Origin of the sequence: Enterococcus sp. E5-37 (assembly GCF_035726925.1) — a bacterium.
Lineage (GTDB): Bacteria > Bacillota > Bacilli > Lactobacillales > Enterococcaceae > Enterococcus_B > Enterococcus_B faecium.
Genome location: NZ_JAPMLG010000003.1, coordinates 115344 through 173014, shown reverse-complemented (window position 1 = coordinate 173014; position 57671 = coordinate 115344). Strand labels below are relative to the sequence as shown.

Annotated in this window: 52 protein-coding genes (1 of these 52 only partly in view); 43 read left to right on the top strand and 9 right to left on the bottom strand. The window is 38.7% G+C overall.

The features are described from left to right. Positions 1 to 156 precede the first annotated feature (156 nt). From OS138_RS03650 to truA, 4 genes are all read left to right on the top strand, one after another. Positions 157 to 996 (top strand): energy-coupling factor ABC transporter ATP-binding protein, encoded by an 840-nt coding sequence (locus OS138_RS03650; RefSeq protein ID WP_002288720.1) that lies wholly within the window; start codon positions 157 to 159, stop codon positions 994 to 996. Next, positions 972 to 1841, top strand: coding sequence for an energy-coupling factor ABC transporter ATP-binding protein (locus OS138_RS03645; RefSeq protein WP_002288722.1), 870 nt, complete (start codon positions 972 to 974; stop codon positions 1839 to 1841). Before OS138_RS03650 ends, OS138_RS03645 begins: the two co-directional genes overlap by 25 nt. Next, positions 1831 to 2628, top strand: coding sequence for an energy-coupling factor transporter transmembrane component T family protein (locus OS138_RS03640; protein ID WP_325069734.1), 798 nt, complete (start codon positions 1831 to 1833; stop codon positions 2626 to 2628). The genes OS138_RS03645 and OS138_RS03640 overlap by 11 nt, the downstream gene beginning before the upstream one ends. Positions 2629 to 2829: 201 nt before the next feature. Continuing rightward, on the top strand, positions 2830 to 3576 hold the full coding sequence (gene truA, locus OS138_RS03635; RefSeq protein WP_002298563.1) for a tRNA pseudouridine(38-40) synthase TruA: 747 nt from the start codon (positions 2830 to 2832) through the stop codon (positions 3574 to 3576). A gap of 605 nt (positions 3577 to 4181) precedes the next feature. Here the strand turns inward: truA and OS138_RS03630 are convergent. Both OS138_RS03630 and OS138_RS03625 read right to left on the bottom strand, forming a co-directional pair. Continuing rightward, positions 4182 to 4520 (bottom strand): arsenic metallochaperone ArsD family protein, encoded by a 339-nt coding sequence (locus tag OS138_RS03630; RefSeq protein ID WP_002317041.1) that lies wholly within the window; start codon positions 4518 to 4520, stop codon positions 4182 to 4184. Then, positions 4517 to 5056, bottom strand: a complete 540-nt coding sequence (locus OS138_RS03625; protein WP_002301170.1) for a hypothetical protein — start codon at positions 5054 to 5056, stop codon at positions 4517 to 4519. The genes OS138_RS03630 and OS138_RS03625 overlap by 4 nt, the downstream gene beginning before the upstream one ends. 184 nt (positions 5057 to 5240) lie before the next feature. Between OS138_RS03625 and OS138_RS03620 the strand changes: the two genes are divergently transcribed. Continuing rightward, a complete protein-coding gene (locus OS138_RS03620) occupies positions 5241 to 5789 on the top strand; it encodes an AAA family ATPase (protein WP_442784206.1) in 549 nt (182 codons plus the stop codon). 90 nt (positions 5790 to 5879) lie between these two features. On the opposite strand, the gene OS138_RS03615 is transcribed toward OS138_RS03620, so the two are convergent. Beyond that, positions 5880 to 8549, bottom strand: coding sequence for a YfhO family protein (locus OS138_RS03615; protein ID WP_325069732.1), 2670 nt, complete (start codon positions 8547 to 8549; stop codon positions 5880 to 5882). A gap of 237 nt (positions 8550 to 8786) precedes the next feature. After that, positions 8787 to 8975 carry a 50S ribosomal protein L28 gene (rpmB, locus tag OS138_RS03610; RefSeq protein ID WP_002290463.1) on the bottom strand — a complete coding sequence of 63 codons (189 nt, stop codon included), beginning with the start codon at positions 8973 to 8975 and terminating at the stop codon, positions 8787 to 8789. 269 nt (positions 8976 to 9244) lie between these two features. On the opposite strand from rpmB, the gene OS138_RS03605 reads away from it, so the two are divergent. The 15 genes from OS138_RS03605 to gshAB all read left to right on the top strand — a co-directional run bounded on the left by OS138_RS03605 (position 9245) and on the right by gshAB (position 29752). Next, positions 9245 to 9607: an Asp23/Gls24 family envelope stress response protein gene (locus OS138_RS03605; protein WP_002294298.1), complete on the top strand. Its 363-nt coding sequence runs from the start codon at positions 9245 to 9247 to the stop codon at positions 9605 to 9607. A gap of 51 nt (positions 9608 to 9658) precedes the next feature. Next, a complete protein-coding gene (locus OS138_RS03600) occupies positions 9659 to 11341 on the top strand; it encodes a DAK2 domain-containing protein (RefSeq protein ID WP_002301169.1) in 1683 nt (560 codons plus the stop codon). Between the two features lie 116 nt (positions 11342 to 11457). After that, entirely contained in the window at positions 11458 to 13494 is a 2037-nt protein-coding gene (gene recG / locus OS138_RS03595) for an ATP-dependent DNA helicase RecG (protein WP_002319434.1), read from the top strand. 48 nt (positions 13495 to 13542) lie between these two features. Further along, positions 13543 to 14544, top strand: coding sequence for a phosphate acyltransferase PlsX (gene plsX / locus OS138_RS03590; RefSeq protein ID WP_002289721.1), 1002 nt, complete (start codon positions 13543 to 13545; stop codon positions 14542 to 14544). A gap of 121 nt (positions 14545 to 14665) precedes the next feature. Next, the gene (gene acpP / locus OS138_RS03585; protein WP_002294295.1) at positions 14666 to 14908 is read left to right on the top strand and encodes an acyl carrier protein; all 243 of its coding nucleotides are present in this window, start codon (positions 14666 to 14668) and stop codon (positions 14906 to 14908) included. A 267-nt stretch (positions 14909 to 15175) separates the two neighbouring features. Continuing rightward, positions 15176 to 16180, top strand: coding sequence for an ABC transporter ATP-binding protein (locus OS138_RS03580; RefSeq protein ID WP_002287889.1), 1005 nt, complete (start codon positions 15176 to 15178; stop codon positions 16178 to 16180). After that, positions 16181 to 17125 (top strand): ABC transporter ATP-binding protein, encoded by a 945-nt coding sequence (locus tag OS138_RS03575; RefSeq protein WP_002287891.1) that lies wholly within the window; start codon positions 16181 to 16183, stop codon positions 17123 to 17125. It begins immediately after the preceding gene. Beyond that, positions 17125 to 18087: an oligopeptide ABC transporter permease gene (gene opp4B, locus OS138_RS03570; protein ID WP_002287892.1), complete on the top strand. Its 963-nt coding sequence runs from the start codon at positions 17125 to 17127 to the stop codon at positions 18085 to 18087. The genes OS138_RS03575 and opp4B overlap by 1 nt, the downstream gene beginning before the upstream one ends. A 26-nt stretch (positions 18088 to 18113) precedes the next feature. Next, a complete protein-coding gene (locus OS138_RS03565) occupies positions 18114 to 19028 on the top strand; it encodes an ABC transporter permease (protein ID WP_002287893.1) in 915 nt (304 codons plus the stop codon). A gap of 25 nt (positions 19029 to 19053) precedes the next feature. Beyond that, the gene (locus tag OS138_RS03560; RefSeq protein WP_325069731.1) at positions 19054 to 20835 is read left to right on the top strand and encodes an oligopeptide ABC transporter substrate-binding protein; all 1782 of its coding nucleotides are present in this window, start codon (positions 19054 to 19056) and stop codon (positions 20833 to 20835) included. 347 nt (positions 20836 to 21182) lie between these two features. Continuing rightward, positions 21183 to 21869 (top strand): ribonuclease III, encoded by a 687-nt coding sequence (gene rnc, locus OS138_RS03555; RefSeq protein ID WP_002287896.1) that lies wholly within the window; start codon positions 21183 to 21185, stop codon positions 21867 to 21869. A gap of 19 nt (positions 21870 to 21888) precedes the next feature. Beyond that, the gene (smc, locus tag OS138_RS03550) at positions 21889 to 25470 is read left to right on the top strand and encodes a chromosome segregation protein SMC (RefSeq protein WP_325069729.1); all 3582 of its coding nucleotides are present in this window, start codon (positions 21889 to 21891) and stop codon (positions 25468 to 25470) included. A gap of 8 nt (positions 25471 to 25478) precedes the next feature. Beyond that, positions 25479 to 26288 carry a Cof-type HAD-IIB family hydrolase gene (locus tag OS138_RS03545; protein ID WP_002287898.1) on the top strand — a complete coding sequence of 270 codons (810 nt, stop codon included), beginning with the start codon at positions 25479 to 25481 and terminating at the stop codon, positions 26286 to 26288. A gap of 11 nt (positions 26289 to 26299) precedes the next feature. Beyond that, complete coding sequence (ftsY, locus tag OS138_RS03540; RefSeq protein WP_002287900.1) at positions 26300 to 27298, top strand: signal recognition particle-docking protein FtsY; 999 nt, start codon at positions 26300 to 26302, stop codon at positions 27296 to 27298. A gap of 186 nt (positions 27299 to 27484) precedes the next feature. Beyond that, positions 27485 to 29752: a bifunctional glutamate--cysteine ligase GshA/glutathione synthetase GshB gene (gshAB, locus tag OS138_RS03535; RefSeq protein WP_325069728.1), complete on the top strand. Its 2268-nt coding sequence runs from the start codon at positions 27485 to 27487 to the stop codon at positions 29750 to 29752. An 87-nt stretch (positions 29753 to 29839) separates the two neighbouring features. Here gshAB and OS138_RS03530 read toward each other — a convergent pair whose 3' ends face one another. Continuing rightward, entirely contained in the window at positions 29840 to 30292 is a 453-nt protein-coding gene (locus OS138_RS03530) for a YueI family protein (RefSeq protein ID WP_002315517.1), read from the bottom strand. 149 nt (positions 30293 to 30441) lie between these two features. Here OS138_RS03530 and OS138_RS03525 point away from each other — a divergent pair, with 149 nt between their 5' ends. From OS138_RS03525 to OS138_RS03510, 4 genes are read left to right on the top strand one after another with little or no spacing between them, the layout of a single operon-like run. After that, positions 30442 to 31392: an ABC transporter permease gene (locus OS138_RS03525; protein WP_002297787.1), complete on the top strand. Its 951-nt coding sequence runs from the start codon at positions 30442 to 30444 to the stop codon at positions 31390 to 31392. Then, positions 31385 to 32344, top strand: coding sequence for an iron chelate uptake ABC transporter family permease subunit (locus OS138_RS03520; protein ID WP_002297789.1), 960 nt, complete (start codon positions 31385 to 31387; stop codon positions 32342 to 32344). Before OS138_RS03525 ends, OS138_RS03520 begins: the two co-directional genes overlap by 8 nt. Then, entirely contained in the window at positions 32341 to 33096 is a 756-nt protein-coding gene (locus OS138_RS03515) for an iron ABC transporter ATP-binding protein (protein WP_002297790.1), read from the top strand. Before OS138_RS03520 ends, OS138_RS03515 begins: the two co-directional genes overlap by 4 nt. Positions 33097 to 33118: 22 nt before the next feature. Next, positions 33119 to 34072, top strand: coding sequence for a siderophore ABC transporter substrate-binding protein (locus OS138_RS03510; protein WP_325069726.1), 954 nt, complete (start codon positions 33119 to 33121; stop codon positions 34070 to 34072). Between the two features lie 129 nt (positions 34073 to 34201). Here OS138_RS03510 and OS138_RS03505 read toward each other — a convergent pair whose 3' ends face one another. Then, entirely contained in the window at positions 34202 to 34498 is a 297-nt protein-coding gene (locus OS138_RS03505) for a hypothetical protein (protein WP_325069725.1), read from the bottom strand. Positions 34499 to 34851: 353 nt separating this feature from the next. On the opposite strand from OS138_RS03505, the gene OS138_RS03500 reads away from it, so the two are divergent. The 6 genes from OS138_RS03500 (at position 34852) to OS138_RS03475 (ending at position 42517) form a co-directional block, all read left to right on the top strand. Then, complete coding sequence (locus OS138_RS03500) at positions 34852 to 35208, top strand: iron-sulfur cluster biosynthesis family protein (RefSeq protein ID WP_002287910.1); 357 nt, start codon at positions 34852 to 34854, stop codon at positions 35206 to 35208. Between the two features lie 9 nt (positions 35209 to 35217). Beyond that, a complete protein-coding gene (locus OS138_RS03495; protein WP_325069724.1) occupies positions 35218 to 36117 on the top strand; it encodes a metallophosphoesterase in 900 nt (299 codons plus the stop codon). Positions 36118 to 36635: 518 nt separating this feature from the next. Continuing rightward, the gene (locus tag OS138_RS03490; protein ID WP_325069753.1) at positions 36636 to 37364 is read left to right on the top strand and encodes a WxL domain-containing protein; all 729 of its coding nucleotides are present in this window, start codon (positions 36636 to 36638) and stop codon (positions 37362 to 37364) included. A gap of 144 nt (positions 37365 to 37508) precedes the next feature. After that, the gene (locus tag OS138_RS03485; protein WP_002328023.1) at positions 37509 to 39536 is read left to right on the top strand and encodes a lectin-like domain-containing protein; all 2028 of its coding nucleotides are present in this window, start codon (positions 37509 to 37511) and stop codon (positions 39534 to 39536) included. A 107-nt stretch (positions 39537 to 39643) separates the two neighbouring features. Further along, positions 39644 to 40741, top strand: coding sequence for a DUF916 and DUF3324 domain-containing protein (locus OS138_RS03480; RefSeq protein ID WP_114634890.1), 1098 nt, complete (start codon positions 39644 to 39646; stop codon positions 40739 to 40741). Positions 40742 to 41047: 306 nt separating this feature from the next. Beyond that, on the top strand, positions 41048 to 42517 hold the full coding sequence (locus tag OS138_RS03475) for a helix-turn-helix domain-containing protein (protein WP_325069722.1): 1470 nt from the start codon (positions 41048 to 41050) through the stop codon (positions 42515 to 42517). Positions 42518 to 42608: 91 nt separating this feature from the next. On the opposite strand, the gene OS138_RS03470 is transcribed toward OS138_RS03475, so the two are convergent. Continuing rightward, entirely contained in the window at positions 42609 to 43343 is a 735-nt protein-coding gene (locus OS138_RS03470) for an MIP/aquaporin family protein (RefSeq protein ID WP_002290500.1), read from the bottom strand. 326 nt (positions 43344 to 43669) lie between these two features. On the opposite strand from OS138_RS03470, the gene OS138_RS03465 reads away from it, so the two are divergent. The 6 genes from OS138_RS03465 to OS138_RS03440 all read left to right on the top strand — a co-directional run bounded on the left by OS138_RS03465 (position 43670) and on the right by OS138_RS03440 (position 48370). Beyond that, positions 43670 to 44080 carry a CidA/LrgA family protein gene (locus OS138_RS03465; RefSeq protein ID WP_002297153.1) on the top strand — a complete coding sequence of 137 codons (411 nt, stop codon included), beginning with the start codon at positions 43670 to 43672 and terminating at the stop codon, positions 44078 to 44080. After that, on the top strand, positions 44073 to 44774 hold the full coding sequence (locus OS138_RS03460; RefSeq protein WP_002294273.1) for an LrgB family protein: 702 nt from the start codon (positions 44073 to 44075) through the stop codon (positions 44772 to 44774). The genes OS138_RS03465 and OS138_RS03460 overlap by 8 nt, the downstream gene beginning before the upstream one ends. Beyond that, positions 44774 to 46360: a helix-turn-helix domain-containing protein gene (locus OS138_RS03455; protein ID WP_002321200.1), complete on the top strand. Its 1587-nt coding sequence runs from the start codon at positions 44774 to 44776 to the stop codon at positions 46358 to 46360. The genes OS138_RS03460 and OS138_RS03455 overlap by 1 nt, the downstream gene beginning before the upstream one ends. An 18-nt stretch (positions 46361 to 46378) precedes the next feature. Beyond that, positions 46379 to 46600: a DUF2829 domain-containing protein gene (locus OS138_RS03450; RefSeq protein ID WP_325069721.1), complete on the top strand. Its 222-nt coding sequence runs from the start codon at positions 46379 to 46381 to the stop codon at positions 46598 to 46600. Beyond that, positions 46597 to 47358 carry a 3-oxoacyl-ACP reductase gene (locus tag OS138_RS03445; protein WP_325069719.1) on the top strand — a complete coding sequence of 254 codons (762 nt, stop codon included), beginning with the start codon at positions 46597 to 46599 and terminating at the stop codon, positions 47356 to 47358. The genes OS138_RS03450 and OS138_RS03445 overlap by 4 nt, the downstream gene beginning before the upstream one ends. Before the next feature lie 502 nt (positions 47359 to 47860). Continuing rightward, positions 47861 to 48370, top strand: a complete 510-nt coding sequence (locus OS138_RS03440; RefSeq protein ID WP_002319451.1) for a QueT transporter family protein — start codon at positions 47861 to 47863, stop codon at positions 48368 to 48370. 70 nt (positions 48371 to 48440) lie between these two features. Here OS138_RS03440 and OS138_RS03435 read toward each other — a convergent pair whose 3' ends face one another. Further along, positions 48441 to 48980, bottom strand: a complete 540-nt coding sequence (locus OS138_RS03435; RefSeq protein WP_002297927.1) for a biotin transporter BioY — start codon at positions 48978 to 48980, stop codon at positions 48441 to 48443. A gap of 139 nt (positions 48981 to 49119) precedes the next feature. Beyond that, a complete protein-coding gene (gene rpsD / locus OS138_RS03430) occupies positions 49120 to 49731 on the bottom strand; it encodes a 30S ribosomal protein S4 (protein ID WP_002294265.1) in 612 nt (203 codons plus the stop codon). Positions 49732 to 49992: 261 nt separating this feature from the next. Between rpsD and OS138_RS03425 the strand changes: the two genes are divergently transcribed. The 7 genes from OS138_RS03425 to mutL form a co-directional block, all read left to right on the top strand. Then, the gene (locus OS138_RS03425; protein WP_072538708.1) at positions 49993 to 50844 is read left to right on the top strand and encodes a formate/nitrite transporter family protein; all 852 of its coding nucleotides are present in this window, start codon (positions 49993 to 49995) and stop codon (positions 50842 to 50844) included. Positions 50845 to 50871: 27 nt separating this feature from the next. Beyond that, on the top strand, positions 50872 to 51507 hold the full coding sequence (locus tag OS138_RS03420) for a DNA alkylation repair protein (RefSeq protein ID WP_002297142.1): 636 nt from the start codon (positions 50872 to 50874) through the stop codon (positions 51505 to 51507). Positions 51508 to 51526: 19 nt separating this feature from the next. After that, complete coding sequence (locus OS138_RS03415; RefSeq protein ID WP_002332006.1) at positions 51527 to 52300, top strand: Cof-type HAD-IIB family hydrolase; 774 nt, start codon at positions 51527 to 51529, stop codon at positions 52298 to 52300. A 407-nt stretch (positions 52301 to 52707) separates the two neighbouring features. Further along, positions 52708 to 53505, top strand: a complete 798-nt coding sequence (locus OS138_RS03410; protein WP_002297139.1) for a TIGR00282 family metallophosphoesterase — start codon at positions 52708 to 52710, stop codon at positions 53503 to 53505. Beyond that, positions 53483 to 53896 (top strand): YlbF family regulator, encoded by a 414-nt coding sequence (locus tag OS138_RS03405; protein WP_002297923.1) that lies wholly within the window; start codon positions 53483 to 53485, stop codon positions 53894 to 53896. Before OS138_RS03410 ends, OS138_RS03405 begins: the two co-directional genes overlap by 23 nt. After that, the gene (gene mutS / locus OS138_RS03400; RefSeq protein WP_325069718.1) at positions 53880 to 56525 is read left to right on the top strand and encodes a DNA mismatch repair protein MutS; all 2646 of its coding nucleotides are present in this window, start codon (positions 53880 to 53882) and stop codon (positions 56523 to 56525) included. The genes OS138_RS03405 and mutS overlap by 17 nt, the downstream gene beginning before the upstream one ends. Before the next feature lie 17 nt (positions 56526 to 56542). After that, on the top strand, positions 56543 to 57671 hold the 5' portion of the coding sequence (gene mutL / locus OS138_RS03395; protein ID WP_325069717.1) for a DNA mismatch repair endonuclease MutL. 980 nt of this gene lie beyond the right edge of the window; the window shows 1129 of its 2109 coding nt (coding positions 1-1129); its start codon is at positions 56543 to 56545; its stop codon lies beyond the right edge, outside the window.

The window sequence follows — 57671 nt, the reverse complement described above, 5'->3', positions numbered from 1 at the left end:
AAGCACTCATCATAAAGTGTTTTTTTATACCTTCAATTACCTGTCATGACAGATATGTTTGAAGGCATAAAAAAACATTTTAAGCGAGAAATAATTGAAAATTTTGTCTTTTTTTGATAGTGTTAGTAGGAACTTTAGGATGAAGAAGGAGTAATCATGGAGCCAATTATTGAATTAGAAAAGATAAATTATAAATACCAGCCAGATGATCTTCGCCCCGCATTGAAAGATGTCTCCTTTACAATTGATAAAGGTGAGTGGATCGCTATTATTGGACACAATGGTTCAGGAAAATCGACACTTGCCAAAACGATTAATGGATTGCTTCTGCCAGAATCAGGGATCGTGAAAGTGGGAAATCAAATATTGGATGAAGAAAATATTTGGACGATCCGACAGATGGTTGGAATGGTTTTTCAAAATCCAGACAATCAGTTCGTTGGTTCGACAGTAGAAGATGACGTTGCTTTTGGTCTTGAAAATCAAGGGATTCCCAGAGAAGAAATGCTAGTGCGTGTGAAAGATGCACTTGAGAAAGTTAGAATGGCTGAGTTTGCTTCACGCGAGCCTGCTCGTTTATCAGGAGGGCAAAAACAACGTGTTGCCATTGCCGGCGTGGTTGCCTTACGACCTGATATCATTATTTTAGATGAAGCAACCAGTATGCTAGATCCAGAAGGTCGCGAAGAAGTGATCTCTACGATCAAGAAGATCAAAGAAGAAAGTCAATTGACCGTTATATCTATCACTCATGATATTGATGAAGCAGCTAATGCCAATCGGATACTAGTGATGAGACAAGGAGAACTTGTCCGCGAAGGTACACCAAAAGAAATTTTTTCTGCTGGTCCTGAACTGATCGACTTAGGTCTAGATCTACCATTTCCTGAAAAACTGAAGAGCGCACTGAAAGAACGTGGGGTTGATGTGCCCAGTGAATATATGACAGAAGAAAGGATGGTGGATTGGTTATGGACATCCGTTTTGAACAAGTAGACTTCACTTATCAGCCGAATACACCATTTGAACAAAGAGCCTTATTTGACATCAATATGACGATCAAAGAAAACAGTTATACTGCATTAGTAGGGCATACCGGAAGCGGGAAATCAACCTTGCTTCAGCATTTGAATGCGCTTGTTAAGCCAACAAGCGGTACAGTCCATATTGGAGAACGAGATATTCAGCCGGATACGGATAATAAGAATTTAAAGCCCATCCGAAAAAAAGTTGGCATCGTCTTTCAGTTTCCAGAAGCACAGCTATTCGAAGAAACGGTAGCAAAAGACATTGCTTTCGGTCCTAAAAACTTTGGTGTCAGCGAAGAAGAAGCACTAGTCCTAGCAAAAGAAACATTAGAACAAGTTGGGCTGGATGAAAGCTATTTGGAACGTTCGCCATTTGAACTTTCAGGAGGGCAAATGCGTAGAGTAGCAATCGCTGGTGTGCTTGCCATGAGGCCGGAAGTACTTGTATTGGATGAACCAACGGCAGGACTTGATCCCCAGGGTAGAAAAGAAATGATGGAGATGTTTTGGCGTCTTCATAAGGAACAGCAGATCACTATTGTATTAGTTACGCATTTAATGGATGATGTAGCCAATTTTGCAGATTATGTCTATGTGCTGGAAAAGGGACGAATCGTTAATAGCGGGGAGCCGCAAGAGGTCTTTCAAAACATTGAATGGCTAAAAGAAAAACAACTAGGCGTACCTACTGCCACCGAGTTTGCAGAAGAATTAATGGCTAAAGGGATGAACTTTGCTACCTTGCCTTTGACAGCTGAAGAATTAGCAGACGCTATCGTCCATTATGCTGGAGGAAATGCCCATGATGAATAAATTGATATTTGGTCGTTATATGCCTGGAGATTCCTTGATCCATCGATTGGATCCCCGAGCTAAATTATTAGCCAGTTTTTATTTTATCGGAATCATTTTTTTAGCAAATAATTGGGAAACGTACCTTTTGTTGGCATTTTTCACATTAATTTCTGTCTTCTTGTCAAAAGTAGATTTGAAATTTTTTATCCGAGGCATTCGCCCATTGATCTGGCTAATCCTCTTCACTGTAGCTTTGCAGGTCTTGTTTACAAGTGGCGGAGAAACTTATTGGAGTTGGGGTGTTTTCCATATCACTGAATTTGGTGTGATGAACGGCCTCTTTATTTTCTGTCGATTCGTGTTGATCATTTTTATGTCGACTCTACTCACGCTTACTACACCGCCTTTGGAATTATCGGATGCGATTGAGTACTTGCTTCGTCCATTGAAAGCCGTTCGGTTCCCAGTCCACGAAATTTCATTGATGCTGTCGATTGCTCTTCGTTTTGTGCCTACATTGATGGACGAAACAGAAAAGATCATGAACGCTCAGCGCGCTCGCGGTGTTGATTTTGGTGAAGGAAACCTAGTTCAGAAAATGAAAGCAGTCATTCCTTTGCTGATTCCTTTATTTGTCAGCAGCTTCAACCGTGCGGAAGATCTTGCGACTGCTATGGAAGCAAGAGGCTACAAAGGTGGGGAAGGAAGAACGAAATATCGTGTATTGCATTGGCATAATAGAGACACGATGGTTATCATTGCTTTTGTATTATTAACTGTGCTACTGATCTTTTTAAGAGGATAAACGTTCAGTGGCCGCTATCTATTCTTTTCTTGCTGATCTGTTTGCAAGAAAGGATGCGAGCAGTGTATGACAAGAAATATTAGGGTCTGTGGCAGACTAAGGTCACAGGCCTCTTTCTTTTATCTGAAAAGAAAGAACGAAAAAATTTTATAAAAAAATCATTATTCCAGATAACCTTTTAGGAACAAAGGAGAGAAAAACATGGTACGTTACAAAGCAATCATTGCGTACGACGGAACAAATTTTAATGGATTCCAAAAACAGCCAAATGGGCGTACTGTTCAAGAAGAAGTAGAAAAAACATTACAAAAAATGGCAAATGGAAAAGAAATCACGGTCTTTGGTTCGGGAAGGACAGATGCCGGAGTACATGCGATCGGGCAAGTAATCCATTTTGATTATCCAGAGGAGCGTCCGTTAGAACGAATGCGTTTCGCGCTAGATACCCAGTCACCAGAGGATATTGCTGTAAGACAAGTAGAAATTGTTTCAGAAGACTTCCACGCAAGATATTTGGTCAAAGAAAAGACGTATCAATTTCGAGTGGATATAGGGAAACCACGCAGTCCTTTTCGACGCCATTATGCAAGTTATTTTCCTTACCCTCTTGATTTGGAAAAAATTCAGCGGGCACTTCCTGATTTATTAGGGACTCACGATTTCACCTCTTTTTGTGCATCAGGAAGCTCGATAGAGGATAAAGTACGTACGATCTACGAGGCTAAGATGGAGGTAAATGAAACAAAAGACGAATTGTTGTTTACATTTAGGGGAAATGGCTTCTTGTATAAGATGATACGGATCTTAGTAGGAACGCTTTTGAAAATTGGCAATGGCCGATTGCCTGAAGATAGTATCCCAGATATTATTGCGAAAAAAGATCGTAATGCAGCAGGACCTACAGCACACCCTGAAGGACTTTATTTGTATGAAGTGAAATATGAATAAGAGGTTATGATAGAAGTGGTCAGCTTCAAGAAATAAGAAGGAATTTACGAAAATTACTTCTCAAAATTTTGCAAAATTTCGGCTTATTTTCGAAGGAGCTACTTCTGGAACACCGTGAATCAGAGGTTGTGAAAAAGCTGTCCTGCATCAAGTAATAAGAACAGCCAAACAAAAATAGCTTCTCATATTTTTCGTTTGATTGGGCGTATTACCGCAGATGCAAGCTTTTGAACACCGTTTAAGAAAGAGGTCGTGAGCCTGTCATTTAACTCTGAGTCACAAGGAGCAATTTCAAAAAACAGCTTCTCATCTTTGATGAATATCGCGACTTGTGAACGAAGCATGGATAAGTGAACCTTCTTTTTGCCATGCTACTTTTTTTGTAACCAAAAAACGATGGAACGTTGTTTTGATTGCCCTTAATGAGGACAGTCGGAACAGGTTTGTCATTTTTATATTTAAATGGCACAAATTTTTCTAATTATTTGTCATTTAAATATAAAAATGACATCCAAGTATATCATGAACGCACAAAAAGACCAACAGGGTATACCCTGTTGGACTAAATAAATGTCAAATTCCGTTCTCAACTGTGCATATTCATTCTATGTTCCATGTACCCCATTATCCTCCTGAATACTCATTCCAATGTTAGTTAATTTTTCTAATTCTTCTACGCTTAGATAAGCGCCATATTTTACAATTTCCTCATCAATGACAATAATCGGTAAACTTTTCAAATCTTTTGTCTGCAACAAGTTAAGAATTTTAGGGTTGCTAATAAAAGGCAAGATAGAGTCACTTAAAAAATATAAATTTGTTTCTATCTGTTTATTCTTAATCCGATTATAAAACTCTTTTAGCATCGTATCCTCATGTAATGATTGAAAAACGAAGAGTCCTTCATCATCACTTCTATTTAAGACATAGTAAGAAATTATCATTTTCCTATTGTCAATCCTCCCGCAGTGCAAGAGACTGACCCTACACCAAATGTATTATAAACTTGCATAGCTAATTTTACACTGTAATATTGTCTTTTCCCAGTAAATGTAAAATACATTCCTCCACCATAACCATAAGAATTAGCTAAATTTACTGTTTGAGTATATGATTTTGCACTACCTAAACTCAAGCGTGTAGAAATACGATACATCGCCGAATTGGGACTTGTTATAATATATTCTGTCCGCCCCTGCGTATTAGTAATTTTTTTAGTAGATGCGGTTAACCGCAATACATTTGCAGAAAAACGTGTTTTCGGATCTTGAGGCTCTATCTTTTGAGTGTAAAAAGTATCTTTATCACTAAATCCTTTGGATTTGAAGTAACTTTGTTCTTCTGGTGTTAATTGACTAAAAGTTTTTGCCATTTCACTTGTTTGTTCAACCATCGTGCTAGCTTTAACTATATTTCCAGAAGTCCCAATACCAATAAAACCAAATAACAGAATAAAAAGTGCGCTAAATAATTTTTTCATAGTAATCACTTCCTAATTCATTAAATTTTGAGAAAAACGCTTTCTCAATCTCGATTATACATCTCCTTTTAAAAATGTACACCGTTATTTTTTTGAATATTCAGACTTTTTCTTGTTTTTGATAAATGCAACAGATGAAATATTAAGTGTAAATAAAGTCTTTTATACTACACCAGCTGAAAAGATGTCTCGTGTCAGTTCTGATATTAACACAATAACTAGTAGAATAGATCTGACTAAAGCAATGCATAGGGTACTAAAATACAATCAAGGAGATCCTTCTGTGCCTAAAACCTATGAAGCAATTAATCTAATTATTGTCGATGAAATTGATCGTTTAAAGCTTCAGCATTTAGAACAGCTAAGAGATATTTACGATAAAAATGATCTGGCAATGGTTCTTATCGGTATGCCTGGTATTGAAAAAAGATTGTCTCGTTATCCGCAGCTTTACTCTCGCATAGGATTTGCACATGAATTTGATAACCTTAGTAAGGACGAAACACATCATATTTTGGAATACAAATGGGCAGATTTAGGAATTGATATCAAGCTAGAAGATTTTTCTGATTATGAGGCTATCACAACTATCATTAAGATCACAAAAGGAAATTTTAGGCTTATTCATCGTTTATTTGCGCAGATTGATCGGATTTTAAGAATCAATCAAATGGATAAGATCACTGTAGAAGTTGTCGAAGCAGCAAGAGATAGTTTAGTCATAGGTATATAAAAAACCACCAAAAATCAGGTGGTTTTTGTCATTTAAAGATTGAAATTTTTGCCATTTAAATAGAAGAGTGACACAGGTTCCATCGTTTCTTTATTTTCTACGTCTTCTTCTGTGTGTGTTTCGTGGTTGTTCTTCTATTGCTGGATCAATCGTACCATGAAAGGGGCGATTGCGATTAAGATACCAGACATAAAGAACAAACAGTGCAATACATAGGACAAAAAGGATTGCACCTATCATAAATCCTTCAGGCAAGTAACTGAAAGTGACAGTGTGTTTACCTGCTGGAACTTTTATCATCAAGAATGCGTCTTTGAAATTGCTGACCTTGACTGGTTTCCCATCAATTTTAGCTTTCCATCCTTTGTCATAAGGAATAGTTGTCACCAACATGGAATCTTCAGCGGTATTTACAGTCCCAGAAGCTTTTCTGCCAGTGGCTTCCATTTCGACACCTTTTTCTTTGATCTGATTCATTGCGGCTTGATAGGCTACAACATCTAGACCAACGACTTTAGGCTCCATGAAACTTACTTCTTTCGTTCCATAAAAACTTGCAGTAAATGTCACTGTTGTCTCTTGAGGATAATAGCCAAGATCATAGTATTGACCAGAAATGTTGATTTGCGTTTTTCGCGATGTACCATTGACAGTGATCGTCGCACTAGAACTTTCTAATTGTGCAAAATTGGTTGGGAACAAACTTAAGTAAGCTTGTGTATTTGCAGGCACATGGACTTCCCAAGTGAGCTCTTTTGGCTGGTTATCTGCTGTTTCTGAGTAAGTGACGCCAGTCGTTGTCTTTGTGATCGTCGTATTCAACTGATTCTTCAAAGTAGGTGTATAGAATGTAAAATACTGTTCATTTAGACCAGACAATGTATTGATCAAGTTTGTCTGACTGGTCAAATTATCTGTCACTGGCTGCTCAACATCATTAACGGACAACGGTGCAGTAAATGCTAGTGGCAATGCATTGACATTCTGATACAGTGTATAGTTGCCGCTTTGACCAGCTTGGCGGAAGCCATATTTACTGAACGTGCTTTCGTTTTTAGAAATGTTATATTTGATTCCTGTAAACCCATCCATCAGCAAAGTATTATTGTTATAACGGATATTCAAATTTGTCCCTCTTGAACGGAAACCTAATTTATCCAGGTAAGAGGAAGAATTACGATTTCTTATAGAAGAAAACAAACTGATACCACTGTAACCGTAGTTGATCGAATCGTTTGCAGATACTGGATCCAGATTTTCCAAGCGGTAAAACGAGTCGGAATCTTTTTTTGTTTCATTTACAAGAGCTTTCAAGTCAGGATAAGGATCAGTATATAAACTGCGGGAAGCATAATTCCAATCATCAAGAATGCCATGGATCATACTGTTCGTATTGACCAGTGCTTCAGCAGACATGATCAATAATAACAATATACTCAGATGATTGAATGAAAGTTTTTTATGCTGATAAAATCCCACAGCAAAAGCATAAATCCCTAAGAAAACCACTGTCAATACAAAGGAAGTCATCGTCACATAGGTGTAGCTTCCTTCAGGTTTGATGCCCCATGCCACCGCAAAGAGAGCAGCTACGACCAAAATGATTCCTAACAACAGCCCACGATCGTCTTGTTCTATCTTTTCCCATCCTTTTCCTGCAAGCAGGAGCACTAAGAAAGAGAACAGATAGGCATAACGGAATAAAAACATATTCGGTGCATGCATACCATGCCAGAACAAATTTAATGGAACAAGATAAAAACTTGCGATAAGTATGGCGAAAAGACTGCCGTACAAAAATTTATTTTTCAACGGTACTTTCCGACTGGCAAAATAAAACAGACAGAGGACTAATGGTAGCAGACCTGCGTAAACGAACGGAATCGATCCGTATTTTGTCGTGTCATAAACACCAATCATATTTTTCATGATCAGATCCAGATAAGAAGTCGCTTCTGTTTTCAACGTAGTGATCTGACTCAGTGCCTCGCCATTTGACCGAAGATCCAGCACTGCTGGCAATACAATGATCATTGAAGCGCCGCCTGCCAGTAAAGAAGTGATACCATAAGGAACAATCGTTTTTTTATATTCTGACCAGTTTGTCAATAGACGGGCGATAAAATATAAGAAAGAAAAGACGCCAATCATAAAACCCATATAAAAACTGGATAAAAACAAGAGTAAATAACTGACAAATAAAAGTTTCGGCCGTTTAAGATCCATAACACGATGAATCCCCAAAATCACTAATGGAAGATAAACAAATGCATCCAGCCACATGATGATCTCCGAATGTGCAGTGATAAATGAGATCAATGCGTAACTGACGCTAAGTGCAACATGCCCCCAGCGAGGAATCTTGAACGTACGTGCAAGAAACCAAAAAGCCAATCCGGCACAGCCGACCTTAAGCAAAGTCAGAACATACAGTGCATCTGGCATCATCTGGTTTGGAAAAAAGAACACCAGTGGCGTGAAGATCCCGCCTAGATAGTAAGAAATTAAAGATAAATAATTCAATCCTAGAGAAGCATTCCATGTATAAAAAATACTTTGCTTTCCAAGAAGAACATTTCGGAAGCTGGCATGAAAATTAGAAAACTGTGAAAAGGCATCACTTGCCAAAATACTTCTGCTGCTTCCAGGATAGATCCCGATACTTAGATAAACAAGTGCTAAAATCAAAAACGGAATCAGGAAACTAGCTGCTGCGTAGCGTCCGTTTTCTCTAAAGAATGACTTTAAGTTTTTTTTCATATTTATTTTCCACCAAATTTCTATGAAGTTGTATTCAGTTTATCATATCCTTGTTTTTCTCTGCTTAAAAAGAGTCTAGTTTTCACAAAAAAATAAAATTTAGAATAAATAACTTCATAATTTGTTCGTATAACAAAAATAAACGCAAAAAAAGGGTAGGAATCAAAAGTCCCACCCTCAAAAATTTTTATTAAATAAAAAACCGTTCACTATCTGAACGGTCCAAGTATCATTCAATTAAACGCGTTCAACTTTTCCTGATTTCAAAGCACGAGTTGACACCCAAACTTTTTTAGGTTTTCCGTCGACCATAACGCGAACTTTTTGTAAGTTAGGTTTAACAGTACGTTTTGTTGAGTTCATAGCGTGTGAACGGTTGTTTCCACTTTTTGTCTTGCGACCTGTAAAGTAACAAACTTTTGCCATGGTAATTTCCTCCTTTGCCTTGATTTGGAGCAATAGAATAATTCAGCTCATACCAGACTAACATATCATATAGAATGGAAATTTGCAAGTACATTTTCATAGATACAATTGACAATTGAGAAGAATAATTGTAAATTAAACAAGGTTATACCTGAAATTTTGCAAGGTTTTTGAGTACTTTGGGTAACTGCCTTTTATTTCAAGTTGCGCTATGATAAAATATGATAGAAGAAAAATGGGAGTTTTTTACCCGTTAAGGAGGCTCATTCATGGCTGTAAAAATTCAAACGTCAGCTGGAACCATTGAAATTACCAATGATGTAATTGCAACAGTTGTTGGTGGCGCCGCGACAGATGTGTTCGGTGTTGTAGGAATGGCCAGCAAAAATCAAATTAAAGATAATATTACTGAGATTTTGCGTAAAGAAAATTACTCAAGAGGAGTAGTTGTCCGCCAAGAAGATAATGGTATTGCTGTAGATGTTTATACGATTATCAGCTATGGTACGAAAATCTCTGAAGTTTCCCGCAATGTCCAAGAAAAAGTGAAATACAATCTAGAGGCATTATTAGGCGTAACTGCCAATTCAGTTAATGTCTTTGTACAAGGTGTTCGTGTACTGCCAGACTAGGCAGGAGACTGGCTGGTAACTCAGCAGTCGATCTGAAGGAGGATTATCTAGGTGAGTGTAACAGAAATAAGTGCAAGCCAGTTCCAGGAAATGGTCCAGGCAGGTGCGAATCGTCTGCAAGTAAATGCAGAATACGTCAATTCATTAAATGTATTCCCTGTGCCAGATGGCGATACGGGAACAAATATGAATCTATCTATGACTAGTGGAGCTAAGGCAGTAGTAGATTCAACCTCAGAAAAAGTAGGAGAATTAGCAGCAATGCTTTCAAAAGGATTGCTGATGGGTGCGCGCGGAAATTCCGGCGTTATTTTGTCTCAATTGTTTCGTGGATTTTCTAAGCAAATTCCAGATGTTGTCTCATTAAATGCTTCTGATCTTGCTGCAGCCTTCACTCATGGAGTTGAAACTGCGTATAAAGCAGTAATGAAACCAGTAGAAGGAACGATTTTGACAGTAGCTAGAGAAGCAGCGAAAGCTGGAGAAAAGAAAGCAAAAAGTACTGATGATGTCGTTGAAGTAATGACAGCTGTTGTAAAAGGAGCAAAACGTGCTTTAGCTAAAACTCCAGACTTGCTTCCAGTCCTAAAAGAAGTCGGTGTCGTAGACAGTGGAGGGCAAGGACTGCTGTTTGTTTATGAGGGCTTTTTAAGTGCATTGAATGGAGAATTCCAAGCGGATGAAACATATGAACCTTCTCCAGCAGAAATGGATGATATGGTCAATGCAGAACATCATCGCAGTGTCCAAGGTCAAATGGCGACAGAAGATATCCATTTTGGTTACTGTACAGAAATCATGGTAAAAATCGGAGAAGGACCTACAGTTGATAGTACATTCGATTACGAAGAATTCCGTAACTATTTAGATGGTATAGGAGATTCTTTACTTGTGGTCAATGATGACGAGATCATCAAAGTCCACGTGCATACAGAAAACCCAGGAGAAGTCTTGAATTATGGACAAAAATTCGGTTCATTAGTCAAAATCAAAGTCGACAACATGCGCTTGCAGCATGAGACGATTTTGGAACACGATGAAGAAGTGAACGAGTTTGCGAAAAAAGAAACACCACGTATCCCGTATGGTATCGTAGCGATCGCTGCTGGTAAAGGCGTCCAAGAGCTGTTTGAAAGTTTAGGCGCTAATTATGTTATCAGTGGTGGGCAAACAATGAATCCAAGTACGGAAGACATTGTTAAAGCGATTCAAGAAGTAAACGCAGATAAAGTGATTGTCTTGCCAAACAATAAGAACATCTTTATGGCAGCTGATCAAGCAGCAGAAGTAGCAGATATCCCAGTAGCAGTTGTTCCTTCAAGAACGATTTCCCAAGGATTGACAGCTATGCTTTCATTCAATGATCAAGCTTCTTTAGAAGAAAACAAAGAAACGATGACAGAAATGTTGTCTAGCGTTGTGAGCGGTCAAGTCACTCACGCGATCAGAGATACCTCAATTGACGGTGTAGAGATCAAAGAAGGAGACTTTTTGGGCATGATCGATGGAAAAATCCTGATCTCTAACCCAGATATCACAGCAACAGCATTAAGTACACTAGAACAAATGATCAATGAGGACACAGAGATCGTAACGATCCTGGCAGGTGATGAAGGAACAGTTGAACAAGCAAATGAATTTGCTGAGAAACTAACAGAAAAACATCCTGATTTGGAAATCGAGATCCACCAAGGAGATCAGCCTGTCTATCCTTATCTATTTTCTGCTGAATAATTTCTGTGTCAGAATATCTTTCTAACACAGTATTCATTCATAAAAGGCCTTCGGTTAGTGATCAGGTATGATCGCTGACCAAGTCCTTTTTTTGTTAAAGGAGGGAGGAAAAATTTATGCGTTCTTTAGATGATCCAATCACTATGCTGGCAGGAGTCGGAGAAAAAAGAGCAGCTAGTCTTGCCAGCTTGGGCATCCAAACGATTGAAGACTTACTGACTTATTATCCTTTTCGCTACGAAGATATTCAGGAAAGAAATCTAAACGAGATCCAAGATCAAGAAAAGGTTACTTTGAAAGGAATCGTAGTCTCGCCTCCTGTGATGAATCGATTTGGTTATAAAAAAAGCCGATTGCAATTTCGTATGATGCAAGAACATGATGTGTTCAACGTTTCTTTTTTTAATCAACCTTATCTAAAAGAAAAAGTCATTTTATCGGAGGAAATCGCCGTATACGGTAAATGGGATGCAAAGCGTAAAGCATTGAACGGGATGAAGATTTTAGGTTCTCAAACAATGGATGACTTTTCGCCGATATATCACGTCAACAAATCAATTCGTCAAACGACATTAGTTGATCTAATCAAAAAAGGGTTTCAAGAATACGGCACATTGATTGAAGAAAATCTGCCAAACAACCTTGTGGAGAAATATCGACTGCTTGACCGAGCTTCTGCTGTAAGAAGTATGCATTTTCCAAAAGACCACGAAGAAAACCATCAAGCCAAACGACGTGTCGTTTTTGAAGAGTTCTTTTTATTTCAAATGCGTCTTCAAGGATTGAAAAAAGCAGAAAAAGCAGAAACGAATGGTTTGGAGATCCTTTATGATGTCCAAAAATTGAAAGAATTTACTCAAAAGCTACCTTTTGAACTGACAAATGCACAAAAACGTGTAACGAATGAAATCTGTCGGGATCTTCGCAGTCCGCAGCATATGCAGCGACTTTTGCAGGGAGATGTAGGTAGCGGAAAAACAGTGGTTGCCGCGATTGCGTTATACGCTACCGTTACAGCAGGTTTCCAAGGTGCGTTGATGGTGCCTACAGAAATCTTGGCACAACAACATATGGAAAGCTTGCAACAGCTGTTTGATCCCAATGAAGTAACCATCGCATTGCTTACGGGGTCAACGAAAGCAAAAGAACGACGTGAGCTCCTTGAAAAACTAGAGCAAGGGGAAATTAACGTCGTGATCGGCACACATGCATTGATCCAAGATGGAGTCGAATTTCAGAATTTAGGTCTAGTTATTACGGATGAGCAGCACCGTTTTGGCGTGAACCAGCGGAAAGTACTTCGTGAAAAAGGCTGGCGACCAGATGTCTTATTTATGACAGCGACTCCGATTCCTAGAACATTAGCTATTACAGCATATGGTGAGATGGATGTATCTATCATTGATGAACTTCCAGCTGGACGTATCCCGATCGAAACACGCTGGGTAAGAACACCTCAATTGGACAGTGTACTGGATTGGACGAAAAAAGAACTGGCAAGAGGACATCAAATGTATGTCATCTGTCCGCTGATTGAAGAATCAGAAGCATTAGATGTAAAAAATGCAGTGGAAATCTATGAAAAACTTCGTGAACTATTTGCACCAAAATATGAAGTTGGCTTGTTACATGGTAAAATGAAGAATCAGGAAAAAGAAGTAATCATGGAAGCCTTCAAAGACAACCAGATGCAGATATTAGTTTCGACTACTGTAATTGAAGTAGGGGTAAACGTGCCGAACGCGACCGTCATGCTGATCATGGATGCGGATCGATTTGGATTGGCACAGCTGCATCAACTTCGTGGACGTGTTGGACGCGGAAGTGATGCTTCCTACTGTATCTTAGTTGCTAATCCTAAAAATGAACTAGGTGTGGAACGGATGAAAATCATGACAGAGACCACCAATGGTTTTGTACTAAGCGAAAAAGATCTGGAATTACGTGGTCCTGGTGAAGTATTTGGCTTCCGTCAATCTGGTCTGCCTCAATTTGCGATTGCTGACTTGGTGACGGATGGAAATGTTTTGGAGGTAGCCAGAGAAGAGGCTGCAGCCCTTTGGCAAATAAAGGATTGGCAGATGCTTCCTGAGTATCAGCCTTTAGCGCAAAGCCTCCAAATAGAAAATCAGGATAATCGTTATTTCGATTAGCAGACTGTGCTATACTTTATACTGATGACGGAAAAAGGAGTGGAAACAATGAAAATTGCCGTAGATGCAATGGGCGGAGATCACGCACCTCAAGCAATTGTAGAAGGCGTGGCTTTAGCGCAGCAAGATTTTCCAGAAGTAGAATTCTTACTTTACGGAAAAGAAGCAGAAATCAAGAAATACTTAACAAATGAAAAAAACATCACGATTATCCATACAGACGAAAAAATCAATAGTGATGATGAGCCAGTAAAAGCAATTCGACGAAAAAAGACTGCATCAATGGTCCTTGCTGCACAAGCAGTGAAAAACGGTGAAGCAGATGCTGTATTTTCAGCAGGGAATACAGGCGCGCTACTAGCAGCAGGGTTGTTCATCGTAGGACGTATCAAAAATATCGAACGCCCTGGCTTGATGTCTACCTTGCCAGTAGTAGGGAAAGAAGGTGCCGGTTTCGATATGCTGGATCTTGGCGCTAACGCAGAAAACAAACCAGAACATTTGTTGCAATACGGTATTTTAGGTTCTTTTTATGCACGTAAAGTCCGAGGTATCGGACGTCCTCGTGTCGCACTCTTAAACAACGGAACAGAAGCAACAAAAGGTAGTGAAGTGACGAAAAAAGCCTATGAACTCCTTCAGAATGAAACAAGCTTGAATTTTATTGGAAACGTAGAAGCTCGTGAGCTACTCAATGGTGTGGCTGATGTAGTGGTCACAGATGGATTTACAGGCAACGCTGTTTTGAAATCTATTGAAGGAACAGCAATGAATATGATGAATCTATTAAAATCTGCTATTCTAAATGAAGGGATCAAAGGAAAAATGGGCGCTATGCTTTTAAAAGACGGCTTACGTTCTTTGAAAGCAGAAATGGATTATTCCAAACATGGCGGTGCCGTTTTGTTTGGCTTGAAAGCACCAGTCATTAAAACTCATGGAGCAACAGGCCCCGATGCTGTTCGCTATACGATCCGCCAAATCCACACAATGCTTGAGACAGATGTAGTTGGACAATTAGTCGAACAATTTGAAAAAAGCGAAGAATAGCATTTGGATATCTGAAGCGATCCGTTCCATTGAAAAAAAGGTGGACATTCCTGAAAAATGCCAGTAAAATTAGCCATGGTGTAGGTAATTGACAAGTGTATGATTCTTGGAGGTGAAAAAGTTGACTCGCGAAGAAGTATTTAACAAAGTAGCGAAAATTATTTCAAATCATTTTGAGATAGATACCGATAAAGTGACGGATGAATTGAACATCAAAGATGATTTAAAAGCTGATTCAATTAGTATTATGGAATTCGTTTTAGAGCTTGAAGATGAATTCGGTACGGAAATTTCAGATGAAGATGCTGAACAAATTGAAACAGTCGGTGGCGCAGTAGATTATATCAGCAGCCATCTTAAATAATTTCAAATAAAAGCAAAGAAGGATAAAAAGCTGCATACAGCTTTTTATCCTTCTTTTTTTAATCTTTTTGACACGTAAAAGTCATTTTTCTGATAATTCTGGCGATAAACAGAAATTATGTTGCAAAGTAAAGCGGTTTTCTATATAATTATTAATAATTCATTACACAAAGATAAGAATAACCTTTGTTATAAAACGATTTATTCTGTGTAATGTCCTTTTTTATTAAGAAAAACTTCCATTTAGGAAGCAGAGAGGGGTATTCGATTGTCCGATAACCAATTATTAGAAGTTCAGAACCTACATACAGGATTCCGACTCAAAGATGACTATTACGATGCAGTAGATGACGTTTCATTTACTTTAGACAAAAACGAGATTTTAGCAATCGTTGGGGAATCTGGGTGCGGGAAAAGTACCTTGGCTACTACGATTATGGGATTACTTGATCCTAATAACACAAAAATTACAGGTGAGATTTTATATAACGATCTGAATTTAATCGACCTGAACGAAACGCTCTATAATAAAATCCGCGGAAATGATATCGGAATGATTTTCCAAGATCCGTTGTCTGCATTAAATCCTCTCATGAGAATCGAAGACCAGATCAAAGAAGGACTTTCCTATCACACAAAGATGAATGCAGAACAGCGTCAAGCTCGTGCACTAGAATTGCTAGAACAAGTAGGGATTCCTAATCCTGCGAGAGTTGGACGCCAATATCCCCATGAACTATCAGGCGGTATGAGACAACGTGTCATCATCGCAATCGCAATCGCCTGCAAACCTCCAATCGTCATTGCAGATGAACCGACGACAGCCCTAGATGTAACCATCCAAGCACAGATTCTTGATTTACTGAAAGACCTTCAGGAAGAAACAAAAACAGGGATCATCTTGATCACTCATGACTTAGGAGTCGTAGCAGAAATGGCTGATCGAGTGGCAGTGATGTATGGCGGACAGTTCGTTGAAGTAGCAGGTGTAAAAGAACTGTTTGATCATCCTAAGCATCCTTATACACGCTCTTTACTGAACTCTATACCACAAGAAGGAAATCATGATGCAGAACTCCATGTGATCGAAGGTGTCGTTCCTTCTCTGAAAAACATGCCTCGTAAAGGTTGTCGGTTTGCACCACGTATTCCATGGATACCAGCAAGCGATCATGAAGAAGAGCCTATCCTTCATGAAGTCGCACCGAACCACTTGGTACGTTGCTCCTGCTATAAGCATTTCCACTTTAGAGACGAAAAAGGAGAGGTGTAGATGACAGAATTAATCACAATCAAAGACCTGAAAGTTCATTACCCTATTCGCAGTGGATTCTTCAATCGAGTAACGGATCATGTATATGCTGTAGATGGTGTGGATTTTATTATCGAAAAAGGAAAGACATATGGTTTAGTGGGAGAGTCTGGCTCTGGAAAATCTACTACGGGAAAAGCCGTTGTGGGATTAGAAAAGGTGACAGCCGGACAAATCATGTATGAAGGAAAAGATGTAACGAAGCGAAGCAACCGCAAAAAAATGGGTTATAACAAGGATGTGCAGATGATCTTCCAAGATTCAATGTCCAGTTTGAATCCTAAAAAGCGAGTGTTGGATATCATTGCTGAACCTATCCGAAATTTTGAACGATTAAGCGATCAAGAAGAAAAGAAAAAGGTAAAAGGACTGCTAGATATCGTTGGGATGCCGGAAGATGCGCTATATAAATATCCTCATGAATTTTCAGGCGGACAACGTCAACGTCTAGGAGTAGCCCGTGCTGTTGCTACCAATCCAAAACTAATCGTAGCCGATGAACCTGTATCTGCTCTGGATCTATCTGTTCAAGCACAAGTATTGAATTTCATGAAACGAATCCAGCAAGAATACGGCCTCAGCTATTTATTCATTTCACATGATTTAGGTGTAGTAAAACACATGTGCGACAACATCGCAATTATGTACAAAGGTCGATTTGTAGAAATCGGTACAAGAGAAGACATTTATAATGACCCGCGACATATCTATACGAAACGTCTGCTTTCAGCTATTCCGCAAATCGATGTAGAAAATCGGGAAAGCCACAAAGAAAATCGACGAAGAGTAGAACAAGAGTATATCCAAAATCAAAAAGAATACTATGATGCGACTGGTCGAGTCTACGATTTGCGTACGATCACAACTACACACAAAGTGGCGTTGAAAGATGGAGGTGCAAGCTAATGTGGAAAACGATTCTGCGACGTGTTTTATTGATGATCCCGCAAGTTATTATTTTAAGTGTTCTGATCTTCTTATTAGCCCAAGCGATGCCGGGGGATCCATTTACCGGTTTGATCAATCCAAATCAGGATCCGGCAGTGATCGAACAGATGCGACAAGCAGCTGGCTTGAATGACCCATGGTATGTCCAGTACTTCCGTTGGATCGGAAATGCTTTGCAAGGTGATTTTGGTCAAAGTTTCTTATACAAACGCTCTGTTGCTGACTTGATCGGCGAACGGATCATCAACACTTTATATCTATCGATCTTGACAGTTGTCCTTACTTATTTGATTGCTGTGCCTCTGGGGATGCTTGCTGGCCGGTATCAAAATTCAATCTTGGATAAGATTGTCGTAATCTACAACTTCTTTAGTTTTGCTGTTCCTTTATTTATCTTCGGCTTGATCATGCTATTTGTTTTTGGTTATCGTTTAGGCTGGTTCCCAACAAGTGGATCACAAACACTAGGTTTGCAAGGTGGATTTATCACTCAATGGATAGACCGTTTGAAATATATTCTGTTACCATCAATTACCCAAGCATTTTTGGCGACTGCCGTCACAATCCAATATCTGCGAAGTGAAGTAATCGATTCGAAATCGCTCGATTTTGTCAGAACAGCCCGTTCCAAAGGGGTACCGACGAATAAAGTATTCAGTCGACATATTTTCCGAAATGCAGCGTTGCCGATGGCTTCTCAAATGGGGTATGAAATCACTTCGTTGATTGCTGGTTCTGTAGTTATCGAAAAGATTTTTGGTTATCCGGGAGTCGGGAAACTATTTATTGATTCCATCGGACAACGGGACTATACCGTGATCACATCCTTAGTATTGATTTTAGGAATCGCGACGCTAGTGGGGACATTACTTTCAGATATCATTATGAGTATCGTTGACCCGCGTATTCGGATTCAATAAAACCAATCAGAAAGGAGAATGGATCGATGAGTGAAAAAAACAATACAGCAGTTCAAGAAAGTATTCCTCCTATGGGGATACGAATGATTGCTCGAGAATTTAAAAAAGATAAAATTGCTATTTTTTCATTAGGTTTGCTAGTGGTTTTATTATTAGTGATCTTTATCGGTGCGATGCTGACCGATCAAGACAAAGTGATGTATGTTAGTATCTTCGACAAATACGCTGCACCAGGAACAGTTTCGACACAAGGACAAAAGTTCATTCTGGGAGCAGATGAAGGCGGACGTGATGTATTAGGACAATTGATCATAGGTGCTAGAAACTCTGTTACGATCGGATTTGCGATCACGATCCTTACTTCGATCATCGGGGTTGGATTAGGGATCATCTCCGGCTACTACGGAGGGATCATTGACAACATCTTGATGCGGATCGTTGATTTTATCATGATTCTACCGATCATGCTGATCATTATCGTCTTCGTATCGATTATTTCCAGATACAATGTCTGGTCCTTTATTTTCATCATGAGTGCATTTTATTGGGTAGCTAAAGCCCGATTATTCCGAAGCAAGACATTATCTGAAGCAAGAAGAGATTATGTCAGTGCCTCAAAAACAATGGGAACCAATGATTTTAAAATCATGTTCCGCGAAATCATGCCGAATCTAAGTTCATTAATCATTACTAATTTGACGATGAACTTTGCGGCAAACATCGGTATCGAGACAACTTTGACTTTCTTAGGTTTCGGCTTGCCGGCAAATGTACCTAGTTTAGGTACACTGATCGGTTATGCAAGTAACGGAGAAGTCTTAGTGAATCGGCAATGGATCTGGTTACCCGCATCAATCCTTATTTTAGTTTTGATGTTGAGTATCAATTATGTTGGACAAGCATTCAAGCGTTCTGCAGATGCACGCCAACGGTTAGGCTAGTATAGAAGCGAAGGGGGAAATAGGAATGAAGAAAACGATTTTTGGATTTGCAACGCTGATGTCTGCTGTCGTTCTTGCAGCATGCGGGGGCGGAGGTACAGATACCTCTGGAAACAACTCTGGAGGCAACGGCAATAACAAAGAGGAATTAACTTTTCCAATTGCAACAAAAAATAATGATGATGCAATCGAAGACGGCGAATTAGAAGCTGCGGTCGCAACGGACAGTCAGTTCAAAGGATTGTTCCAGTGGGAGTTTTACCAAGATTCATATGATGCAGCTTTTATGGCTCCTTCTCATGAAGCGTTATTTGCAAACGATGACGATTTCAGAATCACAGACGACGGAGCTGCAACGCTTGATCTAGATGAAGATACGAAAAAAGCGACAATCAAAGTAAAAGACAACGTCAAATGGTCAGATGGTGAAGATGTAACGGCGGACGATGTGATTTTCCCTTACGAAATCATTGGGAATAAAGATTACACTGGTATCCGTTATGACGACACTTTCCGTAACATCGTAGGTATGGAAGAATATCATGATGGAAGTGCCGACACAATCTCCGGAATCAAAAAAATAGACGACAAAACAGTTGAAATCGAATATAAAGAAGTAAACCCAAGCATGCTTCAATCGGGTGGTGGTATCTGGTCATATGCAGCACCAAAACATACGTTAGTAGGTGTAGCAATCAAAGATATGGAATCAAGCGATCAAGTACGTAAAAATCCAGTGACTTTTGGCCCTTATTACATGAGTAATATCGTTGCAGGAGAATCAGTAGAATACTTGCCAAACGAGCACTACTGGAATGGTACGCCTAAATTGAAAAAGATCACGATGAAATCTGTACCGATGGCAAGTGCAACTGAAGCATTGAACTCTAAATTATATGATATGATTTTCCAAATGCCAACAGATACTTACGATACCTATAAAGAAATTGCTGGCTATACAAACTTAGGCCGTGAACAAACTTCTTATACTTATCTAGGATTCAAGTTAGGTAAATGGAATGCAGATACAAAGAGTGTGGAATACAATCCAGATTCAAAAATGGCTGATAAATCATTACGTCAAGCAATGGGCTATGCACTAGATAATGATGCAGTAGGTGAACGTTTCTATGCAGGTTTGAGAAGCAATGCGACTTCATTGATCCCTCCAGTATTCCAGTCATACCATGATGATGAGATGAAAGGATTCACACAAGATCTAGACAAAGCGAAAAAACTATTAGATGATGCTGGCTACAAAGATGTGGATGACGATGGTTTAAGAGAAGACAAAGATGGAAATAAACTAACAATCAACTTTGCTTCGATGTCCGGTGGGGAAACAGCGCAACCATTGGCAGATTACTATATCCAACAATGGAAAGAAATTGGTTTGGATGTCCAATACACAACAGGTCGTCTGATCGAATTCAATTCTTTCTATGATAAATTAGAAAACGATGATCCTGAAATTGATGTTTACCAAGCTGCTTGGAATACAGGAACTGATCCAAATCCAAGTGGACTATGGGGACCAAATGCTGCGTTCAACTACACTCGTTATGAATCAGAAGAAAATACAAAATTGATCAACGATATCAGTTCAAGCAAAGCATTTGATGAAGAGTACCAAAAAGAAGCATATCAAAAATGGCAACAATATGCATTTGAAGAAGCATTTGCGATTCCAACGTTGTTCCGTAATGAAGTATTGCCAGTCAACGACCGTGTCAAAGACTGGGATTGGTCTTATGATGTACCAAACCCATGGGCAAATGTTTCTGTTACAGCAGATTCACGTTCATAATCACTAAAAATGACCGAAAAAGGGCGATGTCCTTTTTCGGTTTTTTGATATTTTTCTGTTTATTTCTCTAATATTCAGGTCAAGGCGCTGATTTCATGACTTCTCCAATAAACGGTGTTCAAAGTCCAGTTTCTCGGTATTAAGTCAAATTTATGCAAAAATATGGAAAGCCATTTTCACAAAATTTTTTCTTCATACTCGAAACTAAACGAATTTTTCACAACTTCTCGTCAATCACTAGGATTATTAAAGCTTTACTTACCTTTTGACCGAACCATTTCAAATTTGACAAAAAACCAGTATAATAAGGAAGTATCGAAAAAATATCCATAAAAGGAATGTGGAAAATGGACAACCAGCTGACAAAAGAACTAAAAGAAAACTATAACATCGTTTTTCACGATCTAAATTTGCTTGAACAAGCTTTTACCCATTCATCCTATGTGAATGAGCATCGCAATCTGCAATTATCGGATAATGAGCGACTTGAATTTTTAGGAGATGCCGTTTTAGAACTGATGGTTTCTCAGTATTTATTCCGTTTATATCCTCATTTGCCAGAAGGAAAATTGACAAAAACACGAGCTGCGATCGTTCGCGAAGACAGCTTGTCGAAATTTGCCAAAGAATGTCACTTTGATCAATATGTTTTGTTGGGCAAGGGAGAAGAGAATTCAGGAGGACGTACGCGACCAGCATTGCTTTGCGACCTATTCGAAGCTTTTTTAGGCGCGTTATATCTTGACCAGGGATTCGACACAACCCATGCATTCATCGAAAAAGTGATTTTTCCTAAAGTCAAAGCAGGTGCTTTTTCACATGAGATGGATCATAAAACAAAACTACAAGAAGTCTTGCAAAAATCAGGTGATGTATCAATCGAATACCGATTGATCAATGAAGAAGGTCCAGCTCATGAACGAGTATTTTGGATCGAAGTTTATGTAGATGATCAATTGATTGGCACTGGACAAGGAAAATCGAAAAAATTAGCAGAACAAGCTGCGGCGGAAAATGCATTGGCAGCACTGTAAAAGTAAGTGAGGGAAAGCTTTGTATTTGAAACGAATTGAAATAGCCGGTTTTAAATCATTTGCAGACAAGACAGTCATTGACTTTGAAAATAGCGTCACAGCAGTGGTTGGACCAAATGGCAGTGGAAAAAGCAATATTACAGAAGCTATCCGCTGGGTATTAGGAGAACAATCTGCTAAAAGTCTGCGAGGCGGAAAAATGCCGGATATCATCTTTGCCGGTTCCGATACCCGTAAGCAGCTGAATATTGCAGAAGTCACAGTGATTTTAGACAATAGTGATCATTATCTGCCATTGGAGTACAATGAGATCAGTGTAACCCGCCGTTATCGACGGACTGGGGAAAGCGAGTTTTTCATCAATAAACAAAGCTGCAGATTAAAAGATATCCAAGAATTGTTCTTAGACTCTGGATTAGGAAAAGAATCATTCTCAATCATTTCTCAAGGAAAAGTAGAAGCGATTTTCAGTAGTAAACCGGAAGACCGTCGCGGGATTTTTGAAGAAGCAGCTGGTGTCTTGAAATACAAGCAGCGGAAAAAGAAAGCAGAACAGAAGCTTTTTGAAACAGAAGACAACCTCAGCCGCGTCCAAGACATCATCCACGAATTGGAAGAACAGTTAACTCCTTTGGCCGCCCAGAGTGAGGCAGCAAAGGAGTTTTTACGGCTAAAAGAAACACTGACTCAAACCGATGTCTCTTTGATGGTTGCCGAAATCAAGACAGCAAAAAAAGATTGGGACAACAAACAAGCACAGCTTGCGAAATTCAATCTAGAATTAGGCAAACTATCTGAGTCGATCCAAGAACAAGAATCCATTTTGGCGAAGCAGCGTAAAGAAAATGCGCAAGCCGACCGTCTGATTGAAAAAAATCAGCAAGTATTATTAGATCTTTCGGAAAAACTGAAGCAGACAGAAGGACAAAAAGATGTTTTGCAGGAGCGGACAAAGCATACACAAAAAAGCTCGCAAGAATATCAAACTTCATTAGCAGAAGCACAAAAAAAGGTTAAACATTTTGAAAAGCTTCAAGAAAGCTTGTTGAAAGAAGCAGCAGAAAAAGAAACAGAAATCCAAAAAGCTGAAGCAAGTCTCATAAAAACACAGCAAGAATTAGAAAAATACCAAAAATCAACGAAAGAATTACTGGCAGAACTAAGAGATCAATATGTTGATTTGATGCAAGAGCAAGCAGCTGTAGGAAACGAACTGAAGTATCTAGAACGTCAATATGTACAAGAAACAGCAAAAAGTAAGCAGACGTTAGCCAAGCAATCGGAAGTAGAAGCATCAGTAGACCGATTGATCTTACAAAAAGAAGAATTGACACAAAAGCAGGCGCAGCTAAAATCCTCTTTAACTGAAACAAAAGAGAAGTTAGAAATGATCCAACAAAACGGGAAAAAGTTCCAAGAAGCATTAGCAAAAGAACAGCCTAAAATGTATCAATTAATGAATCAAGTCCAGCAGCTACGTGCTCGTAAGAAAAGCCTTCAAGAAATCCAAGAAAACTATTTTGGTTTTTACCAAGGGGTTCGATTGGTCTTGCAGCATAAACAGCAGCTTTCGGGTATTGTCGGAGCAGTGGCTGAACTGATCGATGTTCCTGCAGATTTCACGTTAGCTATCGAAACAGCTTTAGGTGGGGCAGCCCAGCATGTCATCGTTGAAAATGAAAAAGATGCTCGGCAAGCCATCACGTATTTGAAACAGCAAAGAGGAGGAAGAGCAACATTCCTTCCGCTGACGACAATCAAACCAAGACAATTACCGGCTCATATATTGACACAAGCAGCAGCTGTAGAAGGGTTTATAGGGATTGCCAGTGAACAAGTCAGTTATCCCGATCAAATCCAAACTGTGGTTCAAAACCTGCTAGGAACGATCCTTTTAGCCAAAGACTTAACTAGTGCCAATGCAATCGCGCAAACGATCCGCTATCAATATCGAGTGGTTTCCTTAGAAGGTGATGTGATGAATGCCGGAGGATCCATGACAGGTGGAGCGAATAAACGAGGAAACCAAGGCAGTTTGTTTGTACAAAATCAAGAATTGAAACAGTTGACTAGTGAATTTGAAGAAGCAGATAAACAACTCCAAGCACAAGAAAAAAAAGTTCAGGAGCTGCAACAAGAAACAGCTCGTTTAGCCGAAGAACAAGAAGTTTTGCGTACACGAGGCGAACAATTACGTTTTGAAGAACAAGAAGCGACAAATCAGCTGCAAAACATCATAAATGAACTTGAACGTTTTGAAAAAGAAAAGCAAATCTCAACTTTTGAGACACGTGAACTGCAGCAGTTTATCGAAGATTACGAAAAGCAAACGAACGAATTGAAAGACAAACAAACAGATCTTGAATCGCAACGACAAAAAATCGACGAAGAAATCAAATCGTTAAGTCAAGAAAGCGACCAGATGGAAGCCAGAAGAGCACAAGTACAAAGTCAAAAAGCACAAGAACAAGCAGATCTTGCTGTCTTGAAAGAGCAGTTTAATCATCTGCAGATCCAGCTCCGCGGTGCCCGAGTCCAAAAAGCAGAGGCAACCGAACGTCAAGAAGCGATAGAAAAGCAGTTGGCGACATTGACAGCAGACTTTTCTGATCATGAAGTCACAGAAGAAAGTTTGGAAAAACAAATTAACGAATTATCTGCTCAGCGAGAAACATTAAAAGCCGAGTTGGCAAAAGCCAAAGAGCAGCGAGATAGAAGGCAAAAGGAGATCGATAAACTTGAAGCAGTCTTGGCAGAGCGTAATCGTGAGCAAAAAGCACGACTGTCGGAACAATCCAAATTAGAAGTCCAAAAAGACCGAGCTGAAATGATTTTAGATAATCATTTGACCTATCTGCAGTCAGAATATCAGCTGACATTTGAGAAAGCTTCCCAAGACTATCAAGAAACAACCGATATCGAAGACAGTAGAACAAAGGTTGCCTCCTTAAAAGAACAGATTGAAAAACTGGGACCAGTAAACTTAAATTCAATCGAACAATACGAACAAGTCAGTGAAAGACATACATTCTTAGCGACACAGCGAGATGATCTGTTAGCAGCGAAAAACCAATTGTTTGAAACGATGGATGAGATGGATGATGAAGTGCGGACAAGATTCAAAGAAGTATTTGAAGCTATCCGTCAAGAATTCAAAATTGTCTTTCCAAATATGTTTGGCGGCGGTAAAGCTGAATTAGTACTGACAGAACCAACTGATTTGCTGAAAACAGGTATTGAGATTGAAGTACAACCTCCTGGCAAAAAACTGCAAAGTTTAAGTTTGCTTTCTGGAGGAGAACGAGCACTTACAGCCATCGCGCTGCTCTTTTCTATTATCCGTGTCTGTCCTGTTCCGTTTTGCATCTTAGATGAGGTAGAAGCAGCGTTAGATGAAGCAAATGTGAAACGTTTTGGTCGTTACTTGAGTGATTTCCAAGATGACACACAATTTATCGTAGTCACACACCGCAAAGGAACGATGGTCGCAGCAGATGTACTGTACGGAGTGACGATGCAGGAATCCGGTGTATCAAAAATCGTTTCTGTACGGATGGAAGATATCAATGAAGAGGCGAAAATCAACGAAACGAAAGTGTAGGAACGAAAATGATCAAATTAGTAGCAATCGATTTGGACGGTACATTATTAAATGAACAAAAGCTGATTTCAGATGAGAATAAACAAGCATTAGCACAAGCAAAACAGCAAGGGGTCAAGATCGTTCTATGTACAGGACGCCCCTTAGCTGCGATGGCGCATTATCTGCAAGAATTAGGACTGGTAGATGAAGGTGACTACAGCATTACTTTCAACGGCGGTTTGGTACAAAAAAATGATACTGGTGAAATCATGGAAAAGAAAGTGATGGAAGTATCAGATATCCAACGCTTATACAAACTGGCTCAGCAATTGGATCTGCCACTAGATGTTTTGTCTGACAATGTGGTTTTACAGCTGCCTAGTGCCCCAAGGAAGCAATCCTTGTACAATGTGTTGAATAAGCTGCTGCAATTCCAACCAGCGGATATAAGCGATATTACAGATGAATTTGTGCTTAATAAGGCAGTAATCGCTTATGACCAAGAAGAATTAGATCCTAAAATCAAAGAAATACCAGCAGAATTCCATGAAATGTATGAGATCATCAAAACGAGAAGTATGCTTTTGGAATTTATGCCAAAAGGTGTTACAAAAGCTTATGGTATTTCTTTATTGGCAAAAGATCTTGGTTTGAAACAAGAAGAAATCATGGCAATCGGTGATGAAGAAAATGATTTACCGATGATCCAATACGCTGGACTAGGCGTAGCGATGGAGAATGCTGTGCCTTTCGTCAAAGAAGCAGCAGATTTCGTGACAGCCAGCAATGAAGAAAATGGCGTAGCCAAAGTGATCCAAAAATTTGTATTAGAGTAGGGGGGAGTCAAATGGGATTTTTTGATAAAATCAAGCGTGCTTTTACTGGCGAAGAGAAAACAGAAGAAGTTGAAGTACAGGAGAAGTACGACAAGGGTTTAGAAAAGACGCGTAAAACATTTGGTGAACGGATGAATGAGTTGTTTGCCAATTTTCGAACAGTCGATGAAGACTTTTTTGAAGAATTAGAAGAAACACTTATCGGTGCAGATGTAGGTTTTGAAACAGCGATACGAATCACCGAAGCATTACGTCAAGAAGTGAAACTCAGAAATGCGAAAAAATCGGCAGAAGTCCAAAATGCGATCATCGAGAAACTTGTGGATCTCTATGAAGCGGAAGGAATCAATGAAGTAAATGAACTAAATATCCAAGAAGACGGACTAACAGTTATTTTGTTTGTCGGTGTTAATGGTGTAGGGAAAACAACAAGTATTGGTAAACTTGCCCATCAGTTCAAAAACGAAGGTAAAAAAGTATTGATGGCAGCAGCAGATACCTTCCGTGCTGGAGCAATCGACCAGTTAGTTGTCTGGGGCGAACGCGCTGGTGTTGAAGTTGTTCGTGGCAATGCAGGCGGCGATCCAGCAGCTGTCGTATTCGATGCTTTGGAAAGAGCAAAGACAGAGCAGGCAGATGTTTTGCTAGTTGATACTGCAGGCCGACTGCAAAATAAAGTGAACTTGATGAACGAATTAGAAAAAATAAAACGAGTAATCCAGCGGGAATTACCAGAAGCACCCCAAGAAACACTTCTTGTACTAGATGCAACAACTGGTCAAAACGCGATGGTTCAAGCAAAACAATTCAAAGAAACAACAGATGTGACCGGTCTTGTTTTGACAAAATTAGATGGTACAGCAAAGGGCGGTATCGTACTTGCTATCCGCAATGAATTGCATTTACCAGTGAAATTGGTCGGTCTTGGTGAAGGAATCGATGACTTGGAGCCGTTTGATCCAAATGATTTTGTCGTTGGATTGTTCAAAGGATTACTAAAAGAAGAATAACCCATGTCTAAAAAGCAGGAGCTGTGACAAAAGTTGCAGCTCCTTGTTTGAATGATTGTTTTTAACATAGCTGTGTTTTTGATGCCTTCATTTTTATACTTATTTGTAAGCGGTTCTCAAACAATTTCGTTCTTTTTCTTAGACTTTTTGATTATAATTAGATTCATATGAATTGGAGGTCACTTAATGATGAATTTTAAGCAATTATTATTGCATATCAACGCGCGCCCTTTTATCGACCAAGCTCGATTTGGTATAGAACGGGAAGGACAGCGGGTTGATCTTGCAGGAAATCTAGCAAAAACCGATCATCCAGCAATCTTTGGCGATCGATCCTATCACCCCTATATCCAAACAGATTTTAGCGAAACACAAACAGAGATGATCACCCCTGTTACCGATTCTATTCCCGAATTATTTCAGTATCTCGCTGCTGTTTATGATGTGACTGCTCGTTCTATACCGAAAGAAGAGATGATCTGGCCATTAAGTATGCCACCTGCATTACCGGAAAAAGACGAAGAGATTATTATTGCAAAATTAAAAAATTTCGAAGATGTCTTGTATCGACGTTATTTAGCAAAAGAATACGGGAAGCGAAAACAGATGGTAAGCGGTATCCATTTCAATTTTGAATTTGGCGATGAGTTGCTAAGAACATTGTTTAGCCATCAGGAAGAATTTCAAGATTTTTCCGAATTCAAAACAGAACTTTATTTGAAAACAGCGAGAAACTTTATGCGCTATCGCTGGATGATTACTTATTTATTCGGTGCTTCACCAATGAGTGAGAAGAACTATTTTTTAGATGAATCACATCCGCAAGAACCCGTTCGCAGTATTCGCAACAGTGCGCTGGGCTATACGAATCATCCAAATGTGAAAGTTTCCTATGCTTCTATGAAACAGTATTTAGCAGATATCGAGCGAATGATCGAAGAAGGGAAACTTTCGGAGGAGAAAGAATTTTATACACCGCTTCGTTTCCGAGGCGGAAAGAAAGTCGCAGATTTAGCAACAACAGGTGTTCGTTATATTGAATTGCGGAATATCGATCTGAACCCTTATGCAAGGCTGGGTATCAATCCAGAGCAAGTTCGGTTCTTACAATTATTCCTGATGTACATGTTATGGACAGAAGAAAAAGAAGACTGTGACCAATGGGTAGCAGAAGGTACGACTCGAAATAACAAAGTAGCACTAGAACAACCATCAGATCAAACAGAATTTCATCAAGAAGGTAGAGAAATTCTTGAAGGGATGAAGCAAATGCTGGTTGAATTGGATTGGTTGGATTCTCTTTATTTAGTAGAGGAAGCATTGACTCAAATGGATCATCCTGAACAAACGTTAGCAGCGAAACTCTATCAAGAAGCACAGCTATCGAGTCAGCAAGAAGTTGCTGTGGCATTGGGACATCAATATTATAAAGAAAGCCATGAACGTCCCTATCAGTTGGCCGGTTTTCGCGAAATGGAACTTTCTACTCAAATATTTATGTTCGATGCCATCCAAAAAGGTGTCCAAGTCAAAGTATTAGATGAGTCGGATCAATTTTTGCGTCTGCAATTCCAAGACCATGTAGAATATGTGAAAAATGCAAACATGACAAGTAAGGACAGCTATATCATCCCACTTATCATGGAAAACAAAACAGTAACGAAAAAAGTCTTAAAAGAAGCTGGTTTCCGGGTACCAGGAGGCGCAGAATTTTCATCCATGGAAGAAGCGGTAAAAGCTTATCCGAGATTTGCCGAGCAGGCATTTGTGATCAAACCTAAATCAACCAATTACGGGTTAGGTATCACGATTTTCAAGGAAGGAGCTAGTCTGGAAGATTATCAAGCAGGTTTAGCCATTGCTTTTCGTGAAGACAGTTCGGTTTTAGTAGAAGAATTTATGCCGGGAACGGAATATCGTTTCTTTGTGATCGACGGAGAAGTCCAAGCCATCATGTTGCGAGTCCCTGCTAATGTTATTGGTGACGGTATCCGAACAGTGAAAGAACTTGTTGAAGAAAAAAATAGTGACCCTTTGCGTGGAACGAATCATCGTGCACCTTTAGAATTGATCCAATTAGGTGAATTAGAACAATTGATGTTGAAAGAACAAGGGTTGACGATCGAATCAGTTCCCCAAGCCAATCAAATTGTTTATCTAAGGGAGAACTCAAATATCAGTACAGGTGGTGATTCGATCGATATGACTGATGAATTTTCTGAAGCTTACAAAAAAATCGCCGTTTCTGCGGTAGAAGCACTAGGAGCTAAGATTAGTGGTATCGATTTGATTATACCAGATAAAGAAATCGATCCTACAACTGATAAAAAAGCATATGGGATCATCGAAGCAAATTTCAATCCAGCGATGCATATGCATGTTTATCCCTTTGCAGGAAAAGGCAGAAGATTGACGATGAATGTATTGAAATTGTTATATCCTGAAGTATTTTAAAAGAAAAAGCTTTTGACAGATTGTCCTATTTGATGTCAATCTGATCAAAAGCTTTTTTGCATGTAAAAATTTATGTGTTTTTTCGTTTTAAAATAAACGATCCCAGAAGCTTTTTTTCTTTTTTGGTTTTTCTTTTTCAGCTGGCGAAGAGTTTTCTTCTGGGTATTTTTTTTCGATATCAATCACAGGTTCATTTACTGCTTCTTTTGCTGTTAAGAGCAATCCGAATTCCTCAGGATTTGCAGTGACGTGATCGTTGACTACAGTGAAACGGCTATTGTTTTTCGTTGCTAGCTGGATATATTGGTTTTGGACAGAAAGGGGTAGAGCCCCATTCAAGAGTATGGAAGCATCTGGATGTTTTTTGAGTTCTTTTAAAAAGTTTTCTTTGTTTTTTGGTTGGATCATTTCAGCAACAGTCATACTAAGATAGCAGCGTTCCCTGAATGTCCCTAAATATTTATGCTGTTCTTCAGGGTTCACTAAAGGTGTACCATAAAGTCCCTTATCCAAATGGCTTTTTACATCATCTTGTGCCATAAAAAATACCCTCCTTCTTCTCTTTGTCTTTCTTACGATTATAGCATATTCCCAATAATACCTAAAACATATGAAAAAGCGGTTGCTTTTGTTCAACGATTCACTTAAAATAAGAATGAAAATCATTCTCAATTAGAAAGGTGGATTGGATGCGCTACGGACGACTAGTAGCATTATTAGTTATTTTAAGTAGTATTTCATTGTTCATCGGAGTATCGAATGTACAATTGTCAGAACTGCTCCAGTTAGATGGGCAAAGCTTACAAATCTTGCTAGCGACTCGTTTGCCACGAACGATTTGTTTGATCCTTGTGGGAGCGACCAGTAGTATTTGTGGGTTGATCATGCAACATTTGACCCAAAATAAATTTGTTTCACCAACGACTGCGGGCACGATGGATAGTGCGCGTTTAGGTATTTTAGTGGCTATGATTTTCCTACCTGGTGCATCCTTGATTGTCCGATCCTTGACAGCATTTTGCTTTGCTTTTGCAGGAACATTGCTTTTTTTATCCCTTACGCGATTGTTCCCCCAGAAAAATCAATTGATGCTTCCGTTGATTGGAGTCATGTTAGGGAATATCATTGGTTCAGTTGCTACTTTTTTTGCTTATCAATTCCAGTTGGTACAAAATATGACTTCATGGCTTCAAGGGAATTTTGCGACTGTGATACGAGGAAATTATGAGTTATTGTATGCTGTTGTTCCATTGTTGCTCTTGGTTTGGCTATTTGCTTACCGATTTACGATCATTGGTCTGGGCGAATCGTTTGCAGTAAATTTGGGAATAGATTACCAGAAGATGCAGTTTTTAGGCATTGGCTTAGTATCATTGGCTAGTGCAGTCATGTTGATCATGGTAGGAAGCATTCCTTTTATCGGAGTGATCATTCCGAATCTTGTCTCTAGAATATATGGAGATCAAGTGCACAAAACAATTGGCGTAACTGCTTTAGCAGGTAGTTTGTTCTTAGTATTTTGCGATCTTGTCGCTCGCGTGTTGATTTTTCCTTATGAAATACCAGTCAGTGTGATCGTTGGAATCATCGGTGGGGCTATCTTCCTTTATCTTCTGATAAGGGGGCGACGATATGCTTAAAAAAAAGCCATCTATTTTTATTGGTATGCTTGTTCTTGTTTTATTTGTTACAGGAATGTACTTGACGATCCATACATATGGAAACTGGCATTTTGCATGGGCATTGAGGAGTAAGAAAATTTTTGCATTTATCCTTGTCTCGCTAGCTGTCAGCAGTGCCACAATCAGCTTTCAGACAATTACGCATAACCAGTTTTTGACTCCTTCAGTATTGGGACTTGAGTCGTTATATGTCCTTGTCCAAACGGTCCTTTTCTTCTTTATCGGAGGAGTGACGATGCTTCAGCAGACAGGTACAGGTTTTTTCTTATTGAACGTTGGGCTGATGGTTGGGCTGAGTCTGTTGTTATTTTTCTTTCTTTTGAAAAAAATGAGAGCGAATCTTTTTTTATTACTGATGTCAGGGATGATTTTAGGTACGCTTTTTGGTAGTGTCAGTACCTTTTTACAAGTCATCATGGATCCGAATGAATATGATTTGCTTCAAGGCAGATTATTTGCAAGCTTTGGCAATATCCAGAGTCAGTATCTTTTGCCTGCTTCTTTGATCATTATCGGCTGCTGGTACCTGTTATTTCGATATCGACATGTGCTAGACGTTTTCCATCTCGGAAATGAACAAGCAGTAAACCTCGGGATAGACACAGATCGTTTTGAATTTTTGATTTTATGTTGTGTCAGTCTTTTGACAGGGACATCAACGGCTCTTGTGGGTCCAGTTACTTTTTTAGGGTTTATTGTCGCAAATATCAGTTATCGTGTCTTTTCTACTTATCGTCATGGTCAGCTATTTATCGGAAGCTTTCTGGTAGCTATGCTGTTTCTGACAGGAGGACAGCTCGCAGTAGAGCAGATTTTCGGCTGGAATACAACAGTGAGTGTCGTCGTTGAATTTGTCGGAGGAATTTATTTTGTCACAAAATTGATTCGCGAAAGGAAGAGTATCCTATGATTGATTTACAAAAGGTCAATAAACTGTACCATGGAAAATCAGTGGTCAAAGATGTACAGTTAACGATTCCTGAAAAGAAGTTGACTGCTTTTATTGGTCCAAATGGGGCAGGAAAATCAACCGTGTTGTCGATGATCAGTCGTTTGATACCAAAAGATACAGGTGAAATCTATTTAGACCATAACGAAGTAAAGGCTTGGAAATCCAATGAATTAGCCAAAAAATTATCGATCCTACGACAATCGAATGAAATAAATGTCCAAATCACCGTGAAAGAATTAGTAGAATTTGGACGATTTCCTTATACGAAAGGAAAATTGACGACAAAAGACGAGGAAATCGTTCAGGAATCACTGGAACACCTTGGGTTAGAAGAAATAGCGGATCAATCGATTGACACTCTTTCAGGCGGTCAACTCCAACGTGCGTATATTGCAATGGTGCTAGCGCAAGACACGGATTATATTTTACTGGATGAACCTTTGAACAATCTAGATATGAATTTTGCGGTTCAAATCATGCAGATCTTAAAAAAATTAGTACAAGAAATCGGGAAAACAATTGTTATCGTTCTTCATGATATCAACTTTGCTGCAAGTTATGCAGACGAAATTGTTGCGATGAAAGATGGACAGTTATTCACGCAAGGAACGACCCAAGAAATGATAAAAAAAGATGTATTGGATGAATTATACGAAATGGACATACGGATTTGTGAGATTGAAGGCCGCAGATTCTGTCTTTATTTCTAAAACTAACATTAGGAGAGAAGAGATGAAAAAATTAGTAGTAGGTATCTTGATTCTAGCATCATTTGGTTTAGCAGCATGTGGAAATAGCAACAACACCAGTCAGGCAGATACAAAGAAAAGCAGTACGCAAGCTGAAACGGCATTAACGATAAAAGACAGTAATGGCGATCAAATCGAGGTGCCAAAGAATCCTGAAAAAGTCGTCGTATTCGACAATGGTTCTTTAGATACGATGGATGCTCTTGGTGTTGGAGATAAGGTAGTTGGAGCAGCTACAAGCAGCCTTCCTGAGTATCTTTCATCCTATAAAAAAGTAGAATCAGCAGGTGGAATAAAAGAACCAGACTTAGAAAAAATTAATCAGCTTCAGCCAGATCTAATCATCATTTCTGGCCGGCAAAGAGATTTTCAAAAAGATCTAAGTCAAATTGCTCCAACCATTTTCCTTTCTTTAGATGCGAAAAATCCATGGGAATCTTTCCAGCAAAATGTCACTGCTTTAGGGGAGATCTTTGGTAAGCAAGAAGAAGCTAAAACTCAATTAGAGGAATTATCTAGTGCAATCGATCAGACGAAAAAGAAAGCAGAAGCTACTGACAAAAAAGCACTAGTCACACTTGTGAATGAAGGGCAATTATCAGCCTACGGATCTGGTTCTAGATTCGGTTTCATCCATGATTTATTTGGCTTTGAACAAGCAGATGATCAAATCGAAGCATCCACTCACGGTCAAAGTGTTTCTTATGAATATGTGCTGGAAAAAAATCCGGATATCTTATTTGTAGTAGACAGAACAAAAGCTATTGGTGGAGACGACAGCAAAGATGATATTTCTACCAATGAACTGGTAGCACAAACGAATGCTGGTAAAAATCAGCAGATCATCTCCCTTGAACCAGATGTCTGGTATTTAAGCGGGGGCGGTTTAGAATCAATGAAACTGATGATCGAAGATGTGAATCAAGCATTTAAGTAGAATCAAAAAAATTGAACCGACCTCTAAAAGTTAGCTGGAAAATCTAACTTTTAGAGGTCGATTTTTATGTGTTTGGGAAATCTTTTTTCTCTAATACTCAGCTCAAAGCACTGATTTCACAACCTCTATTTAGGCATGTGTCTCAGCAAGTGGTTGATAATTGATGATTTGCATTTTTCGATAAAAATCGGCAGGAAGCTTACTCCACCGTTTTAATAATTGATAGAAATAACTTTCTTCTGCTTTGATTTTATACTCGCTTAATATCAATCCAAAACTATTCGCTTTTTTTGAAGCTAATTTTTTATAAATATCCAATGCTTTGGTTTTATCTTCATTGACAAAGAGTGTTTTTACTTCAATATAAGAACCCTCGATATTTTGTGTTTCTTCGATAAAATAGATGTTTTTTATATATTCCTTCATAGTGATTCCTCCAAAGAAGTCTTTTTTTGATAAGTTTACTCTACCGAAGAATTGTTAATAATCCGTGAACAAAAAGTAATTCTTTTTCCAATAGTTGTTAAAGGTTTTTTATTTTTTATAGTATTTTTTGTTATTTAAGAAAGGAATAAGGTTAAACAAATAACAGGTTGCTTTTTGGGTCTTTTTCCGTTCAAGAAACTGAACGAAGAAAAGGGAAAGTTGTCTCTTTTGTGATAAGAGAAATCATAATAAACGAATGACTTACTTTCCAATAAATTGAGAACAGTCAGAACCAGACAAATTAGTTGCATCTGATGAATAAAGTGATTATTCTATGACATGAGGTGATACAGATGAAATTAGAAGTGACAAAAGAAGCACAAGAAGTATTGAAGAATAAATTAGAAGCAGACGATCAACTTTTATTAGATATCGAAAACGGTGACGGTCCATTTGCAGAAAGCCAAGTCAGTTGCCAATTGGATACGGCATTTCGATTGATCATTGTCAAAAAAGATACACAAACAGATCTAAGTCTTTATTCTGTAGTGGCTGATACACCTGTTGGGCCAATCAAAATCAAAGACAGTGCGATACTTTACATGGATGATCCATCCACACTTGCTTTAGAACCAACTTATAATAGTTTACAATTAAAAGGACCAAGCGGCTTGAGAAAAGGCAACTTGCAAGTTGTTCGAAAAGACTAGAGGGATAAAATGGGAAATTTGGCAATCATCAGCGACCTACATGTGGACATCAATAAATTCGGCGAACCAGAGCTAATGCAGCTTTGGCAAGTTTTGCAAAAGTACAAAATCACTCGGCTTCATCTAGCCGGAGATACGGCTAATAAAGTAGATCGCTGCCTAGCGGTTGTCGAATTTTTCGCCAATAAAGGATTATCTACGACATTTCATTTCGGCAATCACGAGTTGGCAGATGTGCCCAATGAACAGATGATGGACCATTTTCCAGACCCACATTTTTTAAATGAACGGTATATTGCTTTAAATGAGCAGACCGTTCTTTTAGGGATGAATGGCTGGTACGACTATCAGTTTTCCGAATTGAAAGATTACGAGGCAATCGTACGAATGAAGCGTTTGTATTGGTATGATCGGTTCATCCAGCGTGGGAAAACAGATCTCGAGGTCAATGCAGAAATGCTTGCAGCTGCAAAAAATTTGCTAGACCAGCTGGAAGCAAAAAACCTTGAGGTGATTTTATCCACTCATTTCGTTCCTAAACGGGCATTTATCGTGTATCAATCTGCTCCTTATGAGCGTTGGAACAAATTAAATGCGTTTTTAGGATCAGAATCATTCGGAGAATTACTTGACCGTTATTCAAATATCAAACAAGTAGTTTTTGGCCATACGCATCGTCGCTTTGAAGATAAATCCATCGGTCACACGATTTACAGCTGCAGACCTTTTGGTTATTATTATGAATGGCAGCTGACCCGAGATTTTGTCTTGAAAGAACAGCTGTTAGATAGCTATGAACCCATGAAATTACGTGTCCTCTTGCGTGCTCATCATCCGGCCTTTCAAGCCTATCAAACACAACATTTGCAAGAGGAATTTGAACAGGCGATGACAATCGTTCCGTATTGAGACAACATTAGTAATGTGTAAAAGAAAATACCTTGTAAAACATAAGGATAAGTAAGAGCAGTAGATCCATTTATCGTGGATATGCTGCTTTTTTTGTGGAAAATAATCAGCGAATGTTTATTTGATCGGATGATTTGTAACTCGCAGAGTACTAGATGCAAGCGTTTATTCTTTTTTTGAACGATAATCACAAAAAAAATATAATATACATTTTTTATTTAATTATAATTAATATTGATTGAAGTCTAGGCAGTCAAGTCACATTTTGATAGATAGGAGGGGGACTTACGAATTATTTTAAAGGCTATGACAGCTGTATTTCTAGATTGTGTTTGCATCAAGTTGCAATAAAAACTAGAAATCAAATCGGGCTGATAATCATTTATAACTAATCGATACATAGGACCAAATATAGGTCTATGTTCTTTTATTTCATAAGTATCGTAAAACAGAATTTTGCTATGGATTAATCCAATCGATTGATATGTTTAGTAAATAAAGAAAGAGGAATGTCGATGATGAAAAAAGAAATCGTATTAACAGCAACAACGATGTTATTCAGCATGGTAGCAAGTACGACTTTTGTTTCTGCAACTGAAGTATACCCAAAGGAATATAACACAGAAGGAACGATTACATTTGAAGCAGGAGATGAGGGTGTAACTCCTCCTGTTGATCCAGAGAATCCTGATCCCAATAAACCTGTCGATCCATCAGATCCTCCAAGCCCTGGAACAGGAGGGGCATTATCGATTGATTATGGATCAAAATTCAAATTTGGGACTCAAAAAATTTCTACTGCGGATAAAACGTATTATGCAGCTGCTGATGTGATGAACGATGGGTCTAGAAAACCGACATATGTCCAAGTGACAGATAGGAGAGGTACCTTATCTGGGTGGAAATTAAGTGTCTCTCAACCAGAACAGTTTAAAACTGCCAATGGGGATGAACTAGTTGGAGCACAGCTGAAATTTACGAAAGGGCAGGCTGTTTCTTTGGTCGATCCAACATATACGCCGGAAACGGTGAATTCTGAATTAACGTTGACACCGGGAGGAAACAATACGTTAGCAATTAATGCTAAATCAGGAACAGGTGTGGGGACTTGGGTCTATCGATTTGGTGCAAATGAAAATGAAAATCAAGATGCGGTACAGCTTTCGGTACCTGGTACATCTGTCAAGTTAGCGCAACAATATTCCACTAAATTAGTTTGGACATTAGAAGATACACCTAACAACTAGTTTACTGAAAAGAACTGTTAAAAATAAATACGTAGTCATATTGTCTTGCGAGGTAATCGAGCAAAAATTGTCAAAGGCTAGGCTAAATTTGTTTGGATACGAATAGTTCATCTAGGAATTTAACGATCAGGAGGAAAAGATATATTGAAAAAGAGGAGGATCGTGCTCATTTTAAGCAGTCTCTTAGTGACTAATATCTTTCCGATCATAGGGTACTCTTTGGAATTGAATCAGTTGGAGCATGGAAATAGAAGAGACGAAGAAAGCAAACTCACTTCGACATTCGACAGTTTAATAGAATCCAACCAGACACAAGAAAGCAGTGAGGATTTAAGTATTTCGAGTAGTGGAGAGACCACTGACAACGTAGAAGCTGAGGGTTCGGACAAACAAGGACTGGAAGATGCACCAATTTCTGCGGTTGAGCTGCCTGACGATCCCAATATTATTTCTATCGATAAAATTTTTCAAACACCTATCGGTACTAGTACGTCCATATTGGAAAATGGGAAGTTACTGCAGTTGAACCCAGCAGAAAGGTCTCAAAGAGGAGCTATTTGGTCAAATAAGAAGATTAGTTTACTCTCGGATTTTACATTTAAATCTTATTTATACTTAGGAAATCAACGAGATAGAGCGGGAGATGGCATGACCTTTACATTGACTGGCGATCCTAGAATGGCTAGTAATCCCAGTCAAGTTATTGGATCGCCAGGTATGGGAATTGGCTCATATTCTACTCGTTCTGGCCAACCTTACATTGCGAATGCGCTCTCGATTGAGTTTGATACGTATAAAAATAGTGGTTCTTCTGATCGAATGGATCGAGAGATAACTGCTGATAATAGAGGGCATGGACATGTCGCTTTTGTCACGCCTAAACCAAATAATAATAATTATTCTGGAGAGCATACTGGCGTGACGGTAGCTCCTACATTTCTTTCTAATGGCACATGGCGCTTGTTAATAATTAAATGGGACGCGGAGCAAAGAAGTCTTACTTATGATTTGGAAGGTGTCGGTCGCTCTTCTCGGATTATACCTGATCTCATTAGGCAGTTCGGTTCTACAGAAGTAAATTGGGGGTTTACTTCTTCAACAGGTACTTTTTTTCAAGAAAATGCTGTCGCTGTCACGCGACTTCCATCGAATGTCACATCAACAGCTGATGTAAAAGTCAACGATAGTGATTATGGGGCCATCGCTGAAGCTGGAGGAAACGATAAGATAACTATCAGAAATACATTGAAGGTCGAGGGGGATTTTCTTGAATATAAGAAAATGCAGACTAGTATCGACCTCCCACAAGAATTAACTATTCCCGAGCATATCTTGATCAATGGAAATCAAATTGATGCCAAAGATATCTTGATAACCGGAAATCGAGTCACGCTAAATCTGACAGATTATTTTATTGCTGGAGATACGTTAATAATCGAATTGGAGACAACTTTGCAGGAAGTAATTCCTGAAAAAGTACTCACTATGCATTTTGAATACCTTGAAAACGAGAATTTGATTGAGCAATCGAATGAAATAAACCTAAAGATCGCAAAGCTGAAGGAGATAGATATCCATGTTTATTATAAAGATAAAGACAGTCAGATTGATATTGCTGAAATGAAAACAATCACTGGGAAAATAGGAGAGAAGTATAAAGAAACTCCTATTGATATTGAAGGGTATGTTTTTGACTCGGATTCAGCGAATACAGAAGGCATCTTCTCCGAAAATACAGAGGATATCTATTTTTATTACAGAAAAGGCAAACTTTATCTCTCAACTGCTCCTCAATATGTCAATTTTGGAAAACATAAAATATCCAGTAGACCATTAAGTGAATTCGGACAGTTTTCAGGTGGGTTGAAAATTATAGATGAACGGGCTTTTGGAAGTTGGAAATTACAATTGAAACAAGAGAAAGTTCTTACAAATGGAGATTTTGAGCTTCCAGAAGCTCTTTCCTTTGTTACCTCTGAAAATACAACGGTTATAGGGACATCCGCTGTTACGATTTTCGAAAGTGATCAAAAGGGTGAAAGCGATTTGTCCTCTCTTTTAGATTCTACAGCTCATCGTGGAATCAGAATAGATATTCCTGTAGAAAACCAAAGAATCGGAACCTTTGAGGGGAAACTATCTTGGATACTTGCAGATGTCCCAGGAAATTAACAGGAAGAGAAGAATATAACAAAATTATTGAGTTTCAAGAAGGGCACAGGTACCATAGGCTCTTGTGTCCCACAGAGACAAGATTTTGTTATAGTCTTCTCTTACATATGATTAAAGGAGCGATTTTCTTGAGACCAAAACAACAATTATTTATAACACTCCTAGTTATTTTAGGGGCACTTTTTAACAATATATCAGTGTCAGCTAGTGCATTTAATTTTTCAGTGACGCCGATAACTTCAGAGAATCAAATCGACAAGAGAAAAACTTACTTCGATCTTCAACTTGATCCGGATCAGGAAGTAGAAGTAAAAGCGGAATTGAGAAATGATACAGAAAAAGAAGTGAAAATCGATATTTCTGTGAATAGCGCAACCACCAATTCAAACGTGATGGTTGAATACGGAAAAAACGAGATTGAAAAAGACATGAGCCTGATCTTTGATCTGGTAGATTATGTGAGCTATCCACAGATAGTGACGCTAAAACCTAAAAGTGTCCAAACTGTTGCTTTTCATGTCAGGATGCCGAATGAGCGATTTGATGGTGTATTGGCTGGTGGGATCACATTCCAAGAAATCCAGACGGAAAAGGACCAAACAGAAACTAAGGATCAAAGCTTATCGATTGAGAATGAATACACCTATATTATTGCTTTGTTGATGCGACAGACACTGAACGAAGTTGCTCCGAACCTTACTCTTCATGAAGTTAAACCAGATCAAATCAATGCAAGAAATGTCATCTTAGCAAACGTTCAAAATGATCAAAAAACTTACATCAATCAAGTAATTATTGAAACAAAAATTACAAAAAAAGGACATTCTAAAGTTTTATATCGAGAAGAAAAAGAAGCGTTGCAGATTGCTCCGAATACAAATTTTTCTTTTCCAACTGCTTTAAATGGTCAACCGCTAACCCCAGGTGAATATCACCTTACAATGACTATTTTAGGAAATGAAAATGAAAATGGAAAATTTTCGAGAAAAAAAGGAAATACTACGATCAACTATACCAATCAATGGGTATTTGAAAAAGATTTTACAATAGAAGGAAAAGTAGCCAAGGAATTGAACACGACGGACGTTACGATTAAAAAAGATAATAATTGGATTTATATCTTAGTAGCTTCACTTTTCTTATTGTTTATTTTATTATGCATACTTTTGTTTGTTTTGAGAAAAAAAGAAGAGAAAGAAAAGTAAGGTTAAGATAACAAATAGTAAATTTTTATTATTGTAGGATGGTTGGGCTCTTTTTATAATAATATAAAATATACCATTTTATTAATAAAAATGCATACTAGTAAATGGTATAATTCTTATAACAGGTTTGATCGCGAGAAAGGCCAAATAAAACGCTCTCCAAAATGTTAAAAAAAAGACAGGACGATGTATATTATACAAACAAGAATCGCTGACAACAGTGACTCGGATCCAGGAAATCAGTTTTATCCCCAGCTAGTTGGTGAATGCATGGAAAGTAATATACGTAGAAAGAGCTGATGACTAATGAATTATGAGTTTTTTTTAAGCAAAGAAGATCACAGAAGTTATTCATTACTTAAATATTTAGAAGCAAGCTCAAATTTATCAGAGTCAATATCGAATGTTCAAGAAGAGTTGTCGCTATCGACATTTCTCTTGAAAAAAACGATCGATAAGCTGAAACATGATTTACAAAAGTTCGATCTAGAGAAAAATTTGCGAGTAACCGTCAGTGAATTGGATATATGTCTGGAAATTAATGGAAAATGTTCTAGCAAAGCTCTGTTATCTCGTTATATAACGGATTCTTTATCTATGAAAATGGTATTGGCTTTCTTTCAGGAAAAATATATCTCAGTAGAAAATTTTGCTAAACAGCATCACGTGAGTTATTCTGTGGCTTATAAAGTATTACAAAGACTAAAAAGAAATCTTAAAAAATATCAAATTTTTTTTGAAAAGAGAAAGTTGACAGGGAATCCTAAAAACATTCGGCTTTTTTTATATAATCTTTTTAACTCAACAGAGATAAGTTCTGTGGAATTGTATACGCTACCTATAATCATAAAAACAGAAAAAATGTTAAAAGATTTAAAACAGTATTATCCTCTGTCTGCTTATGAAAAAAAGAAATTATTCCACTTTTTAGCAATCAACCTGTTGGCTGAACAAGCTGATTCTTTAGATATTGCTAGCAATCAGTCGCTATTTTTTTCTGATATAGGATTTTACCACTTAAAAGGAGTATTAGGAGAAAAATCCGTTATTTTTATCAATAAGACACTCTCTTGGCTTTATCTTCATGATAAATTGGATCAAAAATACTTGAGAAAAAATGAAGATGAAACAATCGAATGGTTGAATGAACGATTCATTGAAAGTTTTGAAAATCAGTTTAATCTGTTGCGAGAAGAGACGAGCCAATTGATCCGAAGAGAGTTAACCAAAATACATTTTAAACTTTTGCATTACACTATTAATAAAGCTGATGAATTTCCACTTGATGTTTCTTTTTTTAGAGAAAACTATCCAGCATTTTATTGCTATTTGATAGAGTATATAAATGATCTAACGTCAAAACGCAAAGAGTTGCTTCAAGATAAATTTTTTCTTTTTTTCAGTTATTTGTTGTTATTGATCAATCACATACCCATTCAACTGGTTTCTGAGCCAGTAAAAATCATCATCGATTTTTCTTATGGTGCTGCCTATAATCAATTTATCAAGAAAAATTTAAGCTTGTACATTAATCTGAACACGGAAGTGATAGATGCAGGAAAGCCTGAGTTTCCGGATGTTATAATCACGAATAGGAATAACCTATATGAAGAAAGTGTATCTCAAGTAGTGGTTTGGCTCGATCCGCCAAGAGCAGTAGACTGGGGGAATCTTACAAAGATTTTGTTGACTATCCAAGAAGAGAAATACAAAGACAGCAAAATTGACAAGCAAATAGACGATTTTCCTGAAGGAATCATCGACAGGATCGAATAATGAACTTCTTTTAGAAAGTCCGACTGCTTTTTCTAAAAATAAAAAAACTTGGTACATAATCGCTGTACCAAGTTTTTTATTTAGCTTTTGATTAAGCCATAAATAATAATTTATATAAGAATACTGCTACGACACCAGCACAGATAGGTGCTACAACGGGTACCCATGCATATCCCCATTGAGAAGAACCTTTATGTTTCAATGGAAGAAGTGCGTGTACAAGACGTGGAGCAAAGTCGCGGGCTGGGTTCAGGCCAGGACCTGTAGGACCACCAAGTGAAGCAACTAATGTCCATACAAGGAAACCAAGTGCTAAGTGAGCTGTACCAAGGTTATCTTGGAAGAATGGTGCTTTTGTAATACCTAAAGCTCCAAAGAATAAAACGAATGAACCAAAGAATTCATTGACGAAACCATTGAATTTAGAACCAACACTGTTGATTGTTGAGAATGTACCTAACACATGGTTTACATCTTCTGTTTGGTCGTAGTAAGGTTTGTAACAAGCCACTACGATCAATTGTCCGATCGCTGCACCAATCAATTGTGCAATGATATAAGGAACAACTTCAGCCCAAGGGAATAGACCATTAGATGCTAAAGCAATTGTAAATGCTGGGTTGATGTGGTTACCGCTGATTCCACCAAAAATCATTGCTGGCATCATAACCCCGAATCCATACCCGACAGCAATCAGCATCCAGTCACTGCCATATCCTTTTGTACCTTTTAAATCTACGTTTGCTACAGCACCGTTACCTAGAACGATTAGTAATGCTGTACCAATCATTTCCGCCGCAAGACGGGTCATTAGTGAGTAATCCATAAATACCTCCAAAAGTTATAAAAATGCAAAAAAAAAAGAAACATCAACACGAAAAGCATCGGTGCAGTGTTTCGTGTCGGAAGGATTTCTGCAGTCTTAACAAATGTGAATAAAAAAATGAATTCCATTACTTATAAGAAACCAGACCAACAGTAAAACTCCAACTCTTTTTAAAAGTTCTCCACAAATCACCAAGCTTAACTATAAATATACCAAAAAAAAAACGTTTTTTTTCTCAAAAATTGTATCTTAGAAACAGCATGTTTTGAAACTTTCAGAAAAGGTTTGTTAGTAAAATGAAAGCTATACGTAAGGAGTGTTGTTTGATGAAATTTTTTCAAGAGTTTTTCATTATTATTTTCTTTTCTGTATTAGGAGAAGGCATACGGATTTTTGCTCATTTACCTATTCCTGGAAGTATCTTAGGTATTCTTTTTTTATTTTTAGCATTTGAAATGCATCTTGTTGATCCTGAAAAAATCGGAGCAACTGGTGATTTTTTATTGAATAATCTAGCTATTTTATTTGTTCCTGCTGGTGTAGGTTTATTGGAATATTTTGATGATATTGCTTCGATATGGCCTGTTTTACTGGGAGCAGTCGTCGTGTGTTCCATCGTCACGATGGTTGCAGCGGGAAAAACGGCAGAAGGTGTAGAAGCTTTGCTGGGCTATGTCCGTAAGAAAAAAGCAGAAAGGGTATCTGTAAACGAAATGGAGGAGAATCAAATTGACTGAGTTTTTTGTGAATCCATTATTTGGCTTAAGTTTGACTTTAGGAGTGTACGTATTATCTGACAAATTTTTGCGGAAATATAAACTGCCTGTTTTGAATCCTCTCGTATTATCGATTGTTGTTATTATCTTATTTTTGCATTTTTCTGGGATCAGCTATAAAGACTATAATATCGGGGGCAATTTTTTGACTATGCTGATTACTCCTGCGACAGTGGCACTTGCCATCCCTCTTTACAAAAACTTCCGTTTACTGAAAGAGAATTTTTATCCTGTAATGGCTGCGATTTTAGCAGGGATAGTCGCAAATTGCTTGGTTAGTGTAGGGTTCGGTTATTTCTTCTCTCTTCATAAAGAGATGGTGATCTCATTACTACCTAAATCTGTAACGACGGCTATTTCTGTCGATTTATCTCATACGATGGGCGGGGTGAATGCCGTGACACTTGCTATTGTTGTCTCTACAGGTATTTTTGGTTCGCTGATCGCCACTCATATTTTCCGCCTATTCAAGATCGAAAGTCCAGTTGCTCGCGGTGTGGCGTTAGGAAGTACTTCTCATGCTATTGGTACAGCAAAAGCAATCGAGATTGGCGAAATAGAAGGAATCATTTCCGGACTTGCGATATGCGTCAACGGAATATTGACCGTTTTATTGCTACCGTTATTCTTTCAGCCTTTTGCTGGCTTGTTTTGATGCGAAAACCACTATTTTATGCTACAATAACCAAAACGTTCGAGCATAAAAAAGGAGGGAAAGACGTGTATTTGTCTTCCGAGTATCTTAAACAATTTGATAAAGATCTATATTATAAGATTCTCCTCCTAGAAAGTTTTGAGGATCAAGCTTGGCATACCGCTGCACAATTAGCGCAAGTTGTTCAGCTGGATGCCCGTAGCGTGTCGAAATACCTAAACGAGCTGTCTAAAAACTATCAGCAGTTTAGCGGTAAGACACACCCTTTGTTTACAAAAAATCACCGTTCTGGTTATAACTTTTATGATACGCTCGATTCAATTGAACATGAGCGTTTTTTGATCTATCTCGTGCAAAGTACGCTGAAATTCCAGTTGCTGCACGACATTTTTTTTGAAGAATTCCATACAATGTACCAATTTGCGCAAAAGCATTACATTAGTGAATCTACTGCTCATCGAAAAATCAATGAATGGAAACAGCAACTGCAAACTTACGGAATTCGGCTGCAACGAGGTACATATATCGCTCAAGGCGAAGAAGAAATCATTCGACTTTACTTGCATATGACATTCTGGCAGTTGTTTCGAGGGAAAATCTGGCCATTTGAAACGATTTCTCAAATGGACGTAAAGAATATGGCAGAACATATCATGGCTTTTTTTAATGTTCGTCTGAACGAGATCAAAAAAAGACGATTGGAATATATGCTAGGTGCCTTTTTTTTAAGAAAATCACAGAAGCATTATGTGGTATTGAATGAGAAAAAAAGACGACTGATTTCTGACAATCTGTTGTTCCAGCGATTTTGCCAAGTCATGGAGCCGGTATTTCCTAATTATTTTCAAGTAGAAGACGAGTTAGGCGCATTATTTCTTGTACTGATGACTCGTGAAGAATATTATAGTGATCCTAAGATACGGAAGAAAATTTTTGATTTTCATCAACAAGCAAAAACACCGCCCTTTACAGCCCTTTCAGAAGCAAAAGCCGCTCTTTCTCTTTATCAGGAAGAGCAGGGGCTGCCAGCAGAAAATCTAACCTTCGAGGCAGAAAACTATTTATTCAGCAGTCATTTTTTCGCCTATCTTTTTCCTAATGCGAAAGAAACGATTGATGGAAATAGTAGTGATTTTATTAATCATTTAGTTATTGAAAACAAGGAATTGAAACAATGGCTCGTACATTTTTTTGAAAGTAGACACAAACATCCCAATCATCTGGCATTTAAAAATCATGCGTTTTTGATGGGTCGGTATCTGACTGTGTTTAAAACATTAGGAGCCTTTACTCCGCAACTTCCAAAGATCACGATTCTTTTAATGACAGATTTCCCATTATTTGAAGAGCAACTGTTAGAGGAGGGGTTACGGACATTTTTCCGTAATGAGTATCAGCTGATTTTTCTGCCAACAGATTATCGGGGGAGAGAAGTTGATCTTCTGATTTCGACAAGTAAAGTCCACCGCAAACCATGGGCGGATCTTGACTATTTTATTGTGACCGAAGAACTAAAATTAATTGATTACATCCAACTATCTCAAAAATTTGAAATGATTCAAAAACAAAAACTATTAAAACAATAACAAAGAAGGAGAAAAAAGATGACATTTGAAGAAATTTTACCAGAATTGAAAAAAGGTGCAAAGATTATTCGTAAAGGATGGAGTGGATTTGAACTTTACGTTGTTCTCGTATCCGATGATGAATTAGATGGCTGTCCAGTGACACCGTACTTATTGATCAAAACAAGTGACGAAGGTTTTTCCAGCTTCGCTCCTACAGTTTGTGATATTTTAGCAGATGATTGGGCGATCGTAGAATGAAAAATCAGTATCCAGATCTAGCTAAACAGGTTGTATTTATCACAGGAGCTGCTTCTGGAATTGGTGCTGCGCAAGCCCGAGCGTTTCTTGAACAAGATGCTTTTGTATTTGGATTAGATCAAAAGTTCGGTAAAATGGAAGAACTTTCTTTGCGATTTCCTGAAACTTTTGCCTACGCACTAGGTGATGTTCGACAAATGAAGGAACTCCAACAAGCGGTATCGAAATGCCAGGATCGTTTTGGTGAAGTTACGATTTTACTGAATACAGCGGGGATATTGGATGCCTACAAACCCTTGATGGAAACTGACGAATCGCTGTGGGATCTGATTTATGAGACGAATGTGAAAAGCATGTATCAGCTGACAAAAATCATCCTTCCTGATATGATCCGCCAAAAAAGCGGAACGATTATCAATATGGCTTCGATTGCTGGCTTGATTGCTGGTGGAGGTGGGATCGCTTATACAAGCGCGAAACATGCGATTGTCGGATTTACCAAACAACTCGCTCTGGATTACGCAGGACAGGGTATCCGGGTAAAAGGAATTGCTCCAGGAGCCATCCAAACACCAATGAATGCGGCTGATTTCGAAGGAAAAGGCGAGATGGCTGAGTGGGTCGTAAATGAAACACCAGTCAAGCGATGGGCACAGCCGGAAGAAGTAGCTGAGCTGACGTTATTTCTTGCCTCTCCTCAAGCAAGCTACATACAAGGAACGATCATCCCAATCGACGGCGGATGGTTGTTAAAATAACCTTGTGTTTTTTTCAAGCTTCTGTATGATAAAACTAAAGAGAGAAACAACGGTTGATGATAAAAAAAGTCGATGACTGTTCCCGACATTCGATGCCGAACAGCCAGTTCAAAAAATTCTTTTTAATAATCGTTAATATTCGAAACTAAGCGGCTTTTCACGACCTTTTGATAAACGGTGTTCAAAAGCTTGCAACTGCGGTAACAAGTCCAGCGAAATGAAAAATATAAGGAGCTATTTTTATTTGACTGTTCTTATTACTTGTTGCAGGGCAGCTTTTTCACGACCTCTTGATATAAATGGTGTTCAAAAGCTTGCAACTGCGGTAACAAGTCCAGCGAAATGAAAAATATAAGGAGCTATTTTTATTTGACTATTCTTATTACTTGTTGCAGGGCAGCTTTTTCACTACCTTCTGCGACACTTCAGTTGGAATTTTCTTCCCATCCTTTGGTCGCGGTCATTACCAAGATAAAATTATCTTGCAAAGGAGAAATAGAACATGGAAAAAAATAATACCCGTTCAGCCAAACGCTGGACAACGACAGATGTGACTCGGATGGCGCTAGTCACTGGTTTATATGTGGCAGTGACGCTGGTTTTGTCTGTCTTTAGCTTTGGAGTGATTCAGATTCGTCTCTCGGAGATGTTCAACTATCTGTCCTTGTATAACAAAAGATACATCGTCGCGGTAACAGCGGGAGTAGCTTTGGCTAATATTGCTTCTCCTCTTGGACTGATAGATGTTGTAGTAGGAAGCGTCAGCACGCTGCTTGTATTGCTTATCAACTATAAAATCACTAGTCGCATCAAAAACATGAAAATCAAAATGGCTGTGACAGCATGCGTATTTGCTTTTTCCATGTTTACAGTAGCTGGTCAGCTAACGATTTTATATCAACTACCTTTTTTCTTGAATTGGTGGGTGATTGCTTTAGGAGAATTGGCATCAATGATTGTCGGTGGGATAATTATTTATTGGATCGGTAAAAAAGTGGATTTGTCAAAATAAAGATCTGTTTAATTTAAAATATGGCAGCATGGAAGAAGACTTTGAGTCTTCTTCCATGCTGCTTTTTTGATTAATTTGTATGAAGAAATCGATTTAGCCGTTTTTTCATCAAGATACCGATATAAGCTGCTCCAGTTGCCTTGATTGCTTCCGGCAGTAAAAACGGCAGTAGTCCACTGGCAAATGCAGTTGTAAAAGTAAGATCACCACTTATTTTCAGCCAGATCGTTCCGCAGATCAATGCAGCAAGAGAGCCCATTAGATTGGCAAAGATTGCATATAAGTAATGAGCATCCGTTCTTTCGATCATCCAACCAGTTATCCACGTTTGTAAGAGAAATCCAATCAAATATCCGCCAGTTGGCCCAAATAAAACAGCTATACCTCCAGTCATCCCTGAAAATACAGGAAGACCAATCAAGCCAAGTAAAAGATAAACTGCAACAGATATCAATCCTAGTTTTCTTCCGAGAAAAGTTGCTGTTAATCCAATAGCAAATGTTTGCCCTGTCAAAGGAACCAAACCAAAAGGAATGGTCATCTGAGAAAGGACAGAAATAATCGCGGCAAATTCCGCAGCAAGTATCAATTCTTTCAACGTTCGGTTCATAATGTCCTCTTTTCGTTAACTTAATATTTTTATTTGGTTAACGAAATTGTAAAACAAAGTGATTGCTTTGTAAATAGAAAATATAAAAAAAGACCAGCTATCCAATAGATAGCGGTCTTTTTCAAGAAAGCTTTTGAAATTATAAGCTTTGGTTGTAGTATTCAACGACAAGAGCTTCGTCGATTTCTGGATATAGTTCGTCACGTTCTGGTAAACGAGTCAATGAACCTTCCAATTTTTCAGCGTCAAAGCTTACGAATGCTGGGCGTCCAACAGTTGCTTCTACAGCTTCTTTTACTGTTACGATGTTTTGTGATTTTTCACGAACTGAGATCACTTGACCCACTTCTACGTGGTATGAAGGGATATCAACGCGTTTGCCATCAACTAAAATGTGACCATGGTTAACTAATTGACGTGCTTGACGACGAGTCGTTGCAAGTCCTAAACGGTAAACAACATTGTCTAAACGTTGTTCTAGTAAGATCATGAAGTTAACACCATGTTTACCTTCTTTGATTTTGCTAGCTTTTACGAACAAGTTACGGAATTGACGTTCGTTCATTCCGTACATGTGACGAAGTTTTTGTTTTTCAGTTAATTGCATGCCGTATTCTGATTGTTTGCCACGGCTGTTAGGTCCATGTTGACCTGGTGCGTAAGGGCGACGTGCTAATTCTTTTCCTGTGCCTGACAATGAGATGCCTAAGCGACGAGAAATTTTCCATGATGGTCCTGTATAACGAGACATTAAAATTTCCTCCAATGAATATAAGTTTTTGGAGTAAAATAATCCGTTGAAAAATTCATAATCATATAGTTTGTTCTTCAATCTTCACCTTTGCAGCCGCGGTTACACAATCGAACCCGAGACGGGGCAACAAACTAGGGATGAGTTATTATTTTTCTGCTGCATTATTTTACACAAATTACAGTATATGATAGATCATCCACGAATGTCAAGATAATTAGTACATAAAAACGCTTTACAAATCTAGGCTGTCTTTATAAAATGAGAGGGTATGTGCAAATGGAAAAAAGCGAAGGAAGTTTAAGGAGAAAATCAATGAATCCGGTATCACCATTATTTGAGAAAATCGATGCTTCAATTGAAAAGAAGGCGAATCTTTTTGAAAACAGCTTTTCACGTTACGCTGTTCGAGCGGTTCTCGCCTGTTTGTTTTTGACTTTAGGAACGGCTGTGGCATTTGCGATCGCGATGAAGGGGGAAGATATCGCGCATGGTCTAGGAAAGATTTTATACGCATTTATGTTCAGCTGGGGTCTGGTCATGATTCTATACATGAACGCCGAATTAGGAACATCGAATATGCTTTATATGACCGTGGGTGTTTTTCGGCAGAGACTTGCTTTAAGTAAGGCAGCCAAGATTCTATTTGCCTGTATTTTTTTCAATATGATTGGCGGTATATTATGTGGATTTCTTATTTCTATGACTACGCCATTTCAAGATTTAACGTTGGACAACTTTATGTTAGAATCAATAGCAGTAAAACTAGCAAAACCTGCAGCAACGATTTTGGTGGAAGGGATGTTTGCGAATATCGTTGTCAATACCGCTGTACTGATCAGCATGCGGATGAAAGAGGATGCCGGGAAAGTGATCACAGTCGTATTCATCATTTTCATTTTTGCTTTTTTAGGATATGAACACGTGATAGCGAATTTTCCTGCCTTTACGCTTGCTTACTTTGCTTCTCAAGGACAGATGGATGGAATGACAGTCAGCAATGTGTTACATAATTTGTTTTTTGCTTTGGCAGGAAATTATATTGGTGGCGGTTTAGTAATGGGACTGGGATATGCTTGGCTGAATCAGTCAAAATCATCCTATGTGGACTAAAAAGTCGTTCATTAAAGGGGAAGTGCCATGGAAGTTTTAGTTTTTCCAAAAAATGAGGAAAAAGCGTTACAAATGGAAAAGTACATGAAAAATCTTTTTTCCTTTGCTGGAGTACCTAAGCCGGAACGCGCTCTTTTACAACAACCGTTACTGGATGAGAGCAAAAATTTATCTATTTCTGAAGTTTTAGCTTTTGTTCATTATTATTATGAACAAATCGAAAGAGAGTATCAGTATGTAGCGATCGATTTAGTCCAGAAAAACATCAAACGGCTTACATTTGAAGACTTAGTCGTATTGTTGCCACTAGTTCAGAAAAAAGAATGGTGGGACAGCATCGACTCTTGGAGAAAAGTATACAGCACATGGTGTAAAGCCTACCCAGAGCAGCGTGAAGAAGTCTTTCAATTGTTTGAAAAAAAGGAAGATTTTTGGCTACGTCGAATAGCAATCACGTTGCAATTAGGTTATAAACAGCAAACAGACACAGGACTATTGATCCGAGCAATAGACGAAGATCGTCAAACAAAGGAATTCTTTATCCAAAAAGCAATTGGTTGGGCATTACGCGATTACAGTAAGACCGATGCCGATTGGGTAAAAAGACAGCTGACAACAGATTTGAGTAAGTTAGCTGTTCGAGAGGCAAGTAAGTATTTATAAGAAAGCGAGACGACAAGAGATGAGACGCAAATTATTTGCTTTTGATATTGATGGAACGTTGTTAGATTCAAACAAACAAGCTTTAGATAGCACGAGAGAATCATTGGAAAAATTACGTAAAGCCGGTCATCTGGTCACGATTGCTACAGGGCGGAGCCGATTTCATGCGCAAGAGATCATTCGCGATCTTGATTTTACGAACTACATTTTATGTAATGGAGCGGCCGGTTTTTTAGACCATGAACAAGTATATAAGAATTTACTAGATCGCGACCAGTTGGATGCGTTCGTTCAAGAAGCGCATCATGAGCAGATCGATACAGCTTTTGTCAGCTTAGACAATATCAAGCGTTCTTCTTCCAATGATGTAACGGTGATGGAAGAAGCGATGCATTCTTTCGGTGCTGTCTTGCCTGAATTAGATCAGTTTTTTGCAGAGGAACAAGAAATATACCAAGCGTTAGCATTTTTCGATCAAACATATGATGGGAAGTTCTCTTCATATGATAAAATTCGATTTGTCCGCTGGCATGAGAACAGTGTAGATGTCGTACCTAAAAATGGTTCTAAAGCAGCGACAATTCTGCACTTAGCAGAACAAGTAGGCATCCCTCATGAAGACATCATCAGCTTTGGCGATGGACAAAACGACCGTGAAATGTTGCGTATGTCAGGAATTGGGATAGCTATGGGGAATGCTGTGCCAGAAGTACAAGCAGAAGCTAAGATGGTCACTGATACAAACGATCAGGATGGAATTTGGAAGGCATTGAAAGAGTTAAGCGTGATTTAAAAGAGGTTGTGAAAAAGCTGTTCTGCATCAAGTAATAAGAACAGCCAAACAAAAATAGCTCCTCCTATTTTTCGTTTTTCTGGGCTTATTACCGCAGATGCAAGCTTTTGAACACCGTTTAAGGAAGAGGTCGTGACAGAAGTGGTCAGTTTCAAGAAATAAGAAGGGATTTACGAAAATTGCTTCTCAAATTTTTGTAAAATTACGGCTTATTTCTGAAGAAGTAGATGGAATAACGTTTATTCGGGAAATGGGACTGTGACAAGATATTTGTCATAGTCCCATTTTTTTATTTTATTTTTCAAAACTAAGAAATACCAGGAAAGAGTTCCTTTTGTTTGACCTTTTCTTTCTTATTGAAAACAACTATAATATAGAGTGATGTTAAAAGAGAAGAGGAATTTAGTGTGCGGGTATTGTTTATTGGTGATGTAGTAGGTTCAATGGGACGAGAGATGATTACTGAATATCTTCCTAGATTGAAGAAGAAGTACCGTCCGCAAGTAACGATTGTAAATGGTGAGAATGCCGCTTCTGGACGTGGAATCACAGAAAAAATCTATAAAAAATTTTTGCAAGACGGCGTAGATGTCGTGACGATGGGGAATCATACGTGGGACAACCGCGGAATCTTTGAGTTTGTAAATGAAGCTAAAAAGATGGTTCGTCCGGCAAATTTTCCGGAAGGGACGCCTGGACAAGGGATGGTCTTTGTCAAAGTGAACCAAGTCGAACTGGCAGTGATCAACATGCAGGCTCGTTCTTTTATGGTGGACTTGGATGATCCTTTTCGTAAAATGAATGAGCTGGTAGAAGAAGCCAGAAAACGTACGCCGATCATTTTTGTAGATTTTCATGGAGAAACAACAAGTGAAAAACAAGCAATGGGCTGGTTTTTAGATGGGAAAGTTTCAGCAGTGGTCGGTACACATACACACGTTCAGACAAATGATGCGCGAATTTTGCCAAGAGGAACAGCGTATCTGACAGACGTTGGGATGACAGGTCCCTATGATGGTATTTTGGGTATGCGCAGAGAACCTGTAATCGAAAAGTTTCTGACCGCATTACCAAAACGTTTTGAAGTTGTGGAACAAGGCCGATCGATTTTAAGCGGCTGTATCTTGGAATTGGATGATACGACAGGTCATGCAAAAGAAATCCAGCTGATTCAGATCAACGATGATCGACCGTTCATGGAGTAGAAAGAGAGGCAGTTTTTTGCAGCAGGAGCCGGAAATTCAAAAAGAAGTAAGGAAACTGACAAAACTTTTAAGAGAGAATGAAACGATCATTCGCTACAAAGAACTTGAAGAAAAGATCCAGCAAAACCAGTATTTAGCTGAGTTGAGAGAAAAAATCAAACAAGCGCAAAAAGATGCTGTTCATTTTGCCCACTATGACAAACCAGCAGCAGAACAAGAAGCAATCAAACAAGCGGATCAATTCATGCAAGAATTTGATCAGCATCCGCTTGTTGTAGCTTATAGAAAACAGCTGTTGGAAGCAGATGATCTGCTTCATCATTTAACAACTATGATACAAGAAGAAATCAATGGACAAATAGAGGAGGAAAAACATGCCTCAAAAAACTAAAAATACTCCTATGATGGAACAATATCTAAGCATCAAGGCCCAATACCAAGATGCTTTTTTGTTCTATCGTTTAGGAGACTTTTATGAACTATTTTACGAAGATGCGATCAAAGCGTCACAGCTTTTGGAATTAACGTTGACGAGCAGAAATCGAAATGCAGAAGAACCTATTCCTATGTGCGGTGTACCTCACCATGCAGCACAAGGATATATCGATGCCTTGATTGAAAAAGGCTATAAAGTAGCGATTTGCGAGCAGGTAGAAGATCCAAAGACGACTAAAGGGATGGTCAAGCGCGAAGTGATCCAGCTAGTCACTCCTGGTACAGTCATGGACAGCAAAGGATTGTCGGCAAAAGACAACAATTTTTTAACAGCTGTAGTTAGTCAAGGAAATGAATTTGGCTTTGCTTATGCCGATTTAAGTACGGGAGAATTGAAGACGGCTCGGTTGCATGATGAAGAAGCTGTTTTAAATGAAGCCTCTGCATTGCAGACAAAAGAACTCGTATTAGGCAGTGAGATCACTGATACCCTTCGTGAACAGCTAAGCGGGCGTTTAGGGCTAGTCTTTTCTCAACAAAATGAGATGGAAGAAAACGCGGAATTTAGCTTTTTGACGAGCGAACTAGTCGATCCGCTGGAAAAAGAAGCAACCGGCAAACTATTGACTTATTTATCGGTGACACAAAAGCGGAGTTTAGCTCATATCCAAAAAGCAGTAGAATACCAACCAGATCATTTTTTGAAAATGGATTATTATTCAAAATTCAACCTAGAATTAAGCCAATCTATTCGGACTGGGAAAAAGCACGGCACTCTTCTATGGTTGTTAGATGAAACAAAAACAGCAATGGGTGGCCGTTTACTAAAACAATGGCTAGACCGTCCGCTTATCCAGGCAAAACAAATTAAAGCAAGACAAGAAATGGTCGCTTCTTTGCTAGACAGCTATTTTGAACGTATCGATTTGCAGTCAGCATTAACGAAAGTCTATGATCTGGAACGCCTAGCAGGTCGAGTAGCTTTCGGTAATGTCAATGGGCGAGACTTGATCCAGCTGAAAACTTCTTTAGAACAAGTGCCAATGATCAGAGGGTTGATTGAAGGAATCGATCAAGGTCAATGGCAAAGTCTGCTTTCAGAAATACAGCCGATGGACCATCTCGTCCAATTGATCGACCAAGCTATCCAAGATGATCCGCCGTTACAAATAACGGAAGGAAACATCATCAAAGATGGATTCAATGAGCAGCTCGATATGTACCGTTCTGCTATGAGAAACGGAAAGAAATGGTTGGCAGAACTTGAAGCAAAAGAGCGTCAAGAAACAGGAATCAAGAACTTAAAAATCGGATTTAACCGCGTTTTCGGTTATTATATAGAAATTACAAAAGCAAATCTTGGAAATGCAGAACTGGAGAAGTATGAACGAAAACAAACTTTAGCAAATGCAGAGCGTTTCATCACACCAGAACTAAAAGAATTGGAGACACAAATCCTCGAAGCAGAAGAAAAATCTGTTGATTTAGAATATCAGTTGTTTTTAGCTGTGAGAGAAGAAGTCAAAAAGGCTATCCAGCCGCTACAAGTACTTGCAAAAGCAATCAGTGCAGTAGATGTGCTACAAAGTTTTGCAACGATCAGCGAACGCTATCAGTATGTTCGGCCAGAACTTGTCAGTGACAAGCATCAGCTTCTGATCAAAGACGGACGACATCCTGTAGTAGAAAAAGTATTAGGACATCAGGAATATATCCCTAACAGCGTAGAAATGGCAGAAGACGAAATGATCTTGCTGATTACAGGACCGAATATGTCTGGTAAAAGTACGTATATGCGACAGTTGGCATTAACTGTTCTGATGGCGCAAATGGGCTGTTTCGTTCCGGCAAAACAAGCAGTTTTACCTATTTTTGATCGGATTTTTACCCGAATCGGTGCAAGTGACGACTTAATTGCTGGACAAAGTACTTTTATGGTAGAGATGATGGAAGCCAATCAAGCCCTGCGTTATGCTACGCCAAACAGTTTGATTTTGTTTGACGAACTAGGGCGAGGAACAGCAACCTATGACGGAATGGCGTTGGCCCAAGCAATCATCGAGTATATCCATCGTCATGCACAAGCAAAAACACTCTTTTCTACTCATTATCATGAACTGACGGTACTTGAGAAAGAACTTCCGCAGCTTAAAAATGTCCATGTTGGAGCCGTTGAAAAAGACGGAGAAGTTGTCTTCTTGCATAAAATGATGGATGGACCTGCGGATAAAAGCTATGGCATACATGTGGCAAAGATCGCAGGATTGCCTTCCAATCTACTAGAACGAGCAGCAGATATCCTGCATACGCTAGAAAATGGTGATAACGGACACCATACTGTTCCAGCTGAAGTAGAAGAGAAAACTAAAACAGCCAAACAGGAGCAAATAAAACCACCTGCAGAAAAAGTAAATCAAGACCATATACAAGACCGTGTAAAAGAAGAAAACCAACAGCTTTCTTTATTCAGTGAATTATCCGAAAATGAAACAGAAGTCATTGAATCACTGAAGCAAATAAATTTACTAGAAATGACGCCAATGGATGCACTAAACACATTATATGAATTACAAAAACAACTGTAGGAAGAAGGCGGATATCGATGGCCAAAATCCAAGAATTATCTGAACGTTTAGCTAATCAGATCGCTGCGGGAGAAGTAGTGGAGCGACCAGCTTCCGTTGTGAAAGAATTAGTGGAAAATGCAATTGACGCCGGCAGTACTCAGATTGATATCTTAGTTGAAGAAGCGGGACTGCGGACGATCCAAGTGATTGATAACGGAGAAGGCATTTTGGCAGACGACGTAGAGAATGCCTTCAAGAGGCATGCGACAAGTAAGATCCATAATCGCGACGATCTTTTCCGCATACGAACGCTTGGATTTCGCGGTGAAGCTTTGCCAAGTATTGCCTCGGTTTCTGAAATGACTCTGGAAACGGCAAATCAGGAAGAAAAACAAGGCACCTATCTGTCGCTGAAAGGCGGAGAAGTTATTGAGCATCGACCAGCACCACTGCGTCAAGGAACGAAGATCACCGTCAGCAACCTGTTCTTCAATACGCCAGCCCGCTTGAAATACGTGAAAACACTGCACACAGAATTAGCGAACATCGGGGACATCGTCAATCGACTGGCATTGAGTCATCCATCGATTGCTTTTCGTTTAGTACATGATGGAAACAAAATGCTGGCAACCGCTGGAAATGGCGATCTGAAACAAACAATTGCGGGAATCTACGGATTATCTACCGCAAAAAAAATGCTGAAAATCGAAGGAAAAGATCTAGATTTTGAGTTATTTGGCTATGTTTCATTGCCTGAGGTGACTCGTGCCAGTAGGAATTACTTATCGACGATCATCAATGGACGTTTTATCAAGAACTTTTCCTTGAATAAAGCAATCGTTGCAGGTTATGGGTCAAAATTAATGGTCGGTCGTTTCCCTATTGCTGTATTGGAAATCAAAATGGACCCGCTTTTAGTAGATGTAAATGTTCATCCTACGAAGCAGGAAGTCCGGCTGTCGAAGGAAAAAGAACTAACAGAGCTAATTAGTAACGCCATTCAAAAAGCATTGTCTCAAGAAAATCTGATTCCAAGTGCAGCGGATAATCTACGGTTTAAGAAAAAAGTACCCGATCAGCCTAAAACAGAACAAATCGAAATCGATTTGTCCTACGCTTTTGAAGAAGAAAAACCTAAAAAGCCAAGTAGTTTGAATTTTGATC

Bases quoted from the DNA above. Each gene is read 5' to 3' on its own strand.
- opp4B (WP_002287892.1), top strand. From the start codon at position 17,125: ATGTGGAAAACGATTCTGCGACGTGTTTTATTGATGATCCCGCAAGTT.
- OS138_RS03520 (WP_002297789.1), top strand. From the start codon at position 31,385: ATGCTTAAAAAAAAGCCATCTATTTTTATTGGTATGCTTGTTCTTGTT.
- OS138_RS03450 (WP_325069721.1), top strand. From the start codon at position 46,379: ATGACATTTGAAGAAATTTTACCAGAATTGAAAAAAGGTGCAAAGATT.
- OS138_RS03565 (WP_002287893.1), top strand. From the start codon at position 18,114: ATGAGTGAAAAAAACAATACAGCAGTTCAAGAAAGTATTCCTCCTATG.
- OS138_RS03490 (WP_325069753.1), top strand. From the start codon at position 36,636: ATGAAAAAAGAAATCGTATTAACAGCAACAACGATGTTATTCAGCATG.
- gshAB (WP_325069728.1), top strand. From the start codon at position 27,485: ATGATGAATTTTAAGCAATTATTATTGCATATCAACGCGCGCCCTTTT.
- OS138_RS03575 (WP_002287891.1), top strand. From the start codon at position 16,181: ATGACAGAATTAATCACAATCAAAGACCTGAAAGTTCATTACCCTATT.
- OS138_RS03630 (WP_002317041.1), bottom strand. From the start codon at position 4,520: ATGATAATTTCTTACTATGTCTTAAATAGAAGTGATGATGAAGGACTC.
- OS138_RS03425 (WP_072538708.1), top strand. From the start codon at position 49,993: ATGAGAGGGTATGTGCAAATGGAAAAAAGCGAAGGAAGTTTAAGGAGA.
- rpsD (WP_002294265.1), bottom strand. From the start codon at position 49,731: ATGTCTCGTTATACAGGACCATCATGGAAAATTTCTCGTCGCTTAGGC.
- ftsY (WP_002287900.1), top strand. From the start codon at position 26,300: ATGGGATTTTTTGATAAAATCAAGCGTGCTTTTACTGGCGAAGAGAAA.
- OS138_RS03530 (WP_002315517.1), bottom strand. From the start codon at position 30,292: ATGGCACAAGATGATGTAAAAAGCCATTTGGATAAGGGACTTTATGGT.
- OS138_RS03420 (WP_002297142.1), top strand. From the start codon at position 50,872: ATGGAAGTTTTAGTTTTTCCAAAAAATGAGGAAAAAGCGTTACAAATG.
- recG (WP_002319434.1), top strand. From the start codon at position 11,458: ATGCGTTCTTTAGATGATCCAATCACTATGCTGGCAGGAGTCGGAGAA.
- OS138_RS03435 (WP_002297927.1), bottom strand. From the start codon at position 48,980: ATGAACCGAACGTTGAAAGAATTGATACTTGCTGCGGAATTTGCCGCG.
- OS138_RS03405 (WP_002297923.1), top strand. From the start codon at position 53,483: ATGATCGACCGTTCATGGAGTAGAAAGAGAGGCAGTTTTTTGCAGCAG.
- OS138_RS03505 (WP_325069725.1), bottom strand. From the start codon at position 34,498: ATGAAGGAATATATAAAAAACATCTATTTTATCGAAGAAACACAAAAT.
- OS138_RS03515 (WP_002297790.1), top strand. From the start codon at position 32,341: ATGATTGATTTACAAAAGGTCAATAAACTGTACCATGGAAAATCAGTG.
- OS138_RS03475 (WP_325069722.1), top strand. From the start codon at position 41,048: ATGAATTATGAGTTTTTTTTAAGCAAAGAAGATCACAGAAGTTATTCA.
- OS138_RS03510 (WP_325069726.1), top strand. From the start codon at position 33,119: ATGAAAAAATTAGTAGTAGGTATCTTGATTCTAGCATCATTTGGTTTA.
- OS138_RS03455 (WP_002321200.1), top strand. From the start codon at position 44,774: ATGCGAAAACCACTATTTTATGCTACAATAACCAAAACGTTCGAGCAT.
- OS138_RS03560 (WP_325069731.1), top strand. From the start codon at position 19,054: ATGAAGAAAACGATTTTTGGATTTGCAACGCTGATGTCTGCTGTCGTT.
- OS138_RS03620 (WP_442784206.1), top strand. From the start codon at position 5,241: ATGTCTCGTGTCAGTTCTGATATTAACACAATAACTAGTAGAATAGAT.
- OS138_RS03415 (WP_002332006.1), top strand. From the start codon at position 51,527: ATGAGACGCAAATTATTTGCTTTTGATATTGATGGAACGTTGTTAGAT.
- plsX (WP_002289721.1), top strand. From the start codon at position 13,543: ATGAAAATTGCCGTAGATGCAATGGGCGGAGATCACGCACCTCAAGCA.
- mutS (WP_325069718.1), top strand. From the start codon at position 53,880: ATGCCTCAAAAAACTAAAAATACTCCTATGATGGAACAATATCTAAGC.
- rpmB (WP_002290463.1), bottom strand. From the start codon at position 8,975: ATGGCAAAAGTTTGTTACTTTACAGGTCGCAAGACAAAAAGTGGAAAC.
- OS138_RS03480 (WP_114634890.1), top strand. From the start codon at position 39,644: ATGATTAAAGGAGCGATTTTCTTGAGACCAAAACAACAATTATTTATA.
- OS138_RS03500 (WP_002287910.1), top strand. From the start codon at position 34,852: ATGAAATTAGAAGTGACAAAAGAAGCACAAGAAGTATTGAAGAATAAA.
- OS138_RS03625 (WP_002301170.1), bottom strand. From the start codon at position 5,056: ATGAAAAAATTATTTAGCGCACTTTTTATTCTGTTATTTGGTTTTATT.
- OS138_RS03650 (WP_002288720.1), top strand. From the start codon at position 157: ATGGAGCCAATTATTGAATTAGAAAAGATAAATTATAAATACCAGCCA.
- OS138_RS03615 (WP_325069732.1), bottom strand. From the start codon at position 8,549: ATGAAAAAAAACTTAAAGTCATTCTTTAGAGAAAACGGACGCTACGCA.
- OS138_RS03605 (WP_002294298.1), top strand. From the start codon at position 9,245: ATGGCTGTAAAAATTCAAACGTCAGCTGGAACCATTGAAATTACCAAT.
- OS138_RS03465 (WP_002297153.1), top strand. From the start codon at position 43,670: ATGAAATTTTTTCAAGAGTTTTTCATTATTATTTTCTTTTCTGTATTA.
- OS138_RS03445 (WP_325069719.1), top strand. From the start codon at position 46,597: ATGAAAAATCAGTATCCAGATCTAGCTAAACAGGTTGTATTTATCACA.
- OS138_RS03440 (WP_002319451.1), top strand. From the start codon at position 47,861: ATGGAAAAAAATAATACCCGTTCAGCCAAACGCTGGACAACGACAGAT.
- OS138_RS03640 (WP_325069734.1), top strand. From the start codon at position 1,831: ATGATGAATAAATTGATATTTGGTCGTTATATGCCTGGAGATTCCTTG.
- rnc (WP_002287896.1), top strand. From the start codon at position 21,183: ATGGACAACCAGCTGACAAAAGAACTAAAAGAAAACTATAACATCGTT.
- OS138_RS03645 (WP_002288722.1), top strand. From the start codon at position 972: ATGGACATCCGTTTTGAACAAGTAGACTTCACTTATCAGCCGAATACA.
- OS138_RS03495 (WP_325069724.1), top strand. From the start codon at position 35,218: ATGGGAAATTTGGCAATCATCAGCGACCTACATGTGGACATCAATAAA.
- truA (WP_002298563.1), top strand. From the start codon at position 2,830: ATGGTACGTTACAAAGCAATCATTGCGTACGACGGAACAAATTTTAAT.
- OS138_RS03470 (WP_002290500.1), bottom strand. From the start codon at position 43,343: ATGGATTACTCACTAATGACCCGTCTTGCGGCGGAAATGATTGGTACA.
- OS138_RS03525 (WP_002297787.1), top strand. From the start codon at position 30,442: ATGCGCTACGGACGACTAGTAGCATTATTAGTTATTTTAAGTAGTATT.
- OS138_RS03545 (WP_002287898.1), top strand. From the start codon at position 25,479: ATGATCAAATTAGTAGCAATCGATTTGGACGGTACATTATTAAATGAA.